At 74.7% G+C, this 56,442-nt stretch carries 53 protein-coding genes (2 of these 53 only partly in view); 18 read left to right on the forward strand and 35 right to left on the reverse strand.

Translation table 11 applies throughout. The features are described 5' to 3' along the window. The 7 genes from lysS to PHK61_RS18330 form a co-directional block, all read right to left on the reverse strand. On the reverse strand, positions 1–747 hold the 5' end (the start) of the coding sequence (gene lysS / locus PHK61_RS18300) for a lysine--tRNA ligase (protein ID WP_274282447.1). 894 nt of this gene lie to the left of the window's left edge; the window shows 747 of its 1,641 coding nt (coding positions 1–747); the start codon lies at positions 745–747; its stop codon lies off the left edge, out of view. A 42-nt stretch (positions 748–789) separates the two neighbouring features. Next, a complete protein-coding gene (locus PHK61_RS18305) occupies positions 790–1,581 on the reverse strand; it encodes a fumarylacetoacetate hydrolase family protein (protein ID WP_274282448.1) in 792 nt (263 codons plus the stop codon). Between the two features lie 23 nt (positions 1,582–1,604). Next, the gene (locus PHK61_RS18310; protein ID WP_274282449.1) at positions 1,605–2,651 is read right to left on the reverse strand and encodes a 3-isopropylmalate dehydrogenase; all 1,047 of its coding nucleotides are present in this window, start codon (positions 2,649–2,651) and stop codon (positions 1,605–1,607) included. Between the two features lie 246 nt (positions 2,652–2,897). After that, positions 2,898–4,460 (reverse strand): phosphoglycerate dehydrogenase, encoded by a 1,563-nt coding sequence (serA, locus tag PHK61_RS18315; protein ID WP_274282538.1) that lies wholly within the window; start codon positions 4,458–4,460, stop codon positions 2,898–2,900. Positions 4,461–4,724: 264 nt separating this feature from the next. Then, a complete protein-coding gene (gene ilvC / locus PHK61_RS18320) occupies positions 4,725–5,762 on the reverse strand; it encodes a ketol-acid reductoisomerase (protein WP_274282450.1) in 1,038 nt (345 codons plus the stop codon). 61 nt (positions 5,763–5,823) lie between these two features. Then, positions 5,824–6,330, reverse strand: coding sequence for an acetolactate synthase small subunit (ilvN, locus tag PHK61_RS18325; RefSeq protein ID WP_274282451.1), 507 nt, complete (start codon positions 6,328–6,330; stop codon positions 5,824–5,826). Beyond that, the gene (locus tag PHK61_RS18330; protein ID WP_274282452.1) at positions 6,327–8,270 is read right to left on the reverse strand and encodes an acetolactate synthase large subunit; all 1,944 of its coding nucleotides are present in this window, start codon (positions 8,268–8,270) and stop codon (positions 6,327–6,329) included. The genes ilvN and PHK61_RS18330 overlap by 4 nt, the downstream gene beginning before the upstream one ends. A gap of 239 nt (positions 8,271–8,509) precedes the next feature. On the opposite strand from PHK61_RS18330, the gene PHK61_RS18335 reads away from it, so the two are divergent. Together PHK61_RS18335 and ilvD are read left to right on the forward strand one after the other, a co-directional pair. Next, complete coding sequence (locus PHK61_RS18335) at positions 8,510–9,130, forward strand: PH domain-containing protein (protein WP_274282453.1); 621 nt, start codon at positions 8,510–8,512, stop codon at positions 9,128–9,130. 45 nt (positions 9,131–9,175) lie between these two features. Then, positions 9,176–11,017, forward strand: a complete 1,842-nt coding sequence (gene ilvD, locus PHK61_RS18340) for a dihydroxy-acid dehydratase (RefSeq protein ID WP_274282454.1) — start codon at positions 9,176–9,178, stop codon at positions 11,015–11,017. Between the two features lie 6 nt (positions 11,018–11,023). Here the strand turns inward: ilvD and PHK61_RS18345 are convergent, their stop codons facing one another. The 3 genes from PHK61_RS18345 to PHK61_RS18355 all read right to left on the reverse strand — a co-directional run bounded on the left by PHK61_RS18345 (position 11,024) and on the right by PHK61_RS18355 (position 12,778). Then, positions 11,024–11,554 (reverse strand): hypothetical protein, encoded by a 531-nt coding sequence (locus PHK61_RS18345; RefSeq protein WP_274282455.1) that lies wholly within the window; start codon positions 11,552–11,554, stop codon positions 11,024–11,026. A 16-nt stretch (positions 11,555–11,570) separates the two neighbouring features. After that, complete coding sequence (locus PHK61_RS18350) at positions 11,571–11,753, reverse strand: hypothetical protein (protein ID WP_274282456.1); 183 nt, start codon at positions 11,751–11,753, stop codon at positions 11,571–11,573. A 95-nt stretch (positions 11,754–11,848) separates the two neighbouring features. Beyond that, positions 11,849–12,778 (reverse strand): 2-hydroxyacid dehydrogenase, encoded by a 930-nt coding sequence (locus PHK61_RS18355; protein ID WP_274282457.1) that lies wholly within the window; start codon positions 12,776–12,778, stop codon positions 11,849–11,851. A 66-nt stretch (positions 12,779–12,844) separates the two neighbouring features. Between PHK61_RS18355 and PHK61_RS18360 the strand changes: the two genes are divergently transcribed. Continuing rightward, the gene (locus tag PHK61_RS18360; RefSeq protein ID WP_274282458.1) at positions 12,845–14,023 is read left to right on the forward strand and encodes a PQQ-dependent sugar dehydrogenase; all 1,179 of its coding nucleotides are present in this window, start codon (positions 12,845–12,847) and stop codon (positions 14,021–14,023) included. Between the two features lie 114 nt (positions 14,024–14,137). Here the strand turns inward: PHK61_RS18360 and PHK61_RS18365 are convergent, their stop codons facing one another. The 4 genes from PHK61_RS18365 to gatC all read right to left on the reverse strand — a co-directional run bounded on the left by PHK61_RS18365 (position 14,138) and on the right by gatC (position 18,140). Next, positions 14,138–14,644: a hypothetical protein gene (locus PHK61_RS18365; RefSeq protein ID WP_274282459.1), complete on the reverse strand. Its 507-nt coding sequence runs from the start codon at positions 14,642–14,644 to the stop codon at positions 14,138–14,140. A gap of 174 nt (positions 14,645–14,818) precedes the next feature. Beyond that, positions 14,819–16,327, reverse strand: coding sequence for an Asp-tRNA(Asn)/Glu-tRNA(Gln) amidotransferase subunit GatB (gene gatB, locus PHK61_RS18370; protein ID WP_274282460.1), 1,509 nt, complete (start codon positions 16,325–16,327; stop codon positions 14,819–14,821). Beyond that, positions 16,324–17,847, reverse strand: coding sequence for an Asp-tRNA(Asn)/Glu-tRNA(Gln) amidotransferase subunit GatA (gene gatA / locus PHK61_RS18375; protein ID WP_274282461.1), 1,524 nt, complete (start codon positions 17,845–17,847; stop codon positions 16,324–16,326). Before gatA ends, gatB begins: the two co-directional genes overlap by 4 nt. After that, positions 17,844–18,140: an Asp-tRNA(Asn)/Glu-tRNA(Gln) amidotransferase subunit GatC gene (gene gatC, locus PHK61_RS18380; RefSeq protein ID WP_274282462.1), complete on the reverse strand. Its 297-nt coding sequence runs from the start codon at positions 18,138–18,140 to the stop codon at positions 17,844–17,846. Before gatC ends, gatA begins: the two co-directional genes overlap by 4 nt. Before the next feature lie 310 nt (positions 18,141–18,450). Here gatC and PHK61_RS18385 point away from each other — a divergent pair, with 310 nt between their 5' ends. Beyond that, on the forward strand, positions 18,451–19,110 hold the full coding sequence (locus PHK61_RS18385) for an ACT domain-containing protein (protein WP_274282463.1): 660 nt from the start codon (positions 18,451–18,453) through the stop codon (positions 19,108–19,110). A gap of 89 nt (positions 19,111–19,199) precedes the next feature. Here the strand turns inward: PHK61_RS18385 and PHK61_RS18390 are convergent, their stop codons facing one another. The 6 genes from PHK61_RS18390 to PHK61_RS18415 form a co-directional block, all read right to left on the reverse strand. Beyond that, positions 19,200–20,015 (reverse strand): 3-keto-5-aminohexanoate cleavage protein, encoded by an 816-nt coding sequence (locus PHK61_RS18390; protein ID WP_274282464.1) that lies wholly within the window; start codon positions 20,013–20,015, stop codon positions 19,200–19,202. 194 nt (positions 20,016–20,209) lie between these two features. Next, positions 20,210–22,336 (reverse strand): NAD-dependent DNA ligase LigA, encoded by a 2,127-nt coding sequence (gene ligA, locus PHK61_RS18395; RefSeq protein WP_274282465.1) that lies wholly within the window; start codon positions 22,334–22,336, stop codon positions 20,210–20,212. A 10-nt stretch (positions 22,337–22,346) separates the two neighbouring features. Further along, positions 22,347–23,090, reverse strand: a complete 744-nt coding sequence (locus PHK61_RS18400) for a hypothetical protein (RefSeq protein ID WP_274282466.1) — start codon at positions 23,088–23,090, stop codon at positions 22,347–22,349. Positions 23,091–23,194: 104 nt separating this feature from the next. Further along, positions 23,195–24,136 carry an NAD(P)-dependent oxidoreductase gene (locus PHK61_RS18405; protein ID WP_274282467.1) on the reverse strand — a complete coding sequence of 314 codons (942 nt, stop codon included), beginning with the start codon at positions 24,134–24,136 and terminating at the stop codon, positions 23,195–23,197. Between the two features lie 23 nt (positions 24,137–24,159). Further along, entirely contained in the window at positions 24,160–25,233 is a 1,074-nt protein-coding gene (locus PHK61_RS18410; protein WP_274282468.1) for a uroporphyrinogen decarboxylase/cobalamine-independent methonine synthase family protein, read from the reverse strand. 202 nt (positions 25,234–25,435) lie between these two features. After that, a complete protein-coding gene (locus PHK61_RS18415) occupies positions 25,436–26,209 on the reverse strand; it encodes an ArsR/SmtB family transcription factor (protein WP_274282469.1) in 774 nt (257 codons plus the stop codon). 62 nt (positions 26,210–26,271) lie between these two features. On the opposite strand from PHK61_RS18415, the gene PHK61_RS18420 reads away from it, so the two are divergent. Continuing rightward, positions 26,272–27,129: a 3-methyladenine DNA glycosylase gene (locus tag PHK61_RS18420; protein ID WP_274282470.1), complete on the forward strand. Its 858-nt coding sequence runs from the start codon at positions 26,272–26,274 to the stop codon at positions 27,127–27,129. Here the strand turns inward: PHK61_RS18420 and PHK61_RS18425 are convergent. From PHK61_RS18425 to mrf, 3 genes are read right to left on the reverse strand one after another with little or no spacing between them, the layout of a single operon-like run. Beyond that, positions 27,112–27,975: an EamA family transporter gene (locus tag PHK61_RS18425; RefSeq protein WP_274282471.1), complete on the reverse strand. Its 864-nt coding sequence runs from the start codon at positions 27,973–27,975 to the stop codon at positions 27,112–27,114. The two genes, PHK61_RS18420 and PHK61_RS18425, sit on opposite strands and share 18 nt — an antisense overlap. Positions 27,976–28,032: 57 nt before the next feature. After that, positions 28,033–28,392, reverse strand: coding sequence for a hypothetical protein (locus PHK61_RS18430; RefSeq protein ID WP_274282472.1), 360 nt, complete (start codon positions 28,390–28,392; stop codon positions 28,033–28,035). After that, the gene (gene mrf / locus PHK61_RS18435) at positions 28,389–29,669 is read right to left on the reverse strand and encodes a ribosome hibernation factor-recruiting GTPase MRF (protein ID WP_274282473.1); all 1,281 of its coding nucleotides are present in this window, start codon (positions 29,667–29,669) and stop codon (positions 28,389–28,391) included. Before mrf ends, PHK61_RS18430 begins: the two co-directional genes overlap by 4 nt. Before the next feature lie 59 nt (positions 29,670–29,728). Here mrf and rpmG point away from each other — a divergent pair, with 59 nt between their 5' ends. Continuing rightward, a complete protein-coding gene (gene rpmG / locus PHK61_RS18440; RefSeq protein ID WP_274282474.1) occupies positions 29,729–29,893 on the forward strand; it encodes a 50S ribosomal protein L33 in 165 nt (54 codons plus the stop codon). A 24-nt stretch (positions 29,894–29,917) separates the two neighbouring features. Here the strand turns inward: rpmG and PHK61_RS18445 are convergent, their stop codons facing one another. Both PHK61_RS18445 and PHK61_RS18450 read right to left on the reverse strand, forming a co-directional pair. Further along, the gene (locus tag PHK61_RS18445; RefSeq protein WP_274282475.1) at positions 29,918–30,208 is read right to left on the reverse strand and encodes a hypothetical protein; all 291 of its coding nucleotides are present in this window, start codon (positions 30,206–30,208) and stop codon (positions 29,918–29,920) included. After that, a complete protein-coding gene (locus PHK61_RS18450) occupies positions 30,205–30,750 on the reverse strand; it encodes a PadR family transcriptional regulator (protein ID WP_274282476.1) in 546 nt (181 codons plus the stop codon). The genes PHK61_RS18445 and PHK61_RS18450 overlap by 4 nt, the downstream gene beginning before the upstream one ends. A gap of 97 nt (positions 30,751–30,847) precedes the next feature. On the opposite strand from PHK61_RS18450, the gene PHK61_RS18455 reads away from it, so the two are divergent. Genes PHK61_RS18455 through PHK61_RS18475 form a run of 5 tightly spaced genes read left to right on the forward strand, consistent with a single transcriptional unit; the run spans position 30,848 to position 37,588 of the window. Continuing rightward, entirely contained in the window at positions 30,848–32,383 is a 1,536-nt protein-coding gene (locus tag PHK61_RS18455; protein ID WP_274282477.1) for a class I adenylate-forming enzyme family protein, read from the forward strand. Next, entirely contained in the window at positions 32,380–34,761 is a 2,382-nt protein-coding gene (locus tag PHK61_RS18460; protein ID WP_274282478.1) for a xanthine dehydrogenase family protein molybdopterin-binding subunit, read from the forward strand. The genes PHK61_RS18455 and PHK61_RS18460 overlap by 4 nt, the downstream gene beginning before the upstream one ends. Positions 34,762–34,819: 58 nt before the next feature. Continuing rightward, positions 34,820–35,599 (forward strand): enoyl-CoA hydratase/isomerase family protein, encoded by a 780-nt coding sequence (locus tag PHK61_RS18465; protein WP_274282479.1) that lies wholly within the window; start codon positions 34,820–34,822, stop codon positions 35,597–35,599. 7 nt (positions 35,600–35,606) lie between these two features. Beyond that, the gene (locus tag PHK61_RS18470; RefSeq protein ID WP_274282480.1) at positions 35,607–36,437 is read left to right on the forward strand and encodes an FAD binding domain-containing protein; all 831 of its coding nucleotides are present in this window, start codon (positions 35,607–35,609) and stop codon (positions 36,435–36,437) included. Next, complete coding sequence (locus PHK61_RS18475) at positions 36,434–37,588, forward strand: xanthine dehydrogenase family Fe-S subunit (RefSeq protein WP_274282481.1); 1,155 nt, start codon at positions 36,434–36,436, stop codon at positions 37,586–37,588. The genes PHK61_RS18470 and PHK61_RS18475 overlap by 4 nt, the downstream gene beginning before the upstream one ends. On the opposite strand, the gene PHK61_RS18480 is transcribed toward PHK61_RS18475, so the two are convergent. Together PHK61_RS18480 and PHK61_RS18485 are read right to left on the reverse strand one after the other, a co-directional pair. Then, positions 37,573–38,358 (reverse strand): enoyl-CoA hydratase/isomerase family protein, encoded by a 786-nt coding sequence (locus PHK61_RS18480; RefSeq protein ID WP_274282482.1) that lies wholly within the window; start codon positions 38,356–38,358, stop codon positions 37,573–37,575. The two genes, PHK61_RS18475 and PHK61_RS18480, sit on opposite strands and share 16 nt — an antisense overlap. A 57-nt stretch (positions 38,359–38,415) precedes the next feature. Then, on the reverse strand, positions 38,416–39,504 hold the full coding sequence (locus PHK61_RS18485; RefSeq protein WP_274282483.1) for a LacI family DNA-binding transcriptional regulator: 1,089 nt from the start codon (positions 39,502–39,504) through the stop codon (positions 38,416–38,418). Positions 39,505–39,844: 340 nt separating this feature from the next. Here PHK61_RS18485 and PHK61_RS18490 point away from each other — a divergent pair, with 340 nt between their 5' ends. From PHK61_RS18490 to PHK61_RS18505, 4 genes are read left to right on the forward strand one after another with little or no spacing between them, the layout of a single operon-like run. Next, on the forward strand, positions 39,845–40,747 hold the full coding sequence (locus tag PHK61_RS18490) for an FAD binding domain-containing protein (protein WP_274282484.1): 903 nt from the start codon (positions 39,845–39,847) through the stop codon (positions 40,745–40,747). Then, entirely contained in the window at positions 40,737–41,279 is a 543-nt protein-coding gene (locus PHK61_RS18495) for a (2Fe-2S)-binding protein (RefSeq protein WP_274282485.1), read from the forward strand. Before PHK61_RS18490 ends, PHK61_RS18495 begins: the two co-directional genes overlap by 11 nt. Then, entirely contained in the window at positions 41,276–43,699 is a 2,424-nt protein-coding gene (locus PHK61_RS18500; protein WP_274282486.1) for a xanthine dehydrogenase family protein molybdopterin-binding subunit, read from the forward strand. The genes PHK61_RS18495 and PHK61_RS18500 overlap by 4 nt, the downstream gene beginning before the upstream one ends. After that, positions 43,696–44,589, forward strand: a complete 894-nt coding sequence (locus PHK61_RS18505; RefSeq protein WP_274282487.1) for a cyclase family protein — start codon at positions 43,696–43,698, stop codon at positions 44,587–44,589. The genes PHK61_RS18500 and PHK61_RS18505 overlap by 4 nt, the downstream gene beginning before the upstream one ends. 8 nt (positions 44,590–44,597) lie before the next feature. Here PHK61_RS18505 and PHK61_RS18510 read toward each other — a convergent pair whose 3' ends face one another. From PHK61_RS18510 to PHK61_RS18525, 4 genes are all read right to left on the reverse strand, one after another. Next, positions 44,598–44,954, reverse strand: coding sequence for a PRC-barrel domain-containing protein (locus PHK61_RS18510; RefSeq protein WP_274282488.1), 357 nt, complete (start codon positions 44,952–44,954; stop codon positions 44,598–44,600). An 11-nt stretch (positions 44,955–44,965) separates the two neighbouring features. Beyond that, positions 44,966–45,421 carry a hypothetical protein gene (locus tag PHK61_RS18515; RefSeq protein WP_274282489.1) on the reverse strand — a complete coding sequence of 152 codons (456 nt, stop codon included), beginning with the start codon at positions 45,419–45,421 and terminating at the stop codon, positions 44,966–44,968. Positions 45,422–45,509: 88 nt separating this feature from the next. After that, the gene (gene mnmA / locus PHK61_RS18520) at positions 45,510–46,595 is read right to left on the reverse strand and encodes a tRNA 2-thiouridine(34) synthase MnmA (protein ID WP_274282490.1); all 1,086 of its coding nucleotides are present in this window, start codon (positions 46,593–46,595) and stop codon (positions 45,510–45,512) included. Between the two features lie 24 nt (positions 46,596–46,619). After that, a complete protein-coding gene (locus tag PHK61_RS18525; RefSeq protein ID WP_274282491.1) occupies positions 46,620–47,807 on the reverse strand; it encodes a cysteine desulfurase family protein in 1,188 nt (395 codons plus the stop codon). A gap of 214 nt (positions 47,808–48,021) precedes the next feature. Here PHK61_RS18525 and PHK61_RS18530 point away from each other — a divergent pair, with 214 nt between their 5' ends. Beyond that, a complete protein-coding gene (locus PHK61_RS18530; protein WP_274282492.1) occupies positions 48,022–49,299 on the forward strand; it encodes a cytochrome P450 in 1,278 nt (425 codons plus the stop codon). 280 nt (positions 49,300–49,579) lie between these two features. Here the strand turns inward: PHK61_RS18530 and PHK61_RS18535 are convergent, their stop codons facing one another. Together PHK61_RS18535 and PHK61_RS18540 are read right to left on the reverse strand one after the other, a co-directional pair. Further along, entirely contained in the window at positions 49,580–50,539 is a 960-nt protein-coding gene (locus PHK61_RS18535) for an electron transfer flavoprotein subunit alpha/FixB family protein (protein ID WP_274282493.1), read from the reverse strand. A 27-nt stretch (positions 50,540–50,566) separates the two neighbouring features. Beyond that, positions 50,567–51,349 (reverse strand): electron transfer flavoprotein subunit beta/FixA family protein, encoded by a 783-nt coding sequence (locus PHK61_RS18540; RefSeq protein ID WP_274282494.1) that lies wholly within the window; start codon positions 51,347–51,349, stop codon positions 50,567–50,569. Positions 51,350–51,565: 216 nt separating this feature from the next. On the opposite strand from PHK61_RS18540, the gene PHK61_RS18545 reads away from it, so the two are divergent. Continuing rightward, positions 51,566–51,778, forward strand: a complete 213-nt coding sequence (locus PHK61_RS18545; RefSeq protein ID WP_274282495.1) for a hypothetical protein — start codon at positions 51,566–51,568, stop codon at positions 51,776–51,778. A 3-nt stretch (positions 51,779–51,781) separates the two neighbouring features. Here PHK61_RS18545 and PHK61_RS18550 read toward each other — a convergent pair whose 3' ends face one another. Beyond that, positions 51,782–53,209, reverse strand: a complete 1,428-nt coding sequence (locus PHK61_RS18550) for an MDR family MFS transporter (RefSeq protein ID WP_274282496.1) — start codon at positions 53,207–53,209, stop codon at positions 51,782–51,784. Positions 53,210–53,310: 101 nt separating this feature from the next. On the opposite strand from PHK61_RS18550, the gene PHK61_RS18555 reads away from it, so the two are divergent. Next, a complete protein-coding gene (locus tag PHK61_RS18555) occupies positions 53,311–54,219 on the forward strand; it encodes a siderophore-interacting protein (protein ID WP_274282497.1) in 909 nt (302 codons plus the stop codon). 4 nt (positions 54,220–54,223) lie between these two features. Here the strand turns inward: PHK61_RS18555 and PHK61_RS18560 are convergent, their stop codons facing one another. Continuing rightward, positions 54,224–56,442: the final stretch of a non-ribosomal peptide synthetase gene (locus tag PHK61_RS18560; protein ID WP_274282498.1), read on the reverse strand. The gene runs 4,786 nt beyond the window's last position; only the last 2,219 of its 7,005 coding nucleotides appear in the window; its start codon lies beyond the right edge, outside the window — the gene reads right to left on this strand; it ends in the stop codon at positions 54,224–54,226.

The following is a 56,442-nucleotide window of genomic DNA, read 5'->3' on the forward strand; positions in this document are numbered from 1 at the left end:
GTACGCCCAGCGCATCGGCCAGTCGACCTTCCACACCAGCTTGCCGCGGGTGAACTCGCGCAGCAGCACCGTCTCGGAGAACCCGCACGCGCACGTGTAGGTCATCTCGGTGGTGTCGTCGTCGTAGGCGGTGATCGTCGTGTCGTCGCGCCCGCAGGCCCCGCAGTAGGGCTTGAACGGGAAGTACTCGGCGCTCGTCACGACGTCCTCGTCGTCCTCCGGGACGTCCTTCTTCTTCGTGCGGAACCGGCCGAGGATGCCGTCGATGCGTGCCCGCTCGCGCATGGCCAGCAGGACCTGGTCGCGGTACGCGCCCGAGGTGTACATCGCGGTCTGGCTGATGCCGCGCCACGGCACGCCGAGGTCGGTCAGCGCGGCGATCATCGGGGCCTTGAAGTGCTCGGCCCAGTTCGCGAACGGGCTGCCGAGCGGGGCCGGGACCTCGGACAGCGGCTTGCCGATGTGCTCCTCCCACGCCGGGTCGATGCCGGCGGGCACGCGGCGGTAGCGGTCGTAGTCGTCCCACGAGACGAGGTGCTCGCAGTCGTACCCGCGGCGGCGGATCTCGTCGGCGACGAGGTGCGGCGTCATGACCTCGCGCAGGTTGCCCAGGTGGATCGGGCCCGACGGGGACAGCCCCGAGGCGCAGACGATCTTCTGGCCAGGCCCGGCCCGCTCGACGACCTCGTCGGCCATCGTCGACACCCAGTCCGGCTCCGGTGTCCCGGCCGTCTCCACCACCTGCACGTGCTCCTTCGGACGTTCGATCCCGGCCAGGGTACGAGGCCGCTATCGCGCCTGGACGGGGTTGGTCAGGGTGCCGATGCCCTCGACGGTGACGCTGACCTGCTGGCCCGCGGTCATCGGCCCGACGCCGGCCGGGGTGCCGGTGAGGATCACGTCGCCGGGCAGCAGCGTCATCACCCGCGAGATGTAGGCGATGAGCTCGTCGATCGGGTGCAGCAGCAGATGGGTGCGCGAGTCCTGGCGGACCTCGCCGTCCAGCTCGGTGCGGATCGCGAGGTCGTCGGGGTCGACCGTCGTCTCGATCCACGGCCCGAGGGGGCAGAACGAGTCGTAGCCCTTGGCGCGCGTCCACTGGCCGTCGGCCTGCTGGAGGTCGCGCGCCGTGACGTCGTTGGCGACGGTGTAGCCGAGCACGACGTCGCGGGCGCGGGCCTCGGGCACGTCGCGGCACGGCATGCCGATGACGACGGCGAGCTCGCCCTCGAAGTCGACGCGCTGCGAGTCCGGCGGCAGCAGGATCGGCAGGCCGGGCCCGATGACGCTGGTCGAGGGCTTCATGAAGATCAGCGGGGCCGGCGGGGCCTCGCCGCCCATCTCGTCGACGTGCGCGGCGTAGTTCTTACCGATGCAGACGACCTTGGTGGGCAGGATCGGCGCGAGCACCCGCACGTCGGCGAGCGGCCACGTCCGGCCCGTGAAGGTCGGGTCGCCGAAGGGATGCTCGGCGATCTCGGCGCACACGTCCCCGCCACCGGGCTCACCGCCGGCCGTGGTCGGCGACTGCAGCGCGGCGAACGAGACTCCGTCGGCGTGGGCGATCCGGGCGAGGCGCACGACCGCCGACCCTATCCGGCTGACTAGGCCGGGGTGCGGGTGCCCGCGGCGGAGGAGACGAGGGCCGCGAGGCGGTCGCCGACGGCGTGGGTGCCGCCCGGGTTCCCGTGGTCGCGGGTCGCGAGGTCGAAGGCCACCGCCGCCTCGACGCGCCGGGCGAGCTCGGGCTCACCCAGGTGGTCGAGCAGCAGGGCCACCGACAGGATCGCGGCGGTCGGGTCGGCGATGCCCTTGCCGGCGATGTCGGGCGCGGAGCCGTGCACCGGCTCGAACATGCTCGGGTTGGCGCGCGAGACGTCGAGGTTGCCCGACGCCGCCAGCCCGATGCCCCCGGTGACCGCCGCGGCGAGGTCGGTGAGGATGTCGCCGAACAGGTTGTCGGTGACGATCACGTCGTAGCGCGACGGGTCGGTGATCAGGTGGATCGTCGTCGAGTCGACGTGCTGGTAGTCGACCGAGACCTCGGGGTGCTCGAGCGAGACCTCCTCGACCACGCGCGACCAGAGCGACCCGGCGTGGGTCAGCACGTTGGTCTTGTGCACCAGCGTCAGCTTGCGCCGCGGACGCGCCGCCGCCCGGGTGAACGCGTCGCGCACGACCCGCTCGACACCGAACGCCGTGTTGACGCTGACCTCGGTGGCGATCTCCTGCGGCGTGTCCTTGCGCAGCAGGCCGCCGGTGCCGGCGTACGGCCCCTCGGTGCCCTCGCGGACGACGACCAGGTCGATCTCGGCGTTGCCGGCCAGCGGCCCGCGCACGCCCGGGTAGAGCCGGGCGGGCCGCAGGTTGACGTGGTGGTCGAGCTCGAAGCGCAGGCGCAGCAGCAGCCCGCGCTCGAGGATCCCGCTGGGCACCGACGGGTCGCCGACCGCGCCGAGCAGGATCGCGTCGTGCTCGCGCAGCTCGGAGAGCACCGACTCGGGCAACAGCTCCCCCGTCGAGTGCCAGCGCGCGGCTCCGAGGTCGTACTGGGTGGTCTCCACCGAAGGAGCGACCTCGTCCAGCACCTTGAGGGCTTCACCGACGACCTCGGGACCGATGCCGTCGCCGGGCACCACCGCGAGTCGCATCCGCACCAACCTCCACGAGCGGGCCGCCCCGCGACGGGGTGACCGGGGCCGACCCGGGGAGACTACTAGGCGTGTCGGTCGATCACGGAACCGGATCGCCGGATCGTGGGAACGCGGTGTGCGACGGGGTTGCTGCGTCCGGCGGGGTTTGACATTCGGACCACTCCCCCGCCGGACGCAACGAAGATCGGCGACTCGGCCGCGGCCGATCAGCGGATCAGCCGAACCACTGTCTCGTCGGACGGATCAGCCGAAACTGATCAGCCTCGTCGTCCGCGCGTCGAGCGCCGTCCCGATCGGCTCGAGCAGCTCGGGGGCGACCGCCCGGTCGACGCGCAGGAGCATGATCGACGAGCTGCGGTCGCGCAGCTGCGAGAGCTGCGCGGCCTCGATGTTCACGTTCGACTCGCCGAGCAGCGTGCCGACGGTGCCCATGGCGCCCGGACGGTCGGAGTACTCGAAGAGCAGCACGTGGCCCTCGGCGCGCAGGTCGAAGCTGCGGCCGTTGATCTCGACCAGCTTCTCGACCTCGTCGGCACCGGTCAGCGTGCCGGAGACGGTGACCGCCTCGCCGTCGTCGCGCACGGCCCGCAGCGTGACCATGCTGCGGTGGTTCGGGCTCTCGGTCGCCGTCTCGACGGTGGCGGTGACCCCGCGCTCGGCGGCCAGGGCCGGGGCGTTGACGAAGGTGACCGGCTCGTCGACGACCTCGCCGAACACCCCGCGCAGCGCGGCCAGCGAGAGCACCGAGACGTCCTCGTGGGCCAGCTCGCCGCGCACCTGGACCTGCAGCTCGCTCGGGGCGCCGACCAGGTCGGAGAGCAGGGTGCCCAGCTTCTGGGTGATGCCCAGCCAGGGCCGGACCTCCTCGCCGACCGCGCCGCCGGAGACGTTGACCGCGTCGGGGACGAAGTCGCCGCGCAGGCCGGCGAGCACGGAGTGCGCGACGTCGGTGCCCGCGCGGTCCTGCGCCTCGGCGGTGGACGCACCGAGGTGCGGCGTCACCGTCACCTGCGGGAGCTCGAAGAGCGGGCTGGAGGTGGTCGGCTCGGTGACGTAGACGTCGATGCCGGCGCCGGCGACGTGCCCCGAGCGCACGGCCTCGGCCAGCGCGTCCTCGTCGACGAGCCCGCCGCGCGCGGCGTTGATGATGATGACGCCCGGCTTGGTCTTGGCCAGCGCCTCCTTGCCGATGAGGCCCTGGGTCTCCGGGGTCTTCGGCAGGTGGATGGTCATCATGTCGGCGCGGGCGAGCAGCTCGTCGAGCTCCACGAGCTCGATGCCCAGCTGCGTCGCGCGCGCCTGCGGCAGGTAGGGGTCATAGGCGATGACGTGCGTGCCGAACGCGGCGATGCGCGCCGCGAACAGCTGGCCGATCTTGCCCAGACCGATGACGCCGACCGTCTTGCCCTGGATCTCGACGCCGGAGAGCTTGCTGCGCTCCCACTTGCCGCCCCGCAGGCTCGCATCCGCCTGCGGGATGTGACGGGCGGTGGCCAGCAGCAGTGCGAGGGCGTGCTCCGCGGCGGAGACGATGTTCGAGGTCGGCGCGTTGACCACCATGACGCCCTGGGCCGTGGCCGCGGGGACCTCGACGTTGTCGAGCCCGACGCCCGCGCGGCCCACGATCTTCAGCCGCTTGGCGGCGGCGAAGACCTCGGCGTCGACCTGCGTCGCGGACCGGACGAGCAGCGCGTCGGCGTCGACGACGGCCTCGAGCAGCGCGGGCCGGTCGGTGCCGTCGACGGTCCGGATCTCGACCTCGTCGCCGAACACCTCCAGCGTCGACGGCGCGAGCTTCTCGGCCATCAGGACGACGGGCAAGCTGGCGGCGGTGGTCACGTGTGATCGCTCCCGGGGGTCGGCGGTCGGTCCACGCCGACGAGCCCTGCACGGGTACCGATGTCTCACACGCCGACGTGCTCGCGGGGCATCGTCCCGCACTCGCGGCGAGCGTACCGACCCGTCGTGAACCGATTCACAGGGTCGCCCACCGACGAACGAACGGCGCTCTCGCTGCATCGGAAGCAGCGAGAGCGCCGTTCGTTGGTTCCCGGCGCTCCCCCGGACGGCTCAGTTGGTGGGGCGCGCCATCCAGGGCATGAGGCCGCGGAGCTTGGCGCCGACCTTCTCGATCTGGTGCGCCTTGCCCTCGTCCTCGAGCTTCTGGAAGTTCGGGCGGCCGTTGTCGTCCTCGGCCACCCACTCGCGGGCGAAGGTGCCGTCCTGGATCTCGCCCAGGATCTTGCGCATCTCCTCCTTGACCGCGTTGTTCACGATGCGCGGGCCGCGGGTGAGGTCGCCGTACTCGGCGGTGTCGCTGATCGAGTAGCGCTGGCCCCAGATGCCGTTCTCGTACATGAGGTCGACGATCAGCTTGAGCTCGTGCAGGCACTCGAAGTAGGCGATCTCGGGCTGGTAGCCGGCCTCGACGAGCGTCTCGAACCCGGCCTGGACCAGCGCCGACGTGCCGCCGCAGAGCACGGCCTGCTCGCCGAAGAGGTCGGTCTCGGTCTCCTCGGTGAACGTCGTCTTGATGACGCCCGCGCGGGCGCCGCCGATGGCCGCGGCGTAGGACAGCGCGAGCGCCTGGGCGCCGCCGGTGGCGTCCTGCTCGACGGCGATGAGGCACGGCACGCCCTTGCCGTCGACGAACTGGCGGCGGACGAGGTGGCCCGGGCCCTTCGGCGCGACCATGGCCACGTCGATGTCCTTCGGCGGCTGGATCAGGTCGTAGCGGATGTTGAAGCCGTGCCCGAAGAAGATCGCGTTGCCCGACTCCAGGTTCGGCGCGATGTCCTGCGAGTAGATGAAGCGCTGCTTCGTGTCCGGCGCCAGGATCATGATCACGTCGGCCTCGGCGGCGGCCTCGGCGGGCGTGACGACGCGCAACCCCTCCTCCTGCGCGCCGGCACGGCTCTTCGACGCCTCCGGCAGGCCGACCCGCACGTCGACGCCCGAGTCGCGCAACGACAGCGCGTGGGCGTGGCCCTGGCTGCCGTAGCCGATGACGGCGACCTTGCGCCCCTGGATGATCGAGAGGTCGGCGTCGGAGTCGTAGAAGACCTCCGCCGATCCAGTGGACTCTGCGCCGGTGGTCGGGGCACTCATGATGCGGGACTACTTCCTTCCGGATACGACTGACAGATATCTCGTAGCTGGGAGAACGAACCTAGCGGTGGTGCGCGGCGATGGAGCGCGGCCCACGGGCCAGCGCGACCATCCCCGACTGCACGATCTCGCGGAGCCCGTAGGGCTCGAGCATGCGGCGCAGCGCGTTGAGCTTGTCCTCGGTGCCCGTGGCCTCGACGGTGACCGCCTCGGGCGAGACGTCGACGACCTTGGCGCGGAACATCTGCGTCACCTCGAGCACCTGCGAGCGCACGCTCGCGTCGGCCCGGATCTTCATCATCACGAGCTCGCGCTGCACCGACGTCGCCGGCTCCAGCTCCACGATCTTGATGACGTGGACGAGCTTGTTGAGCTGCTTGGTGACCTGCTCGAGGGGGAAGTCGTCGACCGTCACGCAGATCGTCATGCGCGAGATCCCCTCCTCCTCGGTGGGCCCCACGGCGAGCGACTGGATGTTGTAACCGCGCCGGGAGAACAGCCCCGAGATGCGGGCGAGCACGCCGGGCTTGTCCTCGACGAGGACCGAGAGGGTGTGCGTGGTGGTCATGCGGGCACCTCGTCGGATCCGCCCGCTTCGGGGTCGTCGAACAGGGGACGGATGTCGCGGGCGGCCATGATCTGGTCGTTGCCCGTGCCGGCGGCGACCATCGGCCAGACCTGCGCGTCGGCGCCGACGGTGAAGTCGATGACGACCGGGCGGTCGTCGATCGCCATGGCCTGCGCGATGACGCGGTCGACGTCGTCCTTCGACTCGCAGCGCAGCCCCTCGCAGCCGAGCGCCTGGGCGAGCAGCACGAAGTCGGGCACGCGGTGCTTGTGCGTGCCGAGCTCGGTGTTCGAGTAGCGCTCGTCGTAGAACAGGGTCTGCCATTGGCGGACCATGCCGAGGTTGCCGTTGTTGATGACCGCGACCTTGATCGGGATGCCCTCGATCGCGCAGGTCGCGAGCTCCTGGTTGGTCATCTGGAAGCAGCCGTCGCCGTCGATGCACCACACCGTGGTGTCCGGGCAGCCGACCTTGGCCCCCATCGCGGCGGGCACGCCGTAGCCCATGGTCCCGGCGCCGCCGGAGTTGAGCCACGTGCGCGGCTTCTCGTAGCGGATGAACTGCGCGGCCCACATCTGGTGCTGGCCCACGCCGGCCGAGTAGATCGCGTCCGGGCCCGCGATGGCCCCGATCCGCTCGATGACGTACTCGGGCGAGAGCGTGCCGTCGGCCGGGTCGTCGTACCCGAGCGGGAACGTCTGGCGCCAGCGCTCGAGCTGGTCCCACCAGGGCAGGAGCCGCTCGGCGCGGGCCTCGCGGCCGCCGTCGTCGGCGGTGCGCAGCGCCGCCGTCAGCTCGGTGATGACCTCGCGGGCGTCGCCCACGATCGGCACGTCCGCGACGCGGTTCTTGCCGATCTCGGCGGGATCGACGTCGGCGTGGACGACCTTCGCCTCGGGGGCGAACGTCGACAGGTCACCGGTGACGCGGTCGTCGAACCGCGTCCCGAGGGCGATCAGCAGATCCGCCTTCTGCATCGCGGCGACGGCGGCGACCGTCCCGTGCATGCCCGGCATCCCCAGGTTCTGGCGGTGGCCGTCGGGGAAGGCGCCGCGGGCCATGAGGGTGGTGACCACGGGCGCGCCGGTCTCGTCGGCGAGGTCCGCGAGCTCGGTGGAGGCCTCGGCCTTGATCACACCGCCGCCGACGTAGAGGACGGGACGACGCGCCTCGCCGATCAGGCGGGCGGCCTCCCGGATCTGCTTGCTGTGCGGCCGGGTGGTCGGCCGGTAGCCGGGCAGCCGGGTCTCGACCGGCCAGCTGAAGGTGGTCTGGGCCTGCAGGACGTCCTTGGGCAGGTCGACCAGGACCGGACCCGGACGCCCGCTCGCCGCGATGTGGAACGCCTCGGCGATCGCGCGCGGGATGTCCGCCGGGTCGGTGACCAGCATGTTGTGCTTGGTGATCGGCATCGTGATGCCGCAGATGTCGGCTTCCTGGAACGCGTCGGTCCCGATGAGCTTGCGGCCCACCTGCCCGGTGATCGCGACGACGGGCACCGAGTCGAGCATCGCGTCCGCGAGCGGGGTGACGAGGTTCGTCGCCCCGGGCCCGGACGTCGCGATGCACACCCCGACCCGCCCCGTGGCCTGGGCGTAGCCGGTGGCCGCGTGGCCGGCGCCCTGCTCGTGGCGCACGAGGACGTGGCGCACGAGCCGGGAGTCGAAGAGGGGGTCGTACGCGGGGAGGATCGCGCCGCCCGGGATGCCGAAGACGACGTCGCAGCCGACGGCCTCGAGCGAGCGCACCAGCGACTGCGCGCCGGTGGCCGGGGACGGGTCGACGTGCGTGGGACGGGTCGCGTCCTGCTGCACGGGAGCCTGCAGGTTGGTGTCCTGCTGCTCGCTGGGCGCACCGGTCCGCGGGGCGGGACGCCGGGTCTCGGCGCCGTTCGCGGCCGGACCCGTGGTGCCGGGGGGCGCCGGTCTGGCTGTGGTCATCGGGTGGTCCACCTCGGTGGGTCGATCCGGATCAGGGGCCGAACATGAAAAAGCCCCCACCGCCTGGAGGCGGGGAGGGCAGGCGCGTCAGCAGGGTTCTCGCGGCGGGCGCAGGTGAAGCGACCCGTCAGGCGCTGACGCGCCCCGGGATTACGAGAATTCGCCGCTGGATCACGGCGACGAGAGTAGGTGGCCGGTCTGGACGGCGTCAAACCGGGTCGCACTGGCACCATCGCAGGGTGACGAGCGAGCAGACGGCCGACGGCCCGGCGCCCACGGCGACCGGGCCCGCGACGTTCCGGCCGGTGCCACTGGTGGCGCTGGTCGCCGTGGGGTTCGTGGTCATCGGCCTGTCGCCCATCGCGTTCCAGGGCGGCGCCTGGTTCCTGCTGTTCCTGCTCCCGCTCCTGCCGGCCTGGTGGCTCGTACGCACGCGCACGATCGTCGACGGGACGGCCCTGCGGGTGCTGCTCGCGTGGGGCTCGCGCCGGGTGCCGTGGGACGACGTCGTGACGCTGCGGGTCGCCGAGCGGGGCTGGGTGCGCGCGGTCGGCCGCGACGAGGGCGAGGTGGCGCTGGTCGGCGTGCGCCCCCGCGACCTCGGCCGCGTCGCCGCCGCCAGCGAGGGGCGGATCGACATGCCGACCCCGGACGAGGTCGCCGCGGTGCGCGAGCACCAGCGCGAGCTCGAGGCCACCCGGATGCGGATCGCCCGTCTGCGCGACCGGCAGGCCGCGGGGTCGGAGGAGGCCACGGGGTCGGAGAAGGCCACGGGGTCGGAGGAGTCACCCGAGCCGACCGAGCCGGGCACCGACGCGGGCACCGAGTCGACCGCCGGGAACGACGAGCGCCGGGCGTAACCTCGCCGGTGGTCCACTCCTGATCACCTTCCTGCGAGGTCACCCGTGCCGCCGCTGCGCTCACGCGTCACCACCCAGGGCCGCAACGCCGCCGGGGCCCGCGCCCTCTGGCGGGCCACCGGCCTCACCGACTCCGACTTCGGCAAGCCGCTCGTCGCGATCGCCAACTCCTACACGCAGTTCGTGCCCGGCCACGTGCACCTCAAGGAGCTGGGCGAGCTCGTCGCGGGCGCCGTGCGGGAGGCCGGCGGGATCGCGCGGGAGTTCCACACCATCGCCGTGGACGACGGCATCGCGATGGGCCACGGCGGGATGCTGCACTCGCTGCCGTCGCGCGAGGTGATCGCCGACGCCGTGGAGCACATGGTCCAGGGCCACGCGGTCGACGCGCTGGTGTGCATCTCGAACTGCGACAAGATCACCCCGGGGATGCTCAACGCCGCGATGCGGCTGGACATCCCGACGGTGTTCGTGTCCGGCGGGCCCATGGAGGCCGGCAAGGCCGTGGTCGTCGACGGCGTCGCACAGGCGCCCACCGACCTCATCACCGCGATCTCTGCGTCGGCGTCCTCGCAGGTCAGCGACGACGGGCTCACCGAGGTCGAGCGCTCGGCGTGCCCGACCTGCGGGTCGTGCTCGGGCATGTTCACCGCCAACTCGATGAACTGCCTCACCGAGGCCCTCGGCCTCTCGCTGCCCGGCAACGGCTCGACGCTGGCCACGCACGCCGCGCGCCGGCAGCTGTTCCTCGACGCCGGTCGCACGGTCGTCGAGCTCGCCCGCCGCTGGTACGCCGAGGACGACGCGTCCGTCCTGCCCCGCAACGTCGCGAGCAAGCACGCGTTCGAGAACGCGATGGCGCTCGACGTCGCCATGGGCGGCTCGACCAACACCGTCCTGCACATCCTCGCCGCCGCCCACGAGGCCGGGCTGGACTTCACGCTCGCCGACATCGACGCGGTCAGCCGGCGGGTCCCGTGCGTGTCCAAGGTCGCGCCGAACTCCAGCCACCACATGGAGGACGTGCACCGCGCCGGCGGCATCCCCGCGATCCTCGGCGAGCTCGACCGCGCCGGGCTGCTGCACCGCGACGTGCACGCGGTCCACGCGCCGTCGCTGCCGGAGTGGCTGGGCACCTGGGACATCCGCGGCGGCTCGCCGTCGGCGCAGGCCGTCGAGCTCTTCCACGCCGCGCCCGGCGGGGTGCGCACGGTGGAGCCGTTCTCGACGACGAACCGCTGGTCCTCGCTCGATGAGGACGGCGTCAGCGGTGTCATCAGGGACGTCGAGCACGCGTTCTCCGCCGACGGCGGGCTCGCCGTGCTGACCGGCAACCTCTCCCCCGACGGCGCCGTGATCAAGAGCGCCGGGCTGCCCGAGGACGGGCGGTACTTCCGCGGGCCCGCCCGCGTGGTGGAGTCCCAGGAGGAGGCCGTCTCGATCATCCTCGGCAAGCAGGTGCAGCCGGGCGACGTGATCGTCGTGCGCTACGAGGGCCCGGCCGGCGGCCCGGGGATGCAGGAGATGCTGCACCCGACGGCGTTCCTCAAGGGCGCCGGCCTCGGCGCGGTGTGCGCGCTGGTCACCGACGGCCGGTTCTCGGGGGGCTCGAGCGGCATCTCGGTCGGCCACGTCTCCCCCGAGGCCGCCGCGGGCGGCGCGATCGGGCTGGTGCAGGACGGCGACGAGATCCTCCTCGACGTCGACAGCCGCCGGATCGAGCTGCTCGTCGACGACGACGTGCTCGCCGAGCGCCGCGCCAAGATGGACGCCTCGGAGCGCCCGTGGCAGCCCGCCGTCGAGCGCAACCGCCACCTCACCAGCGCGCTGCGCGCCTACGCGGCGCTCGTCACCTCGGGGGCGACGGGCGCGGTCCGCTCGGTCTAGGTCGGGCTAGCTCCGCAGCGCCCGGACGGCGCGCGGGGTCGTCCCGCCCAGCATGACGACCCCCGCGCCGACGCCGGCGACGAACGCCGCGACCGGCGCCGACGCCGCGCCGCCCAGCACACCGATCACGCCCCCGGCGAGGGCGATCACCGACAGCACGGCGCCGAGCACGGCGAACGGGCGGGCGCCGACGTGCCACCAGCGCGCCAGCGCGAGGAAGTGCACGCCCACGACGAGCACCACCCAGGGCACCAAGAGCTGGGGCGCGAGCCGGCCGAGCACCGCCGTGCCCCCGAACAGCGCCACCACCTCGATCGCGACGATCAGCCGGTAGGAGCGCGTCAGCGGGAACATCCCGCCGCTGCCCGTCCCGCGGCGGCGGCGCAGGAACGCGGCGACGACCACCGCCGCGCACGCCAGGGCCACCAGCGCGGCGACGAGGTGCCACACCGGCCCGAGCAGCCCCGCGTTCAGCACGACGAAGAGCGTCCCGAAGAACGCGCCGACCAGGTCGCCGACGTCGAGCGGGCGCGTCACGCGACCGGACGCTACGTCAGGACGCCGGGTCGCGCCGGGACGCGGCGCGCAGGGCGTCCGCGATCCGGCGGCACTCGTCGCGCGTGAGGACGGCGGTGTGCCGCCCCACGGCCATCACGGCGAACGGGTCGCCGTCCTCGACCTGCACCGACACGATCTCCTCGCCCGCACCCGTGCTCACGGTCGTCCACGCGGTCATCGCCCACTCCACTCTCGACGTCGTCCACGTCGGGATGCGTGGGCGCTGCACCCTTTCTACATACTTGCGTGTTAGCTGGCAAGTAACTGTCGTCGTCAGTACCCGTTGAGCACGAGGTTCGGCGGGTCCTCCCCGCGCGCGACGGCCGCGAGCTGGGCGTGCACGACGCGGTAGGCGCGATCGAGGTGGCCGGGGACGCTGCCGCCGACGTGCGGGGTGATCAGCAGCTGCGGTGCCGACCAGAGCGGGTGGTCGGCGGGCAGGGGCTCGGGGTCGACGACGTCGATCGCCGCGCGCAGGCGCTCGGTGCGCAGCTCGGCGAGCAGGGCGTCGGTGTCCACCACCGGCCCCCGCGCGGCGTTGACCAGCAGCGCACCGTCGGGCATCGCGGCCAGGAAGGCGGCGTCCACGAGCCCGCGCGTCTCGTCGGTGAGGGGAACGAGGAGCACGACGACGTCGTGGTCGGGAAGCAGGTCGGGCAGCTCGGACGTCGCGTGCACGCCGTCGCGGGCCCGGCGCCCGACCCGCGTGATCGACGCGACGTCGAAGGTCTCCATCCGGCGGGCGGTCTGCTCGGCGAGGTCGCCCGCGCCCACGAGCAGCACGCGCTTGCCGGTGAGGGTGTCGGTGATGTGCTGGTCCCAGCGGCCCTCGTCCTGGGCCCGCACGAACGGGGGGATCTCGCGCAGCACGGCGAGGGTGGTCGCGAGCACCCACTCCGCGGTAACGCCACCGTGCGCGCCCTGGCAGTCCGAGAGCTGCACCCCCTCGGGCAGCCGGCCCACCCACATCTCCGCGCCGGCCGAGAGCAGCTGGACCAGGCGCAGCGCCGGGCAGCGCTCCACCAGCTTCAGCGCCTCGGTGGTGGCCAGGAAGCCGGGGATGAGGACGGCGGCGCGCTGCGCGGCGGCGGGCAGCTCGTCGGCCTGCTCGTCGTAGCGGACGAGCTCGAGCCCGTCGATGTCGGCGAGAGCGGCCTCGCCCTCGACGTGGGGCACGAGGACGGTCACGGGTTCGGTGCTCACGGTCCGCGGACGCTAGTCCACCCGTCTCACGGCCGGCAGAGACGTCGGCGCCTACTGTGTCCACCCGTGCCGGGATCCCTGTGGCGAGCGAGGCGGATCTCCCTCCTCGCCGCCCTGCTGACGCTCGGGGCGCTGCTGGCCGGGTGCGCCCAGTTCCCGGACGCCGGTCAGCAGCCCTGGCGCGAGCGCCCGGACCTCGGCGCCGAGCGCGCCCCGCAGCCGCAGCTGCCCGAGACCGGCGAGCCCACGCCCGCGCCGAACTCCGGCCCGCCCTCGACCCCGCCGCCGTGCGTCGACCCCGACCCGCAGGTGGTCGCCACCTGCCTCGCCCCGCTGTCGGCGATCGTCACCCTGCCCGGCGGCGCGGCCGCGCTGGTCGCCGAGCGCACCACCGGGCGCATCGTGCGCGTGGCGCCCGACGAGGAGCCCGAGACGGTGGCGACGGTCCCGGTGACCGCGACCGGCGACGGCGGGCTAACGAGCATCGCGCTCTCCCCCAGCTACGCCGAGGACCAGCTCGTCTACGCCTACGCCACCACCGCCGGCGGCAACGCGGTCATGCGCGTCGCGCCCGGCGACGTCCCGAAGACCGTGCTCGGCGGTATCCCGAGCGGGCCGTCGGGCAACAGCGGCGCGGTCGGCGTCGAGCCCGACGGCACGCTGCTCGTGGCCACCGGCGACGGCGGCGACCGGGCCGCGGCGACCTCGCCCACCTCGCTCGCGGGCAAGCTCCTGCGCATCGACCCGTTCGGCCGGCCGGCCCGCGGCACGCCGAACCCCACCTCGCCGGTCGTCGGCAGCGGCCTGCACGCCCCGGGTGACGTCTGCGCCGACCCCGCCACGGGCGTGAGCTGGGTGACCGACCAGGCCGGACCGCGCGACGTCCTGCTCGCCGTGCGGCCCGGTGAGGCGCCGGGCGCGGACGCCGCGACCTCGCCGGCCTGGACGTGGCCCGACCGCCCCGGCGTCGCCGGGTGCGCCGCGCTGCCGGGCACGCTCGTCGTCGGCCTGGAGGGCTCGAGCGCGATGTTCGTCCTGCGCCCGACGCCGCAGGGCTCGTTCGTCGGGACCCCGCAGGCCGTCCTCGCCGGCGCCTACGGGCGCATCACCGGCACGGACGTCGCCTCCGACGGCCTCATCTGGTTCACGACGGCCAACAAGGGCGGCGGCGGGCCCGTGACGCCGACCGACGACCGCGTCGTGCGCATCCGGCCCCCGTCGGGCGGGGCGAGCGGGGCCGACTAGCGGGCGACCGCCGCTCCTGCCCCGGACGCACCACGGCCCCGCTCCCCCACGTCGCAGTGGGGAGGAACGGGGCCGTGGGCTCGCCCGGTCTGGGGAGCGGACCAGGCGACGAGGTCAGTCGTCGCTGTCGGCGCCGCCGAAGGACAGGACGCTCGAGCCCTGCGCGGCGGCCTCGTCGAGCTGCGCGGCGCCGGCGCCCGTCGCGTCGTGGACCTGCCCGGAGACCTCGGAGACCTGACCGGCGATCTCGCGCTCGGTGTCGGTGGCCTGGCTGCCCACCGGAATCCCCGCGGCGTTGGCGTTGGTCTGCAGGTCCGAGGTGGCCGCCGAGGCGATGTCGCTCGTGGCGTGCTCCACGGCGGAGACCTCGCCGCCGACGAGCTCCTCGCCACCCTTCACCGTCGTCGGGACGTCGGTCTCGGGCAGCTCCTGCGCACCCTCGGCCAGCTCCGTCACGTGGCTCGTGACGGTCTGCTCGGTGTTGTCGAAGGTGGGCGCCTCGGCGGCGAAAGCGAAGGACGCGGTGCCGCCGGTCAGCGCGAGCGCAGCGGCCGCGGTGAGCGCGCCCCGGCCGGCGACCTTGCCGACCGTGCTGGTCTGGCGGGCACTGTGTGCACCCATTCGGAACCCTCCAGTACTTCGTGTGGCGTCGGGGGATAGGACCGGACGATGGCACGCTGTGACGCCCGGTCAAGAAGCCGCTACACGCTGCTCCCTGAATCCCCCAACGGAGGGATCCCGTTGGGGTTACGGTCGGATCACGAAAAACATGATCCAGATCTTTCGCGGCCGGACCTACCGGCAGCGCTCCAGCACCAGCTCCTGCACGCGAGCGGCGTCCGCCTGGCCGCGCGTGGCCTTCATCACGGCACCGACGATCGCGCCCGCGGCCTTGGTCTTGCCCGCGCGGATCTTCTCGGCGATGCCGGGCTGGGCCGCGAGCGCCTCGTCGACCGCGGTGGTCAGCGCGCTCTCGTCGCTGACGACCGCGAGGCCCCGGCCGGCCACGACCTCGTCGGGCTCGCCCTCGCCGGCCAGCACGCCGTCGACGACCTGGCGGGCCAGCTTGTTGGTCAGCGTGCCCTCGGCGACCAGCGCCACCACGCGGGCGACCTGCGGCGGCGTGATCGCGAGCTCCGGGAGCGTGACGCCGGCGGCGTTGGCCTGCTGGGCGAGGTAGGACACCCACCAGGAGCGGGCGGCCTCGGGCGGCGCGCCGGCGTCGACGGTGTCGGCGACGAGGTCGAGCGCGTCGGCGTTGACCAGGTCGCGCAGCTCCTCGTCGGACAGGCCCCACTCGGCCTGGATGCGCGCCCGGCGCTCCCAGGGCCGCTCGGGCAGGCCCGCGCGCAGCGTCTCGACCCACTCGCGCGACGGCTCCAGCGGCGGGAGGTCGGGCTCGGGGAAGAAGCGGTAGTCGGCGAAGGTCTCCTTCGGCCGGCCCGCCGAGGTCGTCCCGGACTGCTCGTCGAAGTGCCGGGTCTCCTGGGTGACGGTGCCCCCGCAGAGCAGGACGCCGGCGTGGCGGCCCATCTCGTAGCGCACCGCGCGCTCCACCGAGCGCAGCGAGTTGACGTTCTTCGTCTCGGTGCGCGTGCCGAACGCGTCGGTGCCCTTCGGCTTGAGCGACACGTTGGCGTCGCAGCGCATCGAGCCCTGGTCCATGCGCACGTCGGAGACGCCGAGCCCGCGCAGGACGTCGCGCAGCGCGGTGACGTAGGCGCGGGCGACCTCGGGGGCGCGCACGCCGGCCCCGACGATCGGCTTGGTGACGATCTCGATGAGCGGCACGCCGGCGCGGTTGTAGTCGAGCAGGGAGTGGTCGGCGCCGTGGATGCGCCCGGTGGCCCCGCCGATGTGCAGGGACTTGCCGGTGTCCTCCTCCATGTGCGCGCGCTCGATCTCCACGCGCCACGTGGTGCCGTCGTCCAGCGGCACGTCGAGGTACCCGTCGAAGACGATCGGGTCCTCGTACTGGGAGATCTGGAAGTTCTTCGGCATGTCCGGGTAGAAGTAGTTCTTCCGGGCGAAGCCGGAGCGCTCCCGCACCCGGCAGTTCAGCGCCAGCCCGATCCTGATCGCCGACTCGACCGCCGTGCCGTTGAGCCGTGGCAGCGAGCCGGGCAGGCCGAGGCAGACCGGGCAGATGTTCGTGTTGGGCTCGGCGCCGAACGCGTTGGCGCAGCCGCAGAACATCTTGGTCGCGGTGTTGAGCTCCACGTGCACCTCGAGCCCCATGACGGGGTCGAAGCGCTCGCAGACCTCCTCGACGGTGTACGGAGCGGCGTCGATGGTGGCGGTCATCGGGTCGCCTCCAGGGCGCGGAGCTCGGGGATGCGGGGGCCGGCGCCCGGGCCGCGGGCGACCTCGTAGGCGGCGGCCACCCGGTAGGCACGGTCGTCGGCCAGCGCCGGGGCCATGATCTGCAGGCCGACGGGCAGCCCGTCGTCGGCGGACAGACCGCACGGCACCGAGAGCGCGGCGTTCCCGGCGAGGTTCGACGGGATCGTGCAGAGGTCGGCGAGGTACATCGCCAGCGGGTCGTCCGCGCGCTCGCCGATGGCGAACGCGGTGGTGGGCGTCGTCGGCGAGATCAGCACGTCACAGGTCGCGAACGCGGCGGTGAAGTCGCGAACGATCAGCGTGCGGGCCTTCTGCGCCTTGCCGTACAGCGCGTCGTAGGACCCCGCGGACAGGGCGTGCGTGCCGATCATGATGCGGCGCTTGACCTCGGCGCCGAACCCCGCCTCGCGGGTGAGCGACATGACCTCGTCGGCGGCGTGCTCGCCGTCGTCGCCGACGCGCAGGCCGTAGCGCATGGCGTCGAAGCGGGCGAGGTTGCTCGACGCCTCGCTGGGCGCGATGAGGTAGTACGCCGGCAGCGCGTAGCCGAACGAGGGACACGAGACCTCGACGACCTCGGCGCCCAGCTCGCCGAGGGTCCGCACCGCGTCGGTGAAGGCCCCGAGCACGCCGGGCTGGTAGCCCTCGCCGGAGAACTCGGTGACCACGCCGATGCGCACGCCGGCGAGGTCGCCGCGGGCGCCGGCCTGGGCGGCCTCGACCACGGGCGGCAGGGGCGCGCTCACCGAGGTCTGGTCGTTCCGGTCCTGCCCGCCGATGACCTCGTGCAGCAGCGCGGCGTCGAGCACCGAGCGGGCGCAGGGGCCGATCTGGTCGAGCGACGACGAGAACGCGATGAGCCCGTACCGCGAGACCGTGCCGTAGGTCGGCTTGACGCCCACGGTGCCGGTGACGGCCCCGGGCTGGCGGATCGAGCCGCCGGTGTCCGAGCCGAGCGCCAGCGGCGACTCGCCTGCGGCGACCGCCGACGACGACCCGCCGCCGGACCCGCCGGGGATGCGTGTGAGGTCCCACGGGTTGCGGCTGGGACCGAACGCCGAGTTCTCGGTGGAGCTGCCCATCGCGAACTCGTCGAGGTTCGTCTTGCCCAGCGGCACCAGGCCCGCGGCGCGCAGCCGGGCCACGACCGTCGCGTCGTAGGGCGGCCGCCAGCCCTCGAGGATGCGCGAGGCCGCCGTCGTGGGCATGTCGGTGGTGGTCAGGTTGTCCTTGAGCGCGATCGGCACCCCGGCCAGCGGCGACGCGGGCGCGCCGCCGGCGACGGCGCGGTCGGCGGCCTCGGCCGCGGCCAGCGCGCCCTCGGCGTCGAGGTGCAGGAACGCGTGCACGCCGCTCTCGGCGGGGCCGTCCACGGCCTCGATGCGCTCGAGGTGCGCGCGGGTGACCTCCACCGACGACACCTCGCGGGCGTGGATCCGGCGCGCGAGCTCCGCGGCGTCGAGGGAGACCAGCTCGTTCACAGCTCCTCCCCCAGGATCCGCGGCACGCGGAAGCGGCCCTCCTCGGCGGCGGGGGCCTCGGCGAGCGCCACGTCACGACGCAACGACGGTTCCGTGGTGTCCGGACGCAGCACGTTCGTCTGCGGGACGACCTGCGCGGTCGGGGGGACGTCGTCGGGGATCTCACCGACCCGGGAGACGGTGTCGACGATCGCGTCGATCTGTCCCGAGAACATGTCCAGCTCGGCGTCGGAGACGGCGAGCCGGGCCAGGCGGGCGAGGTGGGCGACGTCGTCGCGGGTGATGTCGGACATGTCCCTCCGGGGTCGTGCGCGGTCGTCCCGGGCCGAGCGGCGCGTCGCAGCGTCGTCGCTGGATCCTCCGGGCGCGAACACCCAGTCTAGGACCGGCCCCGACGGGGTTTCCGGCGGTCGTGCCTGATCAATCCTCGCCTGCTCGGGGGTGCTCCTGCGAGGATGCGCCGGTCCCGTCGGCGGGGTCCCACGGCGGGCGCCCGGGGCGTGACGCCGCCCGGCGGCGAGCGGGTCGACCACACGGCCCGCACCGCGAGAGCCACCCGGAGCCACCCGGAGCCGCCGGGAGTCCCGGGAGTCGAGGAGGGCCGTGACCTACCTGCTGCGCGTGGTGCTGCCGGATCGTCCGGGCACGCTCGGGGCGCTCGCGTCCGCCCTCGGGGCCGAGGGGGCGGACATCCTGTCCGTCGACGTCGTCGAGCGCGGCGGGGGCTCGGCGGTGGACGACCTCGTCGTCGACATGCCCAGCTCCCGGCTGCCCGACGTGCTCATCACCGCCGCGGAGGCGGTCGACGGGGTGGTGGTCGAGTCGGTGCGCCCGTTCGCCGGTGCCCTGGACACCACCCGCGAGCTGGAGCTCGTCGAGACGATCGCCGCCCGCCCCGAGGAGGGGCTGATCCGGCTCGCGGAGGGCGTCCCGCGTCTGTTCCGCTCAGCCTGGGCGCTGATCACCGAGAACACCGGCGAGGGCACGCGCGTGCGCCGCGTCGCCTCGAGCGCGGCGGCCCCGGAGACCGAGGCCGCCGAGCTGCCCTGGCTGCCGCTGAGCAAGGCGACGGTGCTCGACCCGGACGCCGGCCACACGGTCCCCGACGCCTGGACCGCCCTCGACACCGAGCTCGCCGCCGCGCCGCTCGGACGCCCGGAACGCGCCGTCGTCGTCGGCCGGCCGGGCGGACCGGCCTTCCGCCCCTCCGAGCTCGCCCGCCTCTCGCACCTCGCCGGGATCGTCGCGACGATCACCGGCTGACGCGCCGGCCCGCCCGGTCGCGGGCAGCTCGCTCGCGTACCGACCCACGAACAGCGCAAGGTGAGCGCGCGAGTGCGGACCGGGATTCGTCAGCGGCGGTGCTCGGCGCGCGACCCGGGCCACCGGCCGGACGACCGCAGACCGCCGCGCGATCCGTTGCGGCGCCGCTCGTAGCGCCCGCCGACGTCGTGGCCCAGCGCGTAGCGCACGAGCTCCTCGTTGCCCGTCGCGAGCCAGGTGCCGTCGGGACCCTTGAGGGTGTCCTCGAAGCCGATGCGGGTGTCGAGGTTGTTGCGCTTGGCGTACTCGAGCACGGGCCAGGCGCCCGCCTCCTCGCCGTGCAGCAGCACCGGCGCCGGCACCGGCCCGAGGGCCTTGAGGATGCGCACGGCCTCGGCGACCGCGGTGTCCGGGTCGGTGACGGTGACCTCGGCGAGCACCCGCACGGTGCCCCGGGGCAGGCCGGCCTGCTTGAGCTGCACGGCGTCGCCGGTGGTCCACACGCCGAGCTCGACACCGATGTCGACCGCGTCGAGCGCGGCGCACACGCGCTGCCAGCCCCGCTCGTGGACGTTCACCGACGCGACGTCGGGGCGCGCGTGGCGGGGCAGGCGGCCCCACTGCCCGATGATCTCGGTGCGCTTCAGCGGGTCCGGCTCGACCCAGCGGGCCGTCGTGACCCCGATCTCCATCTCCGGGGCCTCGCGGCGGATGGCGTCGACGACCGTGCCGATGACGCGCGGGTCGAGGCTCTCCTGACCGTCACGGTCGCGCGGGTGGACGTGCAGGCTCTGGACGCCGAGCAGGGCCACGGCGCGGGCGTCGCGGGCGAGGTGGCGCGGGCTCATCGGCACCGCCGGGTACACGTCGGCGGGTCGGGCACCGTTGGGGCAGCACTGCAGCACCGCGGTGTCCTCCCCTCTCGCGACCCGTGGCCCGCCCGGACCGGGGGTGTCCAGCTTCGACGCTGCCGACGGTGAGGGCAACGCCCAGCCGTCGACGTCGGGAAACCCACCTCGATGCCACTCGGACGGACGCAGGCTTCGTCACCCGACGGTGCGAGTCTGCCCGACGGGTCGGGAGGGCTGCAGGCCGCGGGTCAGCCCCCGGGCTCGGCCGCCCCGCCGGAGGGGTCGACGGCCGCGGCCTGCGCCGCCTCCGGGCCCTCGGCGAGCAGCACGCGGAAGCCGTCCTCGTCGAGGATCGGCACCCCCGCCGACACCGCCTTGTCGTACTTCGACCCCGGCTCGTCGCCGACGACGAGGAACGCCGTCTTCTTGGACACCGAGCCCGCCGCCCGCCCGCCGCGGGCGAGGATGGCCTCCTTCGCCTCGTCGCGGGAGAACGTGGGTAACGAGCCGGTGACGACGATCGAGAGACCCTCGAGGGTGCGGGGCACCGACTCGTCGGCCTCCTCGGCGAGCGTCACCCCGGCCGCGCGCCACTTCTCCACGACCTCGCGGTGCCAGTCGACCGAGAACCACTCCCGTACCGCGTGGGCGATGGTGGGCCCGACACCGTCGACCGCCGCCAGCTCCTCCTCATCGGCGGCGTCGATGGCGTCGATCGACCGGAAGTGTCGCGCCAGCGCCTGGGCCGCCGTGGGGCCGACGTGGCGGATCGAGAGACCGACGAGCACCTTCCACAGCGGGCGGTGCTTCGCGGTCTCGAGGTTGGTGAGCAGCTTGCGCCCGTTGGCCGAGACGTTGCCGGCCTTGGTGGTGAACAGGTCGACCCGCAGGAGGTCGTCCTCGGTGAGCCGGAAGGCGTCGCCCTCGTCCTGCACCACGCCCGCGTCGAGCAGGGCCGTCGCCGCCTCGTAGCCGAGCCCCTCGATGTCGAAGGCGCCGCGCCCGGCGACGTGGAACAGGCGCTCACGCAGCTGCGCGGGGCAGGAGCGGGCGTTGGGGCAGCGCAGGTCCTTGTCGCCCTCGCGCATCTGGCGCAGCTCGGTGCCGCACTCGGGACAGTGCGTCGGCATGACGAACGCGTGCTCGCTGCCGTCGCGCGCCTCCACGACCGGCCCGAGCACCTCGGGGATGACGTCGCCGGCCTTGCGGATGATCACCCGGTCGCCGATGAGCACGCCCTTGCGCTCGACCTCGCCGGCGTTGTGCAGCGTCGCGAGCGACACCGTCGACCCCGCGACCAGCACCGGGTCCATCTCGGCGAACGGGGTGACGCGTCCGGTGCGCCCGACGTTGACGCTGATGTTGCGCAGCGTCGTGGTGGCCTGCTCGGGCGGGTACTTGTAGGCGATCGCCCAGCGCGGCGCCCGCGACGTGGAGCCCAGCCGGCGCTGCAGCGCGACGTCGTCGACCTTGACCACCACGCCGTCGATCTCGTGCTCGGAGTCGTGGCGGTGCTCGCCCCAGTAGGTGACGTGGTCGATCACCGCGTCGACGCCGTGGAGCACGCGTGTCTGCGTGGAGACCGGCAGCCCCCACGCGGCGAGGGCGTCGTAGGCCTGGGACTGGCGCTCCGGGGTGAAGCCCCGGCGCCGTCCCAGCCCGTGGCAGATGAGGCGCAGCGGGCGCGTGGCCGTCACCCGCGGGTCCTTCTGGCGCAGCGAGCCGGCCGCCGAGTTGCGCGGGTTGGCGAACGGCTGCTTGCCCGCCGCGACGAGCCCGGCGTTGAGCTCCTCGAAGTCGGCGAGGCGGAAGAACACCTCGCCGCGGACCTCCATGAGCTCGGGCACCGGGAACTCCTCGGTGCCCGTCAGCTCGGTGGGCACGTCGGCCAGCGTGCGCATGTTGAGCGTGATGTCCTCGCCGGTGCGCCCGTCGCCGCGGGTGAGCGCGCGCGTGAGGTGGCCGTTCTCGTAGAGCAGGTTGACCGCGAGCCCGTCGATCTTGAGCTCGCAGAGGTAGAGCAGCTCCTCGGTGGGGAAGTCGAGCTCCCGCTGCACGCGCAGGACCCACTCGCGCAGCTCCTCGTGGGCGAACGCGTTGTCGAGCGAGAGCATGCGCTCGAGGTGGTCGACCGCGACGAAGTCGGTGGAGAACCCGCCGCCCACCCGCTGTGTCGGCGACGCGGGCGTGACCAGCGACGGGTTCTCCTCCTCGAGGCGCTGCAGCTCGCCGAACAGCTCGTCGAACTCGCCGTCGGTGACGATCGGGGCATCGAGCACGTAGTAGCGGAACTGGTGGTCGGACACGACCTCGGACAGCTCGCGGTGGCGTTGGGCCACGTCGGTCGGCACGTCGGTGTGTTCCGTGCTGGTCACGGGCCCGAGATTAGCCGCGCACCCCGACAGTGAACCCCGACTCCACCGTGTCGGGGCCCGGGGGCGGCGCGGCCCGGTAAGGGATCGAGCACGCGAGCGTCAGGACGCCGAGGCAGGAGAACAGCAGGACGGTCGCGGCGACACCCTCGGGGGTGCGGACGTTCTCGGCGGCGTCGAGCAGCGCCACGATGACGAGGAAGGCCGCGATCGGCACGGCCATCGCCGTCCAGGCCAGCCGCTGCCCGCGCGGGGTCCCGCGCCCGGCCAGCGCCCACCCGCCGGCCATGGCCGGGAGCACGAGGAGCAGCGCGGACGGGTCGAGCGCGAAGATCAGCGGCACGAGCGTCAGGCGGCGGCCCGGGCGACCGAGACGCCGCCGGTGTTCGGCGTAGCCGAGCAGCCCGCCGACCACGGCGGACGTGAGCAGGATGAAGCCGAACGTCCCGAGCCAGCTGACGACCGACTCCGGTCCGGCCACCGCCGCCATGAATCCCCGCAGTGCGGCGCCCCAGGCGATCCCGCAGACGACGCCGGCGGCCACCAGCTGCGGCCCGGTGCGCGGGGGCGCGCCGGCGAGGCCGGCCACGGCGAGCCCGAGCACCGCGACCAGGGCGACCACCAGCACCGCGTGCCACGCGCCGCGCGGGGTGGCGAGGGCGAACCCGCCGTCCTGCGGGGCCGCGAGGACGACCGGGACGGCGGCCACCCACGCCAGCGCGCAGACGGAGCCGGCCAGCAGCTGGGATCGGGTCATGGCGGCCTCACCGACGTCCGTGTCGTGTACGGAGAGTACGCGCACTGGGCCGTCGGTGGACTGGTCGTTCCGGCGGAACGGCGTTGGGTGCCCGCCGCGGTGACTCACCGTCCGAGGTGGCGCTCCACGGAGGCGACGAAGCCGGTCGCGATGCCGGCGTAGGAGGTCTCGGTGACGCCGCCGACGTGCGGGGTCACGGCGACGTTCTCGGCCAGTAGCGGGTCGTCGGTGTCGATCGGCTCGACCCAGGTGACGTCCAGCCCGGCGCCGGCGAGCCGCCCGGTCCGCAGGGCGGCGAGCAGGGCGTCCTTGTCGACGATCCCGCCGCGGGCGACGTTGACGACGTGGCCGCCGGGGCGCAGGGCCTCGAGCGCGGCGGTGCCGACGATGCCGCGCGTCCCGGGGGTCAGCGGGCAGGCCACGACGAGGTCGTCGCAGCGGGCCAGGGCGGCGAGCAGGTCGTCGGCGCGGTGGTAGTGGGCGTCGTCGAGGAGCTCCGCGGCCCGCGGCGTCTCGGCGCGCGGGCGGCGCCCGATCCCGACGGGCTCGGCGGCGAAGGCCCGCAGGCGCACGATCACCTCGGCGCCGATGTCGCCGACGCCGAGCACGCCGACGGTGCGCCCGGCGAGCGTCCGTCCGGACGGCTCGCCCACCAGGCTCGTCGCGACGTTCGCCCGGGCCTCCTCGAAGCGGCGCAGCAGCGCGAGCAGGTGGAGCAGGGCGACCTCGGCGACCGCGACGGCGTTGCCCGACTCGGCGCCCGAGACGTTGTCCACCGGCAGGCCGCGCGCGGCGGCGGCGTCGAGATCGACCCCGGAGAGCCCGACGCCGAACTGCTGGATCATGCGCGGCGCCGTGGCGTCCATCAGCGCGCCCGAGATCGTGCTGCCCATCGGGCACAGGACGTCGACGCGCTCGAGACCGCCGGCGGGCACCTCGACCGGCATGTCGAGGATCTCCACACCGGTCCACCCGGCCGCCTCGAACGCCGTCTCCAGGGCTCCGCGCAGGGCGGCGAACCCGCCGCCCACCAGTCCGATCCGCACGCTCCTATCGGATCACCGGGGTGTCACCAGTGCTCCGGCGGGTCGGCGAAGGCGCGGGCCAGCTCCACGGTCGTGCCCGTCGCCCGCCGCGCCCACGCGGGGCTCGCGCCGGCGAGCCCGCAGGTCGGGGTGACGACGGCGCGGTCGGCGAGGCGGGCGCGGTCGAAGCCGAGGCGGTCGGCGAGGTCGAGGGCCGGCTGGGCGAGGGGCTGGAGCTCGGGCTCCGTCGCGGGGTCGGTCGACGGGACGGCGCCGAGCCAGAGCTCGGTGCCCGCCTCCCAGAGCTCGCCGAGGGCGTCGAGCACCTCCTTCGGCGCGTCCGCACCCCCGAGCGCGAGGAGGTCGACGGCCACCGCGTCCGGGCTGGTCGCGCCGATGAGCGCGAGGGGCGGCGTGGGGTGGCAGCAGTGCACGGCGACGGCCGCGGCGCCGGCCCCGCGCGCGGCCCGGACGGTCTGCTCGAGGAGCGCCCGGGCGTCGGCACCCGGGACCGCGCCGACCGTCCCGTAGCCCGAGGGCGTCGTCAGCGAGCCGGCCAGCACGGCGGGCAGGGTCGGCTCGTCGATCTGCACGACGACGGGCGCCTCGGTGCGCCGGGCGAGCTCGGCGACGTGGGTGCGCAGACCCTCGCCGAGGCTGGCGGCGAACTCGGCGAGCGCTCCGCGGTCGGTGAGCACCCGGTGCCCCGAACGCAGCTCGATCCCCGCGGCGAGCGTCCACGGGCCCGCGACCTGGCACTTCACCGCCGGCGGGTGCGCGCCCGCCTCCCCCAGCGCCTCGTCGATCGCGTCGATGTCGCGGGCGAGCAGCTCCTCGGCGCGCCGGTGCTCCCCGCCGGGGCGGCGCGCCACGCGGTAGCCCGACGGCCACACCTCGACGGCGAGGTCGACGAGCAGCGCCGCGGTGCGCCCGACCATGTCGGCGCCGGCCCCGCGCGCCGGCAGCTCGGGCACGTACGGGAGCCCGGGCACCTCGCCGACGATCGTGCGCGCGGCCTCGCGGACGTCGGTGCCGGGCCACGACCCGAGCCCCGTGGCCCGGTCGCCGGGCTGCGGCTCGCGGACCTCCGCTCCCACCGACGCGCTCGTCTCGCTCACCCCGCCAGGATCCACGGGCGGGGCGGGGTGGGCGCCGCGGGGGTTCCGGGCGAAGGGCACCTTCGCTCGAAGAGACGGGCGAGGGGCGCCCTTGGCCGGAACGCTTGCCCGCCGCGTCGCGGAGATCACGAGCACTCCATCGCCCTCGCGAGGCCGCCGGACGCGCACCAGGTGCTCGTGATCAGCGCGACCGGGGGCGGCGTCAACCCCGGGCCGGGGCGAGGTCGACGGCGGGCGGCGGCCAGCCCACGCCGAGGCGGTCGGCGAGCCCGGCGACACCGTCGTCGGTGACCTTCAGCGCGCGGTGCCCGGTCGACGCGCGCACCCAGCCGTCGGCGTCGAACCGGTCGAGCAGCGCCGCGGCCAGCGGGCCGGAGAGGTGGTGGCGCTGCTCGGTCCAGTCGACGCAGCACCGCACGGCGTGCAGCCCGTCCGGCACGCGCACCCCGAGGCCGACGAGCCCCGTCCGGCCCGCCTCGGTGAGGCGGTAGGCGCCGTCCTCGGCGACGTAGCCGGGCAGCTGGTGGGCCCGCCGCGCGGTGGGGTCCGGGGTGCCGTCGGAGCCGGAGATCCAGCCGCGCTCGCGCAGCGCGTCGGTGACGGCGACGCCGAGGCGGCCGGCGAGGTGGTCGTAGCAGCGCCGCGCCATCCGCAGCGCGTGCGCGCGCGTGCCCTCGCGCAGCGAGCGGACCGGGCGCGCCGGCGCGACCCGGCCGAGCACCTCGACCAGCCGGGCGACCTCGGGACCGGCGAGGCGGTAGTAGCGGTAGCGCCCGGTCGCGACGACCTCGGTGAGCCCGCGCTCGGTGAGCCGCCCCAGGTGCCCGCTCGCGGTGGACGGGGCGACGCCCGCCTCGGAGGCCAGCGTGCTCGCCGGCAGCGCGCGGCCGTCCGCGAGCGCGAGCAGCATGCGGCAGCGGGCGCGGTCGGCGAGCAGCTCGCCCACCGCGGCCATGTCGACGTCGCCGGTCTCCATGACCGAGACGGTAGGAGCGCGACGCTGCGGTGTGCGCCGAATCGTCGAGCGGCGCTGGCAGCATGGGCGGGGTGGAGGTGCTGGCGAGCGAGGTGTGGCGCGCGCGGGCCGCGGCACACGCCGAGTGCGCCGACGCGCTGACCGCCGGGCACCGGGCGCGCAGGGCGCGCGGCGAGGCGCACCCCGTCGAGGACTTCCTCTACACCTACTACCCGACCCGCCCGAGCCGGCTGCGGCGCTGGCACCCCGGCGCCCGGGTGGTCCTGGAGGACGCCGACGAGCGCGCCGCCTGGCGCCACTACCTGCGCGCCGGGGACGGCGTCCGCGTCGACCACGAGACGCTGAGCAGGGAGCGCGGGGCCACGGTCGCCTTCGTGGACGGCCTCCTGCGCGCCACCGCGGACCGGCCCGCCCAGCTCGGCTGCTTCGGGCTGCACGAGTGGGCGATGGTCTACCGCGACCGGGACACCCGCCACCCCGTGCCCCTGCGCCTCGGGGCGGCCGGCACCGACGCGGTCGTCGAGTCGCACCGCATCCGCTGCTCGCACTTCGACGCCTACCGGTTCTTCACCGACGCCGCCGCGCCCCGCAACACCGTCACGCCCACCCGCGCCCGCCAGGTCGAGCTCGAACAGCCCGGGTGCCTGCACGCCGGGATGGACCTCTACAAGTGGGCGGACAAGCTCGGGCCGCTCGTGCCCGGCGAGCTGCTGCTGGACACCTTCGCGCTCGCCCACGACATCCGGGTGCTCGACATGCGCGCGTCGCCCTACGATCTCGCCGACCTCGGCTACCCCCCGGTGCGCATCGAGACCGCCGAGGGCAAGGCCGCCTACGCCGCCGCCCAGCAGCGCTTCGCCGAGCGCGGCGCGGACCTGCGCGAACGGCTCCTGACGGTGCTCTCAGAGCTCCGGGCGTGACGTCCGCACCGCCCCGATGCTCGCCGCGACGACCATCGCGATCGCCAGCGCCGAGACCACGGTGACCTCCTGGCCGAGCACGACGAACCCGGCCGTCGCGGCGATCGCGGGCGCGAGGCTCATCAGCACCGAGAACGTCGAGGTCGGCATCCGGCGCAGCGCGAGCAGCTCGAGGCTGTAGGGCACGAGCGAGGACAGCAGCGCCACGGCGAAGCCCCACCCGAGCACGAGGGGGTCGACCATCGCCGCGCCGCCCGCCACCGCGCCGAACGGGACGGTGAGCACCGCGCCGACGGTCATCGCGAGCGCCAGGCCGTCGAGGCGCTCGAAGCGTCCGCCGGCGTGGCGGGAGGCGAGGATGTAGGCCGCCCACATCGCCGCGGCGCCCAGCGCGAACAGCGCGCCGGTCAGCGTCAGCCCGGTCAGGCCCGCGCGGCCGAGCAGCGCCACCCCGGCGAGCGCGAGCCCCGCCCACACCCAGCGCGACGCCCGGCGTGACGCGACCACCGAGAGCACGAGCGGGCCGAGCACCTCGAGCGTCACCGCGGCGCCCAGCGGGATCCGCGCGATCGCCTCGTAGATCAGCGAGTTCATGCCCGCCAGCGCGACGCCGAAGCCCACGACGGCCGCCCAGTCGCGTCGCCCGAGACGCCGGACCCGCGGCCGGCAGACCGCCAGCAGCACCAGCGCCGCGAACGCCAGCCGCAGCGACACCGCGCCGACGGGGCCGACCCGCGCGAACAGCCCGGTGGCCGCGGTGGCGCCGAACTGCACGGAGAACTGGCCGACGAGGACCATGACCACCGCGTCCGCGCGGCTCCGCGTCGGCGCGCGCACTCCGGTCACGCCCCGACGCTGTCACGGCAGGTCACGGAGCGCAGCGGAGCTGGCCCATCGACGCGGTCAGCCGGCGCGCAGATGCCCCGGGGGTGGGTGCTCGACACCGCCGGCGAGCCACGCGCAGAGGTCGTCGACGTCCGCGGGCTCGTGCAGCGGACCGGCGACGACGGCGGGGCCGGTGGGGGTGCGCGTGTGGTCGCACGGCTGGACGAGCACCAGCGCGCCGGCCCCGTGGGGTGCGGTGCCCTGCCCGCACGCCGATGTCGTCAGGCACGGCGCGCTCACCAGCACGCCGTGCGGGCACCGCCGGACGGTGCCGCGCAGCGCCTCGCTGACGTCCTCGCGCCCGATCGCGGGACGCTGGTGGTGCGGGCAGGTCGCGGTGCCGCAGTAGACGGCGGTGAAGCCGACCGTGTCGGTCATCGCTCGCCCTCCCTCCGGGTCGAGGCGCCGTCGAGGTCGAGGCCGCCGGGCAGGTCGTCGCACGGGTCGGCGTGCCGGTGCTCGAACGGATCGGGGAACCGGCGCCACGCCGCCTGCCCGCGCGCGAGCTCGGCGTCGGTGAGCAGGGCGGCGTCGAGCGCCTCGACGATCCCGGCCGGATCGGCGTCGTGGACGAGCACCACGAGCTGCTGCTCGCGGTCGCCGAAGCGGTCGTCCCACCGCAGGGCCGCGGCGGCGCGGCGCTCGTCGTCGACGTCGGCCCAGGAGCCGCCGGCCGCGAGCCACGTCCCCGCGACCCCGATCTGCAGGGCGCCGCCCGCGGACTCGAGCCACAGCACGTGCTCGGGCTGCGAGGCCACCCACACCCGCCCGCGGGCCCGGATCGTGCCGTGCAGCAGCACGTCGACCGCGGCGTGCAGGCGCTCGGGGTGGAACGGGCGGCGGTGCCCGACGTGCAGCAGCGAGACGCCGGCGTCGCACGCCAGGGGCGGCTGGCCCCGCAGCAGGGGCGCGTGCGCGTCCTCGGGGACGCCGCGGCGCGCGTCGGGACCGAGGTCCGCGAGCCGGGCGACGACGTCCGCGCCCAGCTCGGCCGCGATCTCCGGCGCACCGCCGGGCGGGTCGGCGACGGTGAGGCGCGCCGCCCGCGGGGCGAGGCGGTCGAGGACGGCATCGAGGCGCACGCGGTCCCAGGGCGTCGCGCAGCGCCCGGCGACCACGAGCACGTCGGCGAACTCGGCCTGCGCCACGACCACCTGCGCGACGCTGCGCTCGTCGTCCCCGGTCAGCCCGAGACCCCGCTCCACCAGCGTGTGGTCGCCGCCCGCGTCCTCGAGCCAGGTCTCCGCGTCGATCACCCCGACGACACCGCGCAGCGCCAGCACGTCGGTGACCGGGCCGTCGGCGCCCTCGGGCACCAGGGTGTGCAGGGCCCCGGCCGCCGCATCGGGCTCCATGCCCGGGTCGAGCAGCAGGACGACGTGCCGCACGGCGGGTTCACGGGCCAGGCGCAGCAGCAGCGGCAGCAGGTCCTCGCGCAGCGTGCAGGCCACGCAGCCGTGCGCGAGCTCGAGCACCGTGTCGGCCGCGCCCTCGTCGTCGACCACCCGCCGGTGCACGACGCCCTCGCCCAGTCCCCGCAGGTCGTGGGCGACGAGCACTCCTCCCGCCGGCCGTACCGCGGCCGCCACCGCCGCTGCGGCGGCCCGGTCGGCACCGCACACCAGCGTCAGTCCGGTCTCCGGACCCTCGGGCATAGCGCTCCCTTCGATCGCGTTACCGTGAACGATAATCATTCTCAACAAGGAGGGGAAGCATGGCTCGCAACGACGTCCGCCCGATCATCAAGCTGCGCTCGACCGCCGGGACCGGCACGACCTACGTGACCCGCAAGAACCGCCGCAACGACCCCGACCGGATGGTGCTGCGCAAGTACGACGCGCGCGTCGGTCGCCACGTGGACTTCCGCGAGGAGCGGTGAGCCGGGCGCCCCGCCCGGGTCGGGTCAGGCCCGGTCGGGCGGGGTGTCGGTGACCCTCAGGAGCAGGGCGACGAACGCGTCCGCGTGGAGCCGCCCGCCGCGCCGCGGCACCTCGCCCCGGCGCTCGTCGTCGGCGACGAGCTCGCCGGCCACGCGGTCGAGGGCCCGCATCAGCGGGTCGGCGAGGTCGGGCGGCACCTCGCCGAGCAGCTCGAGGGAGCCGTCGTCCCGCCGCTGGGTGGACAGGTGCGCGAGCGCCCTGCGCAGCACCCGGCGCGGCTCGCCGGCCACCAGGTCGTCGTCGGCGGCGCTCATGCGGACTCCTCCTCGGCCACCTCGTCCAGCAGCGCCGACCAGAACCGCAGCGCGGCGTGCTCCATCTCCAGGCCGAGACGCAGGGTGATCATGCGCTTGGCGACGGCGTCGAGGTCGGCGTACCGGGTCCGCATGTCCTCGTAGACCGCGATCCGCTCGCGGTGCGCGGCCACCTGCTCGCGGGCCAGCCGCGCGACGTCGCCCTGCTCGCCGACCTCGTTGAAGAACAGCTTGAGCTCGGCGATGTCGCGCATCTGGAAGTGCTCGGGCGTCGGTTCGGCGAGCCAGGCCCGCAGCTCGGCCAGACCCTCGTCGGTGAGCCGGTAGGTCCGCCGGCGCCGGCCCTCGACCTCCGTCTCGGCCTCGAGCAGGCCGAGCTCGACCAGCCGCTGCGGCTCGGAGTAGAGCTGCGCGTGCGGGAAGTGCCAGAAGTAGCCGATGGAGCGCCCGACGGCCCGCTTGAGGTCGTACGACGTGGAGGGTCCGCGCAGCGCGATGGTCCCGAGCACGACGTAGGAGGTCGGGGAGAGCCGGTCGGCCACGACCACGGAGCGTACCGATCCTTGCCGCCTCGCGGTACGTCCCATACGGTCCGAAACAGACGGTGTGGGGCGGAGCACGATCAGGAGGCGGCGGCCGATGGATCTGGCGACGGTCTGGGCGTGGGCGGTCGAGCGCTATCCGGGGCGGCGCGCGGTCGGCGGCCCGCACCCCCTGACCTTCGCCGAGTGGGACGCCCGCACCGCCCGCCTGGCCCACGCCCTGCTCGGGCTCGGCGTGCGCCGTGGCGACCGCGTCGCGCTCGTCCTGCACGGCGGGGAGCCCGCGGCGTCGCTGCACCTCGCGGCCCAGCGGCTCGGGGCCGTCGCGACGCCGCTGTCCCCGCGCTTCGGCACACCCGAGCTCGCGCACTGCCTCGCCGACGCCGCCCCGGCGCTCGTCGTCAGCGAGCGCGCGACCGAGGAGGCGACGGCCACGGCGCTGCGCGAGGAGCGCGTCCGGCCGGTCGCGCACCTCGAGCTCGAGCAGGTCGAGCGCCTGGCCCGCGAGCAGCCCGACACCGCGCCGTCCGACCTGCCGACCGCGGACGACGTCAGCGTCATGCTCTACACCTCGGGCACCACGGGCCGGCCCAAGGGCGTGCCGCGCAGCCACCGCGCCGAGCACGCCGCGGCCGTCGCGCACCTCGTGCAGACCGGCGGGCGCCCCGGCGACGTCGTGCTCGGCGTGATGCCGCTGTTCCACACCATGGGCGTGCGGACCCTGCTCGCCACGATCGTCGCCGGCGGGACGTGGGTGCCCCAGGCCCGGTTCGACGCCGCCGAGGCCGCCGAGCTCATCGCCAGCGAGCGGGTCACGTCGCTCTACCTCGTGCCGACGATGTACTGGTCGCTGCTGCGCGAGGCCGAGCCCGCCGCGCTCGCCGGGGTGCGCCGGCTCGCCTACGCGGGCGCGCCGATGGCGCCGGCGCTGGCCGAGCGGCTGGTCGACGCCGTGGCCCCGGAGGCGTTCGTCAACCACTTCGGCTCGACCGAGATCTACACGTTCACGATCGGCCCGGACGTGGCGGCGAAGCCGGGCTGCGCGGGCCGGGCCGGGATGTTCAGCCGGGTGCGGCTCGTCGACCCCTCCCCCGGCGCGGGTCCCGACGACGAGGTGGCCCCCGGGGAGCAGGGGCAGGTCGCGGTGTCGATGGCGAGCCCCGAGGCGTTCTCCGGCTACTGGCTGCGGCCCGACGCGACCGCGAAGGCCGTCCGCGGCGGCTGGTACTTCACCGGCGACCTCGCGGTGGCCGACGACGAGGGCGACCTGTGGGTGTCCGGGCGGGTCGACGACATGATCAACAGCGGCGGCGAGAACGTCTACCCCGACGAGATCGAGGCCGAGCTGGTGCGCTGCCCGGCGGTCGCCGACGTGGTCGTCGTCGGGCTGCCCGACGAGCGATGGGGGCAGGCGGTGACGGCGTTCGTGGTGCCCGCCGCCGGCGTGGTCCCCGCGGACGCCGTCGTGGCGGCCGACGCCTGGGGCCGCGAGACGCTCCCGTCGCTGCGCCGCCCCAAGCGCGTCATCGCGGTCGACGCCGTGCCGCGCTCCGCGGTCGGCAAGACGCTGCGCCGGGTGCTCGTCGGCGGCGACTACACCGCGCTCGCCGACACCGCCGGAGCCCTGCGGTGACCGGCCCGCCCGCCCGCGACGAGGACGCGGCGCTCGTGGCCGGCGCCGGGCGCTTCGTCGACGACCTCGACCCGCTGCCCGGCACGCTCGTCGCGGCGATCGTGCGCAGCCCGCACCCGCACGCGCGCCTCCGGTCGGTGGACCTGTCCGCGGCCCGCGCCCACCCCGGCGTCGTGGCGGTGATCGGGCCGGACGAGGTGCGCGCGGCCGTGCGGCCGTTCCCGCTCTCGACCTCCACGCCGATGCCCTACCTGCCCGCGGCGGTCGACGTGGCGCGCTACGTCGGCGAGCCCGTCGCGGTCGTCGTGGCGAGCGACCGCTACGTCGCCGAGGACGCGGGCGAGCTCGTCGAGGTCGACTACGAACCCCTCGACGTCGTCGTCGACACCCGGACGGCGTTGGAGCCCGCGGCGGTCCTGCTGCACCCGGAGGCGGGCACGAACGTCGCCACCGACCGGTCGTTCTCGTTCGGGCCGGTCGACGCGGCGTTCGAGCGGGCCGCGCACGTCGTGCACGGCGAGTACACGTTCCCGCGCTACTCGTCGGTGCCGATGGAGTGCTACGGGGTGGTGGCGCAGTGGACCGACGGCGCCGACGGGCCGGCCGTCGAGTGCTGGGCCAACTTCCACGGGCCGTTCACGATGGTGCCGGTCGCGGCGGGCGCGCTGGGTGTCCCGGTGTCGCGGTTCCGCCTGCACGTGCCCGCCGACATCGGCGGCAGCTTCGGCATCAAGTCCGGCATCTACCCCTACGTGGTGCTCATGGCGCTGGCCTCGCGGCACGCCGGGCGGCCGGTGCGCTGGACCGAGGACCGCGTCGAGCACCTGCTCGCGAGCTCGTCGGGCGCGGGGCGGGCGATGGGGTTCTCGGCGGCGGTGTCGGGCGACGGTGTGGTCGAGGCGCTGCGGGTGGACCTCGTCGACGACGTCGGCGCCTACCTGCGCCCGCCGGAGCCGAGCACGCTCTACCGCTGCTTCGGCAACATCACCGGCGCCTACGACGTGCCGGCCGTCGCGCTCCGCGCCCGCGCCGTCGTCACCAACCGCGCACCGACCGGGCTCAACCGGGGCTTCGGCGGGCAGCAGCTGTACTTCGGGCTCGAGCGGCTGATGGACGCCGTCGCCGCGCGCACCGGGCTCGACGTCGCCGAGGTGCGCCGCCGCAACCTCGTGCGCTCGTTCCCGCACCGCACCCCGACCGGCGGGCTCTACGACTCCGGCGACTACCGCGGGGCCCTGGACCTGCTGCTCGCGAAGGGCGGCCACGACGAGCTGCGCGCGCGCCAGGAGGCCGCGCGGGCCGAGGGCGCGTACTACGGGGTCGGGCTGGCGCTGGTCGTCGACCCGTCGGGCACCAACATCGGCTACGTCGGCCTGGCGACCCCGGCTTCGGAGCGCAGGCCCGGGCGGGACAAGTCCGGCTCGACCGAGATCGTGCGCGCGTCGGTGGACCTGCAGGGCGTGGTGACGGTGCTGCTCGGCTCCGTCCCGCAGGGCCAGGGGCACGCGACGGTGGCGCGCCGGGTGGCGGCGGACCGGCTGGGGCTGCCGGTCGAGCAGGTGCGCGTGGTGGTCGACATGGACACCGCGTCGACACCGTGGACGGTGACGTCGGGCAGCTACTCGTCACGCTTCGCCCCGCTGGTGACCAGCGCGGTGGTCGCCGCGGTGGACCGGCTGGCGGAGACGGTGCGGGCGGGCGCGTCCGTGCTGCTGGGGGTCTCCCCCGAGGGGCTGGAGCTGGCCGACGGCAGCGTCCGCGATCCGGTGTCGGGCCGGGAGTGCGCGTTCCGGCACGCGGCCGGGGTCGTGCACTGGGACCCGGGCGCGCTGCCCGCCGGGGCGCCCGCGCGGCTGGCCACCGAGGGTGAGTTCGTGCCGCCCGAGGCGGTCGCGGCCACCGCCGAGGACCGGATCAACTCCTCGCTCTGCTACGGCTTCGTCGCCGAGATGGTCGGGGTGCGCATCGACCCGGACACGCTCGTGGTCACCCTCGACCGCGTCGCGACGGTGCACGACGCGGGCACGGTGCTCGACCCGGTGCTGCTCGAGGGGCAGGTGCTCGGGGCGCTCGTGCACGGGCTCGGCGGCGCGGCGTACGAGGAGTTCCGCTACTCCCCCGCCGGCCAGCCGACATCGGCGACGTTCCTCGACTACCTCTGCCCCACGAGCGCCGAGACCGCGTTCGACCTGGTCTCCGACCACGTGGTGTCGCCGTCGCCGCTCACCCCGCTCGGCGCCAAGGGGTGCGGCGAAGGCAGCTCGATGAGCCTGCCCGTCGCCTACGCCAACGCGGTCGCCGACGCCCTGGCCCCCGCCGGCGTCGTGATCGACTCCCTGCCCCTGCACGGCTCCGTCCTCCACGACCTCCTCATGTGAGCGAAATTCCCGGCTATAGCCGTGAATTTCGCTCACATACCGACGACGAAGGGTTCCCATGGCACTGACCGGTGGCGAGGTCCGGCTCGAGCGCTCGCACGGGGGGCGCGTCGCGGACGTGACGCTGTCGCACGGGCGCTACACGGTGATCACGTGGGAGATGCGCCGGCTCATGGCCGAACGCTTCGCCGAGATCGACCGCGACCCGGACGTCCAGGTCGTCGTCATCCGCTCCGACGGCGAGCACTTCTCCTCGGGCGGCGACATCGCCGGGTTCATGGAGGTCGACCCGATCGACTTCACCGACCTCGGCCACGACGTCACCGCGCCCTCGCGCAGCCCCAAGCCGGTGATCGTCGCCGTCGACGGCTACGCCTTCGGTGTCGGCCTCGAGCTGGTGCTGTCCTGCGACATCCGGCTGGCCACCGAGCGCAGCCGCTTCGCGCTGCCCGAGATGAACCTCGGCATGATCCCGGGCTCCGGCGGCACCCAGCGCCTCGCGCGCCTGATCGGGCTCTCGCGCGCCAAGCACCACGTGATGACCGCCCGCCGGATGACGGGGCAGGAGGCCGCCGACTGGGGTGTCGTCGCGGAGCTGCACCCCGACCGCGCGGCCCTCGACGCGGCCACCGAAACCCTGGTCACGAGGATGCTCGGGTTCTCGCCGCTCGCCCTGCGCGCCGCCAAGGAGGTGCTCGACCGCGGTGTCGACGCGCCCCTGTACTCGGGGATCGAGCTCGAGCGGAAGGCCTACGCCATGCTGCGCTCGAGCCACGACTTCGCCGAGGGCGTCGCGGCGTTCGGCGAGAAGCGCACGCCGTCGTTCACGGGCCGGTGAGCCGCCCGTGAAGGCCGCACCGTTCGCCTACTGCCGCCCGGACACCGTGGACGAGGCGGCGGACGTGCTCGCCGCCGGCGACGCGAAGGTGCTCGCCGGCGGCCAGTCGCTGGTGCCCGTGCTCGCGATGCGCCTGGGCCGCCCGGGCACGCTGGTGGACATCACCCGGCTGCCGGAGCTGGACACGGTGGCCGTCGCCGACGGGGAGCTGCACGTCGGCGCGGCCGTGCGCCAGCGACGCGTGGAGCGGTCCCCCGAGGTCGCGGCGGTGCCCCTGATCGGGCGCGCGATGCCCTTCGTCGGGCACCGCGAGCTGCGCAGCCGCGGCACCGTGTGCGGCAGCCTCGCGCACGCCGACCCGGCCGCCGAGCTGCCCGCGGTCGCCGCCTGCCTGGGGGCGTCGGTGGTGGTCCGGGGCCCGCGCGGGGAGCGGGTCGTGCCGGCGCGGGAATGGGTCACGGGCGCCATGACGACGGCGCTCGGCCCCGACGAGCTCGTCACCGGCGTGCGCTTCCCGGTGGCCGCCGACGGCGAGGGCTTCGGGTTCGCCGAGATCGCCCGCCGGCACGGCGACTTCGCGCTGGCCGGGGTCGCGGTGCGCGTCCGGGGCGACCAGGCCGTGCTCGCCGCGTTCGGGGTGTCCGACCGGCCCGTGGTCCGCGAGCTCACGGTGACCGACCCGACCGAGGCCGGCCTGCGCCCCGTCACCGAGGCGCTGGCCGCCGAGGTCGTCGACACCGACGGCGACGCCCACGGCTCGCGCGGCTACCGCGCCCGCCTGCTGGGCGTCCTCGCCGCGCGGGAGCTGGCGCGCGCACACCGGGAGGCCCACGCATGAGGGTGGAGCCCGACGCCACGGTCGACGTGGCGATGACCGTCAACGGGCGCGCGGTGACGGTCGCCGTCTCCCCGCGCACCACGCTCTCCGACGTCCTGCGCGACCGCCTCGGGCTCACCGGCACCCACGTCGGCTGCGAGCACGGCGTCTGCGGGATGTGCACGGTGCTGCTCGACGGCGAGGCCGTGCGCGCCTGCCTGCTGTTCGCCGTGCAGTGCGAGGGCGCCGCGCTGACCACGGTCGAGGGGCTCGGCAGCGCCGCCGACCAGCACCCCCTGCAGCAGGCGTTCGCCCACCACCACGGGCTGCAGTGCGGCTTCTGCACGCCCGGGATGCTGATGAGCGCCTACGACCTGCTCGCCGGCGGCACCTACGCGCCGGAGTCGCTGCCCGAGGACATGTCGGGCGTGCTGTGCCGCTGCACCGGCTACCGCGGGATCCTCGCCGCCGTCGCCGACGTGGCCCGCGAGCACCCCGACGGCGTCCCCCCACCCCGCGCCGCCGTGCCGCCCGCGCTGGTCGGGCGCTCGGGCGGTGTCAGCGTGGCCGCCCCGCCGACGTCAGACGTCAGGAAGGCCCCCAGCTCGATCACGGTGCCCTCGGGCCCGCCCACGGTCACGGTCGACGTCCGCCGCGCGCTGTCCGCGCCCGTCGGCGAGGTGTGGGCCGTGCTGTCGGACCCCGCGCGCCTCGTGGCCTGCCTGCCCGGCGCGGAGATGACCGAGGACCTCGGCGACGACCGCTACCGCGGGCGCGCCGTCGTCGCGCTCGGGCCGGTGTCCCTGCGCTTCGAGGGCCTCGCCCAGGTCGCGGACCGGGACGCCACGACCCACCGGATGCGCGTGCTCGCCCAGGGCGCCGACCGCGGCGGGTCGAGCACGCAGGCCGTGATCCGCCTCGCCGCCGACGCCGCGGCGGACGGGGGCACGACCCTGCGGGCCGACGCCGACGTGCACCTCTCCGGACGCGTCGCCCAGTTCGGCCGGGCGCTGGCCGGCGACGTGTCGCGGCGCCTGTTCGAGCGGTTCGCGGAGGCCGTCGACGAGGCGGCGCGGACCGGCGGGGCCCCGACGACGCGGACGAGCCCGCTGCGACTCGCCCTCGGCGCCCTGCTGGCCCGCGTGCGGCGGCTCCTTCAGCGGCCCCGGTAGCGCGGCGCGCGCTTCTCGGCGAAGGCGGCCGGGCCCTCGAGCGCGTCGTCGGTGCGCATCACCCGCAGGAACGCCTCGTGCTCGCGGGCCATCGCCTCGGCGTGCTCCAGGCCCAGCCCGTCCAGCACGCGCGCCCGCGCCTCGCGGACCGCGAGCGGGCCCCGGTCGGCGATGCCCCGAGCGAGACCCACGGCCACGTCGAGCAGCTCCGGCAGCGGGACCACCCGGTTCACCAGCCCCGTGCGGTACGCCTCGGCGGCGTCGATCGGCTCGCCGGACAGGATCATCTCCATCGCCAGCCCGAGCGGCACCGCGCGCGGCAGCCGGACGGTCCCGCCGGCCCCGGGGATGATCGCCCACTTGGTCTCGGCGAGCCCGAAGGTCGCGTTCGGCGAGCAGAGGCGGATGTCGCACGCGAGCGCCATCTCCAGCCCGCCGGCCAGGGCGTGCCCGTTGACCGCGGCGATCAGCGGCTTGGCGCGCTCGACGGCGGTGAAGCCCCCGAAGTTCCAGGGCACGTCCTCGCCGGCGCGCACCCGGTCGCGGTAGGCGGGGATGAGGCGCTTGAGGTCGGCGCCCGCGGAGAACGTCGTCTCCCCCGCGCCGGTCAGGACGGCGACGAGCTGCTCGTCGGACGCCTCGAACGCCGCGACCGCCGCCCCGAGCGCCTCCTGGTGCTCGGGGTCGAGCGCGTTGCGCGCGTCCGGCCGGTCGATGGTCAGCACCGCCACCCGGGGGTCGGCGGGATCGGACTCCACACGGATCGCCACGGCGACATCATGGCGCCCGGGCGGGCCGCCATCCGCGCACGTGGGCGCGGGGCGCGCTCACGGTGTCCGCGCCCCCGGCCGGCGCGACTCGGGCATGGCCGAGCGCGGGCAGCCGCAGCTCGTGCCGATGCGCAGGGTGTGGGGCACGGTCTCGGTCATCGCGCCGCCGCCGCGGCCGTCGATGCGCCGGATGAGCTGTTCCACCGCGGCCTGCGCCATGAGGCGCCGGGACAGGGTGACGGTCGTGAGCTCGGCCAGCATCGAGGCACCGGGGAAGACGCCGTCGATGCCGGTGACGGCGACGTCGTCGGGCACCCGCAGGTCGTGCTCGCGCAGCGTCCCGATGACCCCGGAGGCGATGGCGTCGGACCCGCACGCGATCGCGCGCGGAACGTCGTCGGCGTCGATGAGGTGCTGCGCGACCCGCCGCCCGCCCTCGCCGTTGAGGAAGGCGATGAAACGCCGGTGGGCGGGCAGCGGGACCCCGAGCTCGGCGGCGGTGGCGACGAACGTCCGGGCCCGCTCCGCCGACGACGACGAGCTCCGGGTGCCGGTGATGATCGCGAGATCGGTGTACCCGTGGCCCAGCAGGTGGCCGAGGACGTCCCGCGAGAGCGCCGGCTCGTCCACGCCGATGAAGTCGGCCCGCAGCCCCGGGATCCGGCGGCTCACCTGCACGAACGGCATCTCGGCGCGGCGCAGCAGGCGGATGGCGTCGCCGTCGTCGGTGTGGAGCGAGGTCAGGACCATCCCGTCCACCCGGCGGGCGATCATCGTCCGGACCACCGTGTCCAGCGTCGGCGAGCTCTCCTGGGTGTGGGCGACGAAGACCTCGTAGCCCTGGGCGCGGGCGATGTCGATCGTCCCGGCCGAGAACTCGGAGTAGAACGGGTTGCTGATGTCGGTGAGGACCAGCCCGAGCACCCGGGAGGGCTCCGGCTCGAGCGCCCGCTCGTAGCGGTCGAGCGGGTGCCCGAGCTCGGCCGCGGTCGCGAGCACCCGGGCCCGCATCTCCGCGGAGACCCCGGGCTTGCCGTTGAGCGCGTAGGAGACGGTCGCCGCGGACACCCCGGTCCGGCGGGCGACCTCGGCCGCCGACACGCGCAGCGCGCGGATGCCCGAGCGCGGGCGTGTGTCGCCGGTCACCCGCCCCAGCCTGCCGTCAGAACCCCACGGCGTCACGACCCTTCGGCCGCGGACCGCGGGCCTCGCCGGGCGTGGCGGTCCCGAGACCGAGGCGTGATGATCACCTTCCGCGTCAAGACTGGCCGGCGCAACGAGCAGGGCCATTCGGACGCCGTGGGGCGAACCGTCCCAACTTAACGTTGCTTAAGCCCGCGGTGAGCGGCCAACATCGATGGCGGTGTGACCTGAGGCACACCTCGCGGTCCGAGCCGCCGGCACCGAATCCGCCACCCCGCCGGCCTCCCCTCCACGACCCGCCCGCCGCGGCGACGGTCGAGCACACCAGCACCCGGAGGTGCCCATGAAGCCTGCGCCGTTCGAGTACGCGGCACCACGGGAGCTGGACGAGGCCCTCGACGTCCTCGGCGAGCACGGCGACGACGCCCGGGTGCTGGCGGGCGGGCAGAGCCTCGTCCGGATGATGAACGCCCGCCAGGTCAGCCCGGCCGTCGTGGTCGACATCAACCGCGTGCGGGGGCTGGACTCGCTGGGTGTGACCGGCGACAACGGGTCGTCCACGCTGCGCCTGGGCGCCACGGTCCGCCAGCGCACGAGCGAGCTGTCCGGGGAGGTCGCCGCCCACGCCCCGCTGCTCGCCGAGGCCGGCGCGCACGTCGCCCACGCGCCGGTGCGCGCCCGCGGCACGGTCGTCGGCAGCGTCGCGTTCGCCGACCCGTCCGCCGAGCTCCCGACCGCCCTGCTCGCGCTGGACGGTCTGGTCAAGGTCCGCAGCCGCGCCGCCGAGCGCACCGTCGCCGCCGACGACTTCTTCACCGGCCCCTTCGCCACGTCGCTCGCGCCCGACGAGATGGTGGTCGGGGTCGAGGTGCCCGTCACGGCCGGCCGGACCGGGAGCGCCTTCGTCGAGCTCACCCGTCGTCACGGCGACCTGCCCGTCTGCGGGGCCGCCGTGGTCGTCGGCGTGGACGATGACGGCCGGGTCGCCCACGCGCGGGTCGCGCTCTGCGGCGCCGACCAGCGCCCCGCCCGCCTCCCGGCCGTGGAGACCGCGGTCGTCGGCGCCGACGACCCCGCCGCGTTCACCGAGGCCGCGGCGCGCGCCGCCGACGGCCTGGACCCGATCCCGAGCTGCCACGGCTCCGCCGACTTCCGCCGCCACCTCGCGCGCGTGCTCACCGCCCGCGCCCTGCGCACCGCCCTCGCGCGGGCGACCTCGCCGAAGGAGACGACCGATGCCCGATGAGGTCCGCGTCCGGATCACGGTCAACGGCACCCGCCACGACCTCCGCACCGAGCCACGCACCCTGCTGGCCGATCTGCTCCGCAACGACCTGGCCCTCCCGGGCACGCACCTGGGGTGCGAGCAGGGCGTGTGCGGCGCGTGCACGGTGCTGGTCGACGACGTCGCGACCCGGTCCTGCCTGGTCTTCGCCGCCCAGCTCGACGGCGCGTCGGTCCGCACCGTGGAGTCGCTGGCCGGGGCCGACGGCACGCTGCACCCGATCCAGCGGGCCTTCACCGAGGAGCACGGCCTGCAGTGCGGCTTCTGCACCCCCGGGATGCTCATGGGCGCCTGCGAGCTGCTCGAACGCGTCCCCGAGCCCCGGCGCGAGGACGTCGAGGAGGCGCTGGGCGGCAACCTGTGCCGCTGCACCGGCTACCAGAACATCGTGCGCTCGGTGTGCGCGGCCGGACGGTTGATGGCCGGGCAGGCCAGCGACGGGCAGACCAGCGACGGGCAGACCAGCGACGAGCAGAGCGGGGTCCGCGCATGAGCACCGTCGAACGGCCCGCCGCCGAGACCCGCCGCTGGGTGGGGCAGAGCGTCGCGCGCAAGGAGGACCCGAAGCTGCTGACCGGGCGGGCCGGGTTCATCGGCGACGTCGTCCTGCCCGGCATGCTGCACGGCGCGGTCCTGCGCAGCCCGCACGCCCACGCGAGGATCGTCTCGATCGACACGTCGGAGGCCGAGGCGCTGCCCGGCGTGGTCGTGGTGCTGACCGGCGCGACGGCCGCCGAGCTCGTCGACCCGATGCCGGCCTTCTGCGCCGAACCGGTCGAGCAGCGCGCGATCGCGGTCGACCGCGTGCGCTTCCCCGGCGAGGCCGTCGCCGCCGTCGCGGCCACCGACCGCTACATCGCCGAGGACGCCTGCGCGCGGATCCGCGTGGAGTACGAGGTCCTGCCCGCCCTCGTCGATCCGGTGGCGGCGATGGACCCGTCGGCGACGCGGGTGCACGAGACGCTGGACTCCAACGTCGTCTTCCACCGCACCCTCGACTGGGGCGACGTGGACGCCGACCTGGCCCGCGCGCACACGATCGTGCGCTCGAGCGCGCGGTGGCACCGGATGGGGGCCCACCCCATCGAGACGGCCGGCGCGGTGGCGTCCTGGGACCCGTTCAGCCAGTCGATGACGATGTGGTCGAACAGCAACTTCATCAACTTCCTGCCCTGGGCGTTCGCCGGGATCCTGCGGGTGTCGACGAACCGGCTGCGCATGATCCCGTGCACGGTCGGCGGCAGCTTCGGCAGCAAGCACCTGATCACCAAGGTCGTTTCGATCACCGGGGCGCTCAGCAAGGCGTGCGGCCGCCCCGTCCAGTACCTCGAGGACCGCGCCGACAACGTCGCGGCCAACGACAACGTCGGCTGCGACCGGATCTACGACGCCGAGCTCGCCCTCGCCGAGGACGGCGAGATGCTCGGCCTCGTCCTGCGGATCATCGACGACTACGGCGCCTACTTCCAGTTCGCGCACGGCCAGCACGGCAACGCGGTGGCCCAGCCCGTCGGCCCCTACCGGATCGGCAGCCTGCGCTACGACGTCTCCTGCGTGCTGACCAACAAGGTCCAGCAGGGCTTCTTCCGCGGCGCCGGCGCCGACCCGGGCAACTTCATCCTCGAGCGCCTCGTCGACAAGGCCGCCCTGGAGATGGGCATCGACCGCGTCGAGCTGCGCCGGCGGAACTTCATCCGGCCCGACCAGTTCCCGTACAAGATCCCGACGGGGAACATCTACGACAGCGGCGACTACGAGGCCGTCCTCGACCGTGCGCTCGAGATCGCCGGGCTCGACCGGTGGCGCGCCGAGCAGGAGCGGCTGCGCGCCGAGGGCCGCTACCTCGGCATCGGCCTGGCGAGCTGCCAGGAGCGCTCGGGCTACAACGCCTCGGAGTGGTGGTCCTTCTACGACGAGCCGCCGCTCCCGGCGACGAGCACGCCGGAGAGCTGCAAGATCGACGTCGACGCCATGGGCGGCGTCCGCGCCACGATCGGCTGCCCGCTGTGGGGCAACAGCCCCGAGACCGTCGTGGGCCAGGTCGTCGCCGAGGAGTTCGGCATCGACCCGTCCGCCGTCTCGGTCGTCTACGCCGACTCCACGATCGGCGCGATCTCGGCCGGCCCCGGCGGCAGCCGCGTCACGATCATGCTGTCGGGCGCGACCCGGGGCGCCGCGCGGACCGTCAAGGACAAGATGATCCGGGTCGCGGCGAGCGCCATGGAGATGGACCCCGAGGACGTCGAGTGCGTCGACGGCGTCTTCCGCGCGAAGGGCGCGCCGGGGACGTCGATGACGATGGCCGAGGTCGGGATGAAGGCCCACCTGTTCCACGACGGCACCGACGAGGCCGAGAGCAGCGGGCTGGTCGCGGTGTACACCTACGACCACCCGTACTTCACGCCACCCTCGGCCGACCGCAGCGACCTGGGCGCCTTCTACCCGATGGTCTCCCATGCCTGCCACATCCCGATCGTCGAGGTCGATCCCGAGACCGGTGAGGTGACGCTGCGCGCCTACTACGTCGTCAACGACTGCGGCACCGTGATGAACCCGGCGCTGGTCGAGGGCCAGGTCGTGGGCGGCATCGTCCAGGGCATCGGCGCGGCGCTGATGGAGGAGTACAGCTACGGCGCGACCGACGGGGCGCTGGAGACCCCGACGTTCCGGGAGTACCTGCTGCCGAGCATGCACGAGGTCCCCGAGATCGTGCTCGAGCACCTGGAGACGCCCTCGCCGTTCACCACCTACGGCGTCAAGGGCGTCGGGGAGGGCGGCCGGCTGGTGGCGCCGACGGCGATCGCCAGCGCCGTCGACGACGCGCTGCGTCCCCTCGGGGTGTGGGTGGACGAGCTGCCCATGACGCCCGAGCGCGTGGTCGGCATGATCGCCGACGCGCAGCGGCGCCCATGACGGCGGTCGACCCGGAACGCGGGCCGGCGGCCTTCCGCCGCCCGGAGGAGATCCTCGCCGCGCTGGCGCTGCCCACGCGCGGCGAGGTCTTCTCGCTGGCCGTGCCGCGGTTCACCGACATGCCGCTGTTCGGCGCGCACCCGCCGTTCCGGGTGAGCATGGCGCGCACGCCGGGCGGGCTGCGCGCCGAGGGCGCCCAGCCGTGGGGGCCGCGCAACGGCGTCGGCTACGGGTACATGGCCGAGCTGCTGAGCGCGACGTCGCACAGCGGCGCCCACGTCGACGCGCTGGCCCACGTCACGATCGGCGACGACGACCACTGGTACGGCGGGGGCAACCCGCGCGAGCACCTCGGCGACAGCGGGCCGCGGCACGGCGACGCCTCGAAGCTGCCGCCGTTCGTCTCCCGCGGCGTCCTGATCGACGTGCCGGGCCACCGCGGGGTCGACGCCCTGCCGCGGTCGTCGGTGGTGGACGCCGACGAGCTGGCGGCCGTCGCGGCGCACCAGGGCGTCGAGGTGCGGGCCGGGGACGTCGTCCTCATCCGCACCGGCTACCTCGGGCACTGGCCGGACACCGAGGCGATGAGCCGCCACGCGACCGCCGGCCCCGACCTGTCCGCCGCGCGCTGGCTGCTCGACCGCGGGGTCGTCGCGGCCGGCAGCGACACCGAGACCTTCGAGGTCCAGCCGCCCCCCGACTACGGCGACCCGGAGAATCCGCAGCCGGTGCACAGCCTGCTGCTCATCGAGCACGCGATCTATCTCTTCGAGTCCATCTACCTCGAGGAGCTCGCCCGCGCCGGGACGTACGAGTTCCTCTTCGTCGCGCTGCCCCTGAAGATCCACGGAGCGACGGGCTCGATGCTGGACCCGGTCGCGATCGTCTGACGGGTCGCTCAGCGCCGCGCGAGGCGGCGCGCGGCACCCGGCGAGGACGGGGCGAGGCCGTAGTGCTCGAACACGGCCGGCTCGTCCTCGGCGGCGAGCTCACCGTCGGTGTCGATCGACGGGGCCTGCTTGGCGAGGTCCTTCGCGACGGTGACCCGCACGTGGTCGGGCGCGACCGTCGCCCCGGCCAGCGGTACGAACGCCAGGCGCCGGCGCCCCACGAAGCCCACGACGACGGTGGCGAAGGCCGGCTCGTCGGTGACGGTGTCGACGTAGACCGCCTCGAGCGTGCCGATCTTCCCGTCGGCGGGGTCGACGACGGCCTTGCCCTGCCAGTCGCGGATGTTCTCCGCCTCGAAGCGCATGGGCTCCGAGGTTAGCGCCGCAGCCCCGACAGGACGCGGACCGCGAGCGCCTCGGTGATCCCGAGCCGCGGCGTGTTCTCCCGCGCGCGCTCGGCGATCCGCCGTGGCGAGAGACCCATGTCGGCGTAGAGCCGGATGACCTTCTCCTGGGCGGGCGTCCAGGAGGGCGTCACGGGTCGCGGCGGCCGCCGCGGCCCGCGGCGCTGGGCCGGCACCCGGGGGACGTCCACGGGGTCGGTGCCGAGACCGGTGTCCTTCCGGTCGAACTCGCCGGCGGCGGCGCGGCGGGCGATCTCGTCGGGCTCGGCGACGCGGAAGGCGTCGCCGCTCTTGTTGACGGCCACGGCGGTGACCGTCGGGCCCCGGCGGTACTCCGCCTGGCAGGCCGGCGCGGTGCAGTAGGTGTATCCCAGCTCGGCGCGCTCCGCGGGGATCCCGCGGCCGCACCCGATGCAGTCGGTGCTCATGCTCACGCCGATTCTACTCCCCGCGCTATACGCATCGCGGTGCCGCGAGGGGGCTCGACGGCCCCGGGGACACGTGCCCCGGGGCCGCTCAGCGGGAGGTCGACGCGATGGTCGCACTGCCGAGCACGACGTCGCCGGCGTCGTCCGGGCGGTAGAACACCACTGCCTGACCGGGCGCGACACCGCGCAGCGGCTCGTCGAGGGTCACGTCGACGCCGGCGTCCGTCACGGCGACCGACGCCCGGGCCAGGCCGCCGTGGGCGCGGACCTGGACGACGCAGCCGGTCGGCGGCTCGGCCAGCCACACCGGGTCGGTGGCGTGCAGCGACGTGACGTCGAGCTCCTCGACCGGCCCGACGCGCACCGTGCGGCTCACCGGCTCGAGACCCAGCACGTAGCGGGGGCGCCCGTCGGCGGCCGGGCGGCCGATGCCGAGCCCGTGGCGCTGGCCGACGGTGAAGTCGTGGACGCCGCGGTGATGGCCGACGACCTCCCCGTCCGGGGCGACCATCTCCCCCGGCGCCTCCCCGATCCGCTCGGCGAGGAACCCGCGGGTGTCGCCGGAGGGGATGAAGCAGATGTCGTGGCTGTCGGGCTTCTCGGCCACGACGAGCCCGCGCCGCGCGGCCTCGGCGCGCACCTCGGTCTTCGGGCTCGCGCCGAGCGGGAAGAGCGCGCCGGCGAGCTGGTCGGGACGCAGGACGCCGAGGACGTAGGACTGGTCCTTGTCGGGGTCGGCGGCCCGGCGCAGGACCGGGTGGGCGGGATCGTCGGCGCTGACGGAGAGCCGCGCGTAGTGCCCCGTCCCCACGGCGTCGAAGCCCAGCGCCCGCGCGCGCTCCAGCACCGCGGTGAACTTGATCTTCTCGTTGCACCGCAGGCAGGGGTTGGGCGTGCGGCCCGCGGCGTACTCGGCGACGAACGGCTCGACGACGTCGTCGCGGAACCGGGCCGCCATGTCCCAGACGTAGAACGGGATGTCGAGGACGTCGGCGCAGCGCCGGGCGTCGCGGGAGTCCTCGACCGAGCAGCAGCCGCGGGCGCCCTCGCGCATCGTCGCGGGCTTCGCCGACAGCGCGAGGTGCACGCCGGTGACGTCGTGCCCCGCGTCGCGCAGCCGTGCCGCGGCGACGGCGGAGTCGACGCCGCCGCTCATGGCGGCCAAGATCCTCATGGGCACAGCACCCTCATGACGGGTTCACGACCGCGCCAGCGCGTCCCCGGCCCGTCGCGCGCGCTCGACGACGGGGCCGATCGCCTCGACCACCGCGTCCACGTCGGCGGCCGTGGAGTTGTGGCCGAGGGAGAAGCGCAGCGAGCCGCGCGCAAGGTCCTCGTCGAGGCCCATCGCGAGCAGGACGTGGCTGGGGCGGGCGACGCCGGCGGTGCACGCCGAGCCGGTGGAGCACTCGATGCCCCGGGCGTCGAGCAGCATCAGCAGGCTGTCGCCCTCGCAGCCGGGGAAGGACAGGTGCGCGTTGCCGGGCAGGCGCTCGCCGGGCCGGTCGAGCGGCACCCCGTTGAGCCGGGCGTCGGGCACCTCGGCCAGGACGCGGGCGACGAGGTCGTCGCGCAGGGCCGTCAGCGTCGTCCGGCGGCGCTCGACGTCGGCGACCGCGGCGCGCACGGCGGTCGCGAGGCTCATGGTGCCGGGCACGTCGAGGGTCCCGGAGCGGACGTCGCGCTCCTGGCCGCCGCCGTGCAGCAGGGGCGTGCACGCGGTGTCGCGACGCAGCAGCAGGGCCCCGACCCCGACCGGGCCGCCGAGCTTGTGCCCGGTCAGCGAGAGCGCGTCGACGCCGCTGGCGGCGAAGTCGACGGGCACCGCGCCGACGGCCTGCACGGCGTCGGTGTGGATCGGCACCCCGGCGGCGTGCGCGACCTCGGCCAGCGCCGCGACCTCGTTGACGGTGCCGACCTCGTTGTTGGCCCACATGACGCTGACGACGGCGACCTCGTCACCGTGGTCGGCGAGCAGGGCCCTCAGCGCCGCGGGGTCCGCGCGGCCCTGTGCGTCGACCGGCAGGACGTCGAGGTCCGCGCCCTCGTGCTCGGCGAGCCACTCGCCGGCGTCGAGGACGGCGTGGTGCTCGGCGGCGGACACCACGACGCGCGTGCGCCGCGGGTCGGCGGCCCGCCGCGACCAGTACAGGCCCTTGAGCGCGAGGTTGTCGGCCTCGGTGCCCCCGGTCGCCAGGACGACCTCGGAGGGCAGCGCGCCCACGGCCTGCGCGATCGTCTCGCGGGACTCCTCGACCGCGCGCCGCGCCCGCCGACCCGCCGTGTGCAGCGACGACGCATTGCCGACGCGCCCGAGCGCCTCGGTCAGGGTGGCCGCCGCCTCCGGCAGCATCGGCGTGGTCGCCGCGTGGTCGAGGTAGGTCATCGACCGGCCAGCGTAATCCCCTCGTGCACCGCCGGTCTCCCCCGCCGCCCCGCGGCGAGGGAACGTGTCGCGGCGGAGGAGCGGCGGGGCCCCTCGCTCCGGAGGGTCGTCACCTCCGAGGTCCGCGGGCCACGCCGTGGTCATGCGGCCCCGCGGGCACTAGCGTCGCGGCCGGTCACGCCCGCCCGGCGCCGGAGGTCGCATGACGCGAGACGTGAGCGACGAGACACCGGACGACCGGGCGGCCGGCTCCGGGACGGCGGGGTACTGGGCGCCGGGGTGTCCCGCCGGCGCGCACGACGACGCCGAGCACCGGCGTGACCACTTCGACCCGCTGTCGGAGACGCTCACGCGCGGCCGCTACGTGCGCATCGCCGGGGAGATGGCGCGGCGGTGCCCGGTGACGCGGACCGACGGGTTCGGCGAGGGCATCTGGACCGTCTCGGGCTACGCCGAACTGCAGGAGCTGCACCGGCAGGAGGACGCCGCCTTCTCCGCGTTCCCGGTGCTGCTCCAGCACTTCGGCAACACGCGCCCGATGATCCCGATGGAGTCCGACCCGCCGCTGCACCGGCAGTACAAGCAGATCATCGCCCCGCTGTTGTCGCGGTCGGTGCAGGCGGACAAGGAGCCCGCCTACCGCGCGATCGCCCGCGAGCTCATCGACCGCTTCGTCGAGCGCGGGCGCTGCGAGGTGTTCGGCGAGCTGTGCAACCCGATGACCGCGCACGCGCTCATGGACGCCCTCGGGGTGCCCGGCCCCGACCGCGGGCGGCTCGCCGACCTCGCCGTCGCGCTGGTCCGGGGCCGCGCCGAGGGCGGGAACCAGGCCGACGAGATCTACGCGTACTTCACCGACCTCGCCGCGGCCAAGCGCCGGGAGCCCGCCGACGACCTCGTCACCGCGCTGACCACCGCCACGGTCGACGGGCGCCCGCTCACCGAGGAGGAGATCCTCGACTACTGCGTGATCCTGCTGCCGGCGGGCTTCGAGACCACGGCGAGCTCGATGAGCTTCGTGGTCCTGCTGCTCGCCGAGCACCCCGACCTCCAGGACGAGCTGCGCCGCGCCCCCGAGCGCATCCCCGACGCCCTCGAGGAGCTCATGCGCCTCGCGACGCCGACGCGCTCGCACACGCGTACCGTGCTGGCCGACACCGAGATCGGCGGCCGGCGGATGCGCGCCGGCGAGCGCGTCTACCTCAACTGGGCGGGCGCCAACCACGACCCGCGCACCTTCGACCGGCCCGGGGAGCTCGACATCGACCGGCGCCCCAACCGGCACATGGCCTACGGCTTCGGGCCGCACCTGTGCGTGGGGATGCACATGGCGCGTGCCGAGCTCAAGGTCGCCGTCGAGGAGATCCTGGAGGCGATGGACGACATCGCGGTCGAGGACCCGGCGGCCGTCGTGGAGGAGATCGGCACGACCTGGGCGCTGACCCACCTCCCGCTGACGTTCACGCCGCGCCGCCGAGGTCCGGCCCACTGATCCCGAGCGAAGGGCCCCGTCGCTCGGGCCGCCCGCCAGGCCGTCCGAGATCAGCAGGTCGATCGGCACCTCGACGCGCTGCCTCGCGGGGCCTTTCGACCTGGTGATCTCCGCAGCACCCGCGCGCCGGAGATCAGGAGCACCCCATCCACCTCGGCGGCACCGCCGCGGCGCACCACGTGCTCCTGATCTCCGCATCGCGCCCCGGTGACGAGCGAAGGACCCCCTCGCTCGAACCGGTCGAGCGAAGGGGCCCTTCGGTCAGCAAGGCCGGGCGCGCCTACGAGCTGCGCTTCGCGACCTCCTCGGAGAGCTGCGGGCTGATCGAGAACAGGTCACCCACGACACCGAAGTCGGCGATCTCGAAGATCGGGGCCTCGGGGTCCTTGTTCACCGCGACGATCGTCTTCGAGGTCTGCATGCCGGCGCGGTGCTGGATCGCGCCGGAGATGCCGAGCGCGATGTAGAGCTGCGGCGACACCGTCTTGCCGGTCTGCCCCACCTGGAACTGGTTGGGGTAGTAGCCGGAGTCGACCGCGGCGCGCGAGGCGCCGACGGCGGCGTGCAGCGAGTCGGCGAGGGTCTCGACGACGTTGAAGTTCTCCGCCGAGCCGACGCCGCGGCCACCGGCGACGACGACGTTCGCCTCGGTGAGCTCGGGGCGGTCGCCGCCCACGATCGGGGCGCGGTTGGACACCTTGCCCGACGTCGCCTCGTCGATCGCCGGGAGGTCGATGTTCTCCTGCGTGCCGGCGCCGGCCTGCTCCTCGATCTCGATGGAGCCGGCGCGCCACGAGATCACCGCGGTGTCGGTGGTCGCGCGGGACTGCACGGTGAAGGCGCCACCGAAGATCGAGTGGGTGCCCTCGCGCTGGCCGTCGATCTCGACGAGGTCGTTGAGCCAGCCGGAGTTGGTGCGCACGGCCAGGCGGCCGGCGACCTCGCGGCCGTCGGCGCCCGCCGCGATCAGCACGGCCGGCGGGGAGACCCGCTCGACCAGCGCGGCGAGCGCGTCGACCTGCGGGGTCGAGAGGTAGTTCACGGCGTCGTCGGACTCGGCGACGTAGACCTTCTCCGCACCGTGCGCCGCGAGGCCCTCGGCGAGCTTCGCCGCGGTGCCCGGCGTGCCGACGACGACGGCCGACGGCTCGCCCAGGCGGCGGGCGGCCGTGAGCATCTCGTAGGTGTTCTTCTTGATCTCCCCGTCGACGTGGTCGACGAGGACCAGGACCTCAGCCATGGGTTCTCCTCTTCGTGTCGGGGGTGATCAGATGAGCTTCTGGCCCACGAGGAACTCGGCGATCTTCGCGCCGCCGTCGCCCTCGTCCTCGACCTTCTGGCCGCCGGACTTGGGCGGGCGCGGGGCGAACGAGTCGACCTGCGAGAGCGAGCCCGCGAGGCCGACCTCGCTGGCGTCGAGGCCGAGGTCGGCGATGCCGATGGCGCTCACCGGCTTCTTCTTCGCGGCCATGATCCCCTTGAACGAGGGGTAGCGCGGCTCGTTGATCTTCTCGCCGACGCTCACGACGGCGGGCAGCGCCGAGGTGACGTCGCACGTGCCCTCGTCGGTCTCGCGCTTCACGCTCGCGGTGCCGTTCTCGACGGTCAGCGCGTTGGCGTGGGTCAGCGACGGCCAGCCGAGGACCTCGCCGAGCATGGCGGCCATGGCGCCGCTGCGGCCGTCGGTGGCCTCGTTGCCGGCGAGCACCAGGTCGACGTCGCCGACGGTGCCGATCGCCTTGGCGAGCACCTTGGCGGTGGTCACGGCGTCCGAGCCGTGCAGCGCCTCGTCGTTGACGTGGACGGCCTTGTCCGCGCCCATCGAGAGGGCCTTGCGGATGGCGTCGGTGGCGCGGTCGGGGCCGACGGTGAGCACCGTGACCTCGGCGTCGCCCGACTCCTTGATCTTGAGCGCCTCCTCGACGGCGCGCTCGTTGATCTCGTCGAGCACCGCGTCGGAGGACGCGCGGTCGAGCGTCTTGTCGGCGTCGGAGAGGGTGCGCTCCGACCAGGTGTCCGGCACCTGCTTGATCAGCACGACGATGTTCATGGGCCTTCTGCGACCTCCTGTGCTCGCATCCGTCCCGGAGGACGTTGTTACCGCTCAGTAAGGTACCGATGGGTAACTTACCTTCTGTCCTGACTCTCCCACGCCCCGTGCCCGGTGGCAGCGTGGCGTATGCCTCTCTTGTTACTCATCAGTAGGGTGTAGACCCCTACTCAGCGGTAACTCCGTGGCGCCCGATTCGGGCGATAACCTGGGGGTATGAGGGGTGGACAGCCCACCCCGCCGCACCAGGGAGTCGTCGTGCCCGGTCTGTTCTCGAAGATCCAGGAGTTCCTGCGCAGCCCGCAGGGCAAGAAGTACACCGACCAGGCCAAGCGCTACGCGCAGGACCCGAAGAACCGCCAGAAGGCGCAGGACGCACTGAACAAGTTCCGCGGCAAGGGCGGCGGGCAGGGCGGCGGCCACCACTAGGCGCTAGGAGCGCTGCCCCGCCGCCGGCGCGCGGCGGGGCAGCCTCGCCGCGCCGATGACCGCGACGAGGCAGAAGCCGAGCGTCCACCAGAACGTGTCGGCGAACGCCAGGGCGATCCCCGGCTCGCCCAGCGGGGCGCGCGCCGCGAGCCGGCTCTGCAGGATCACGGCGAGCACCGCTGTGCCGACCGACCCGCCGAGCGTGTTGAGCAGGTTGAGCGCGCTCGCCGCCCGTGGCAGCTGGGCGTGCGGCATCGACGAGTACACGAGGCTCATCACCGGCGCGCCGATCATGCCCAGCCCCAGGCCCCGCACGAGCATCGAGGCCACGATGAGCGGCTCGGGCGGCACGCTGCCCAGCTGCGTGAACAGCACGGTGCCCAGGGCGATCAGCCCGATCCCGGTGAGCACCAGGGTGCGCGGCGCGACCCTGTCCACCGTGCGGTTGGTGACGACCGAGCCGAGCGCGGCGCCGACGCCCTGCGGGGCGAGAAGGAGGCCGGCCGCGAACGGGGTCAGCCCGCGCCCGATCTGGAAGTACAGCGGCAGCAGGAACATCGCGCCGTAGACCGAGGCGCCCAGCACGATCAGCGCGGCCGCCGCCGCCCCGAACGGCGGCCGGGTGAACAGCCGCAGGTCGATCAGCGGCACCCCGCGGGTGCGCAGCGCGTGCACGGCGTAGAGCGCGAGCATCACCACGCCGACGAGGCCGACGAGCACCGGGGCGGAGGTCAGCGGCCGGCCGTTGCCGAGCTCGGTGAGCCCGAGGACGAGCACCGCGAGTCCCGGCGGGAGCAGCGCGGCCCCCAGCACGTCGAACGTCGTGCCCGCCGCGGCGGGCGGGTTGGGCGCCACGAACTTCCACGCCAGCAGGGCGGCGACGAGGCCGATCGGGAGGTTGACCCAGAAGAGCCAGGTCCAGTCGGCCACCGCGAGGATCGACCCGCCGATCACCGGCCCGAACACCGGCGAGAGCAGCGGGATGACGCCGACGATGCTGATGACGCGCCCGATGCGCTTCGGGCCGGCCGCCCGCGCGACCAGGGCCTGACCGACCGGCGGGAGCAGCCCGCCGCCGAGTCCCTGGATCACCCGGAACACGATCAGGCTCGCCGTCGACCAGGCCAGCGCGCACAGCAGGGACCCGGCGAGGAACAGGACCACCGCGCCGATCCAGGTCCGGCGCCCGCCGAACCGGTCGACGATCCAGCCGGACGAGGGCACGGCCAGGGTCACGGCCAGCAGGTACGCCGTCGTCACCCACTGGATCTCGGTGACCGACGCCCCGAACTCCCGGGCCAGGGTGTCGATGCCGACGTTCACGATCGTCGCGTCGAGCGTCGCCATGAACGTGCCGAGCACCAGCACGAACGCGGTGCGCAGCAGCGGGCCGTCGATCTCGGTCGGCGGCTCGGTGTCGGACGCGGTCACGGGTCCTCCGGGTCTCGGGGCACTCTAAGGGTTGCCTAACAACCGGGCGTCGGGCTGTGGCAGGGTCGGCGCTGATCGATCCGACCGAGGAGGAGCTGCCCATGGACCGGGACCGACCCCGGGAGCGCGTCGCGGAGGCCCGGCGGGGCGAGGGGGGCGCCAAGGTGCCCTACCCGATCCGCATCCGCCGCCTCGAGGTCACCGGGACGCGCCGGGTCGGTCCGGCGATGCTGCGCCTGACCCTGGGCGGGCCCGAGCTCGCGGGCTTCGAGAGCCACAGCGTCGTCGACGAGCACGTGAAGCTGGTCTTCCCCGACCCCGACGGCGGGCTGCGGGTGCCCGAGCAGAACGGCCTCATGCTCTCCTGGCCGAAGCCGATGCCGCCGACCCGTGACTACACGGTGCGCCGCCACGACCCGGTCGCCGGCGAGCTCGACCTGGACGTCGTGCTGCACCCCGGCGGGCTCGCCGCGGGGTGGGCGTCGCGCGTCGGGCCCGGCGAGCCGGTGTGGGTCGCCGGGCCGCCCGCGGGCCTGGCCGTGCCCGAGCACTACGACCGCTACCTGCTCGCCGGCGACACGACCGCGCTGCCGGCGATCGCGCGCTGGGTCGAGAACATGCCCCGGTCGGCGCGCGGGTGGGTGTTCGTCGAGGTCGCCGACGCCACCGAGGAGGTCGACCTCGGCGCGCCCGCGGGCGTCGCGGTGACCTGGCTGCACCGCGACGGGGTCGCGGCGGGGCGCAGCGACGTGCTGGCACGCGCGGTGTTCGCCGTCGCCGTGCCCCCCGGCGAGTCGGTGTACGTGTGGATCGCCGGCGAGGCCGGGTCGATCAAGCCGCTGCGGCGCTGGGTGCGCGACGACCTGCGCCTCGCGCGGTCCGACGTGTCGATCACCGGGTACTGGAAGCTCGGCCTGTCGATGTTCGACGAGGACCACAACCCCGGTGACGGGGAGGCTCACGGCCACGGGCACGGGCACGACGAGGAGCCCGCGGCCGTCCCGCACTGACCGCTCACGCCAGCGCCCGCGCGACGACCGGCCCGATCGCGGCCCAGCCCCGCGGCGCCACTATCGCCGCGTGGTCGCCCTCGACGTGGTGCGCGACGATGCGCTCGGCGCCGACCAGCTCCCGCCAGGCCGCGGCCAGCTGCGCGCCGTCCCCCTCGGCACCCTGCGCGGCCGCGAACAGGGTGAGGACCCCGTCGTACCGCGGCGCGTGCGAGGCGCTCCGGATCGCGACCGTCTGCTCGACCGCGGCCCGCACGGTCTCGACGAGCTCCGGCGCCTCCTGGGCGGCCCCGGGCGGCAGGGCCGCGCGCAGCTCCGCCTCGACGGCGTCGGCGTCCGGACCCCGACCGTCCGCGCGCTCGGCGGCCAGCGGGCCGGAGTCGATCAGCCCGGTGAACGCGACCTCCTCCCCCGCCGCGACGAGCTGCGCGGCGAGCGCGTGCACGACGTTGCCGCCGAACGAGTAGCCCAGCAGGTGGTACGGCCCCGCGGGCTGGATCCCGCGGATCGTGCCCAGGTACTCCGCCGCGAGCTCGTCGATCGTCGGGGCGGTGACCGCCGCCCCGTCCAGCGAGGGCAGCTGCAGCCCGATCACCGGGCGGTCGGCGGGCAGCTCGCGCACGAGCCCGGTGAACACCGTCGCGAACCCGCCGGCGGGGTGCACGCAGAACAGCGGGGCGGCGGTGCCCGCGCGGCGCAGCGGCAGCACGTGGGAGCGCGGGAGGTCCAGCGCGGCGGGACGGTCGTCGCCCGGCGGGCCGACCGTCGCGCGCGCCGCGATCCCGGCGACGGTGCCGCCCTCGAGCACGTCGCGCACCGACAGCTCGACTCCGCGGCGCCGGGCCCGCGAGACCAGGGCGAGCGAGACGATGCTGTCGCCGCCGACGTCGACGAACTCGTCGTCGAGCTCGACGGCGTCGTTCTCCAGCACCTCGCGCAGCACGCCCAGCAGCACCGACTCGGCGGGCGTGCTCGGCGCCCGCGACGGCGTCGCGCCGTGCTCGGGGGCCGGCAGCGCGCCGCGGTCGAGCTTCCCGCTCGGCCCCAGCGGCAGGCGGTCGAGCGCCACGAGCGCGGTGGGCACCATCGCGGTCGGCAGCACGGCCGCGAGGTCCGCGCGCAGCGCCGCGGGGTCGATCTGCGCCCCGTCGACGGGGACGACATAGCCGACGAGGCGGTCGTCGCGAATGTCGACGACCCCCGCGCGCACGGCGGGATGGCGGGCCAGGGCGGCCTCGATCTCGGCGGGCTCGATGCGCACGCCGCGGACCTTCACCTGGTCGTCGGTGCGACCCAGGTAGACGAGCTGGCCGTCGGCGCGCCGGCGCACGCGGTCGCCGGTGCGGTACATCCGCTCGCCGGGCGGGCCGAAGGGGTCGGCGACGAAGGCGCCGGCGGTCTGGCCGGGCAGGCCGAGGTAGCCGCGCGCCAGGCCGGGCCCGGCGAGGTAGAGCTCGCCGACCATGTCGATGCCGACCGGCCGCAGCCCGCTGCCGAGCACGTAGGCGCGCACGTCCGGATCGGGCCGCCCGATCGGCAGCGTGCCCTCGTCGGTGTCCAGGGCCGGCTCGGCGGGGTCGTAGCGCCAGGTCACCGCGTTGATCGTGACCTCGGTCGGGCCGTAGGCGTTGAACAGCGCCCGCCGCCCGTCGCCCCAGCGACGCGCCAGCGCGGGGTCGAGCCGCTCGGCGCCGACGACCATGAAGACGTCCGGGTCGACCTGCGCGTCGGCGGGCATCGCGGCGAGGAACGACGGGAGCAGGTTGAGGCCGGTCACCCGGTGCTCGGCGGCGTAGTCGAGCAGTTCGGGACCGGGCAGCCGCACCTCCTCGGGCGCGATGACCGACGTCCCGCCCGAGAGCAGGGGCAGCATCATCTGCCAGACCGCGACGTCGAAGCCGGTCGACGCGAAGTGCAGGTAGCGCTCCTCCCCGACGCCGACGACGTCCTCCTGCAGCGCGACCAGGCCCGGGAAGCCGCTGTGGCTCACCGCGACGCCCTTCGGCCGGCCCGTGGTGCCCGAGGTGTAGATGACGTAGGCCAGCGCGTCCGCGGTCAGGCCGCGGCGGGCGTCGACGGGGTCCGTGTCCTCGTGGGGGCCCGGCCCCTCGAGCAGCTCCGGGTCGTCGAGGCGCAGCACGGGGACGTCGTCGGCGACGGGCAGCCCGGCGTGCACGGCGGCGGTGGTCACGGCCGCGACGGCGTGCGCGTCGCCGACCATGT

The sequence above is a fragment of the Actinomycetospora lutea genome, assembly GCF_028737205.1.
Lineage (GTDB): Bacteria > Actinomycetota > Actinomycetes > Mycobacteriales > Pseudonocardiaceae > Actinomycetospora > Actinomycetospora lutea.

Bases quoted from the DNA above. Each gene is read 5' to 3' on its own strand.
- PHK61_RS18495 (WP_274282485.1), top strand. From the start codon at position 40,737: ATGCCCGATGAGGTCCGCGTCCGGATCACGGTCAACGGCACCCGCCAC.
- PHK61_RS18555 (WP_274282497.1), top strand. From the start codon at position 53,311: ATGGACCGGGACCGACCCCGGGAGCGCGTCGCGGAGGCCCGGCGGGGC.
- serA (WP_274282538.1), bottom strand. From the start codon at position 4,460: ATGGCCGAGAAGCTCGCGCCGTCGACGCTGGAGGTGTTCGGCGACGAG.
- PHK61_RS18490 (WP_274282484.1), top strand. From the start codon at position 39,845: ATGAAGCCTGCGCCGTTCGAGTACGCGGCACCACGGGAGCTGGACGAG.
- ilvN (WP_274282451.1), bottom strand. From the start codon at position 6,330: ATGACCACCACGCACACCCTCTCGGTCCTCGTCGAGGACAAGCCCGGC.
- rpmG (WP_274282474.1), top strand. From the start codon at position 29,729: ATGGCTCGCAACGACGTCCGCCCGATCATCAAGCTGCGCTCGACCGCC.
- gatC (WP_274282462.1), bottom strand. From the start codon at position 18,140: ATGTCCGACATCACCCGCGACGACGTCGCCCACCTCGCCCGCCTGGCC.
- PHK61_RS18535 (WP_274282493.1), bottom strand. From the start codon at position 50,539: ATGGCTGAGGTCCTGGTCCTCGTCGACCACGTCGACGGGGAGATCAAG.
- PHK61_RS18415 (WP_274282469.1), bottom strand. From the start codon at position 26,209: ATGGAGACCGGCGACGTCGACATGGCCGCGGTGGGCGAGCTGCTCGCC.
- PHK61_RS18545 (WP_274282495.1), top strand. From the start codon at position 51,566: ATGAGGGGTGGACAGCCCACCCCGCCGCACCAGGGAGTCGTCGTGCCC.
- ilvC (WP_274282450.1), bottom strand. From the start codon at position 5,762: ATGAGTGCCCCGACCACCGGCGCAGAGTCCACTGGATCGGCGGAGGTC.
- PHK61_RS18430 (WP_274282472.1), bottom strand. From the start codon at position 28,392: ATGACCGACACGGTCGGCTTCACCGCCGTCTACTGCGGCACCGCGACC.
- PHK61_RS18455 (WP_274282477.1), top strand. From the start codon at position 30,848: ATGGATCTGGCGACGGTCTGGGCGTGGGCGGTCGAGCGCTATCCGGGG.
- PHK61_RS18515 (WP_274282489.1), bottom strand. From the start codon at position 45,421: ATGAGCACCGACTGCATCGGGTGCGGCCGCGGGATCCCCGCGGAGCGC.
- mnmA (WP_274282490.1), bottom strand. From the start codon at position 46,595: ATGAGGATCTTGGCCGCCATGAGCGGCGGCGTCGACTCCGCCGTCGCC.
- PHK61_RS18420 (WP_274282470.1), top strand. From the start codon at position 26,272: ATGGGCGGGGTGGAGGTGCTGGCGAGCGAGGTGTGGCGCGCGCGGGCC.
- PHK61_RS18330 (WP_274282452.1), bottom strand. From the start codon at position 8,270: ATGACCACAGCCAGACCGGCGCCCCCCGGCACCACGGGTCCGGCCGCG.
- PHK61_RS18350 (WP_274282456.1), bottom strand. From the start codon at position 11,753: ATGACCGCGTGGACGACCGTGAGCACGGGTGCGGGCGAGGAGATCGTG.
- PHK61_RS18445 (WP_274282475.1), bottom strand. From the start codon at position 30,208: ATGAGCGCCGCCGACGACGACCTGGTGGCCGGCGAGCCGCGCCGGGTG.
- PHK61_RS18500 (WP_274282486.1), top strand. From the start codon at position 41,276: ATGAGCACCGTCGAACGGCCCGCCGCCGAGACCCGCCGCTGGGTGGGG.
- PHK61_RS18310 (WP_274282449.1), bottom strand. From the start codon at position 2,651: ATGCGACTCGCGGTGGTGCCCGGCGACGGCATCGGTCCCGAGGTCGTC.
- mrf (WP_274282473.1), bottom strand. From the start codon at position 29,669: ATGCCCGAGGGTCCGGAGACCGGACTGACGCTGGTGTGCGGTGCCGAC.
- PHK61_RS18365 (WP_274282459.1), bottom strand. From the start codon at position 14,644: ATGGGTGCACACAGTGCCCGCCAGACCAGCACGGTCGGCAAGGTCGCC.
- PHK61_RS18475 (WP_274282481.1), top strand. From the start codon at position 36,434: ATGAGGGTGGAGCCCGACGCCACGGTCGACGTGGCGATGACCGTCAAC.
- PHK61_RS18510 (WP_274282488.1), bottom strand. From the start codon at position 44,954: ATGCGCTTCGAGGCGGAGAACATCCGCGACTGGCAGGGCAAGGCCGTC.
- gatB (WP_274282460.1), bottom strand. From the start codon at position 16,327: ATGACCGCCACCATCGACGCCGCTCCGTACACCGTCGAGGAGGTCTGC.
- PHK61_RS18465 (WP_274282479.1), top strand. From the start codon at position 34,820: ATGGCACTGACCGGTGGCGAGGTCCGGCTCGAGCGCTCGCACGGGGGG.
- PHK61_RS18400 (WP_274282466.1), bottom strand. From the start codon at position 23,090: ATGACCCGATCCCAGCTGCTGGCCGGCTCCGTCTGCGCGCTGGCGTGG.
- PHK61_RS18525 (WP_274282491.1), bottom strand. From the start codon at position 47,807: ATGACCTACCTCGACCACGCGGCGACCACGCCGATGCTGCCGGAGGCG.
- PHK61_RS18540 (WP_274282494.1), bottom strand. From the start codon at position 51,349: ATGAACATCGTCGTGCTGATCAAGCAGGTGCCGGACACCTGGTCGGAG.
- PHK61_RS18505 (WP_274282487.1), top strand. From the start codon at position 43,696: ATGACGGCGGTCGACCCGGAACGCGGGCCGGCGGCCTTCCGCCGCCCG.